General features: G+C 67.0%; 60 protein-coding genes (2 of these 60 cut by a window edge). 40 read left to right on the top strand and 20 right to left on the bottom strand.

What is annotated here, in order from left to right; genetic code table 11:
* The 5 genes from F791_RS0103885 to grxD all read left to right on the top strand — a co-directional run.
* Positions 1-163, top strand: partial view of a ribose-phosphate diphosphokinase gene (locus F791_RS0103885; protein ID WP_026182170.1) — the final stretch only. 794 nt of this gene lie to the left of the window's left edge; only the last 163 of its 957 coding nucleotides appear in the window; its start codon lies beyond the left edge, outside the window; its stop codon occupies positions 161-163.
* A 107-nt stretch (positions 164-270) separates the two neighbouring features.
* Positions 271-975: a 50S ribosomal protein L25/general stress protein Ctc gene (locus F791_RS0103880; protein ID WP_018993509.1), complete on the top strand. Its 705-nt coding sequence runs from the start codon at positions 271-273 to the stop codon at positions 973-975.
* A 32-nt stretch (positions 976-1,007) separates the two neighbouring features.
* Positions 1,008-1,625, top strand: coding sequence for an aminoacyl-tRNA hydrolase (gene pth / locus F791_RS0103875; protein ID WP_018993510.1), 618 nt, complete (start codon positions 1,008-1,010; stop codon positions 1,623-1,625).
* Positions 1,622-2,716, top strand: coding sequence for a redox-regulated ATPase YchF (gene ychF / locus F791_RS0103870; RefSeq protein ID WP_018175347.1), 1,095 nt, complete (start codon positions 1,622-1,624; stop codon positions 2,714-2,716). The genes pth and ychF overlap by 4 nt, the downstream gene beginning before the upstream one ends.
* Positions 2,717-2,798: 82 nt before the next feature.
* On the top strand, positions 2,799-3,128 hold the full coding sequence (gene grxD / locus F791_RS0103865; RefSeq protein WP_018875229.1) for a Grx4 family monothiol glutaredoxin: 330 nt from the start codon (positions 2,799-2,801) through the stop codon (positions 3,126-3,128).
* 228 nt (positions 3,129-3,356) lie between these two features.
* Here the strand turns inward: grxD and rnt are convergent, their stop codons facing one another.
* On the bottom strand, positions 3,357-4,043 hold the full coding sequence (rnt, locus tag F791_RS0103860) for a ribonuclease T (RefSeq protein WP_018137626.1): 687 nt from the start codon (positions 4,041-4,043) through the stop codon (positions 3,357-3,359).
* Between the two features lie 274 nt (positions 4,044-4,317).
* Between rnt and aceE the strand changes: the two genes are divergently transcribed.
* The 26 genes from aceE to F791_RS0103730 all read left to right on the top strand — a co-directional run bounded on the left by aceE (position 4,318) and on the right by F791_RS0103730 (position 29,582).
* The gene (aceE, locus tag F791_RS0103855; RefSeq protein WP_018137625.1) at positions 4,318-6,981 is read left to right on the top strand and encodes a pyruvate dehydrogenase (acetyl-transferring), homodimeric type; all 2,664 of its coding nucleotides are present in this window, start codon (positions 4,318-4,320) and stop codon (positions 6,979-6,981) included.
* The gene (gene aceF / locus F791_RS0103850; protein ID WP_081601186.1) at positions 6,893-8,335 is read left to right on the top strand and encodes a dihydrolipoyllysine-residue acetyltransferase; all 1,443 of its coding nucleotides are present in this window, start codon (positions 6,893-6,895) and stop codon (positions 8,333-8,335) included. The genes aceE and aceF overlap by 89 nt, the downstream gene beginning before the upstream one ends.
* A 16-nt stretch (positions 8,336-8,351) precedes the next feature.
* On the top strand, positions 8,352-10,136 hold the full coding sequence (gene lpdA / locus F791_RS0103845; RefSeq protein WP_019592202.1) for a dihydrolipoyl dehydrogenase: 1,785 nt from the start codon (positions 8,352-8,354) through the stop codon (positions 10,134-10,136).
* Between the two features lie 4 nt (positions 10,137-10,140).
* Complete coding sequence (locus F791_RS0103840) at positions 10,141-11,109, top strand: OmpA family protein (RefSeq protein ID WP_018137622.1); 969 nt, start codon at positions 10,141-10,143, stop codon at positions 11,107-11,109.
* Positions 11,110-11,167: 58 nt separating this feature from the next.
* Entirely contained in the window at positions 11,168-12,391 is a 1,224-nt protein-coding gene (locus tag F791_RS0103835) for an argininosuccinate synthase (protein WP_018137621.1), read from the top strand.
* 1 nt (position 12,392) lies between these two features.
* Positions 12,393-14,396, top strand: a complete 2,004-nt coding sequence (locus tag F791_RS0103830) for a diguanylate cyclase (protein WP_019592201.1) — start codon at positions 12,393-12,395, stop codon at positions 14,394-14,396.
* Positions 14,397-14,743: 347 nt separating this feature from the next.
* On the top strand, positions 14,744-15,529 hold the full coding sequence (locus F791_RS0103825; protein WP_038038428.1) for a VacJ family lipoprotein: 786 nt from the start codon (positions 14,744-14,746) through the stop codon (positions 15,527-15,529).
* Positions 15,526-16,035: a hypothetical protein gene (locus F791_RS0103820; protein ID WP_026332996.1), complete on the top strand. Its 510-nt coding sequence runs from the start codon at positions 15,526-15,528 to the stop codon at positions 16,033-16,035. The genes F791_RS0103825 and F791_RS0103820 overlap by 4 nt, the downstream gene beginning before the upstream one ends.
* Positions 16,035-17,438: a UDP-N-acetylmuramate:L-alanyl-gamma-D-glutamyl-meso-diaminopimelate ligase gene (gene mpl, locus F791_RS0103815; protein WP_019592199.1), complete on the top strand. Its 1,404-nt coding sequence runs from the start codon at positions 16,035-16,037 to the stop codon at positions 17,436-17,438. The genes F791_RS0103820 and mpl overlap by 1 nt, the downstream gene beginning before the upstream one ends.
* The gene (locus F791_RS0103810; RefSeq protein ID WP_012981773.1) at positions 17,435-18,073 is read left to right on the top strand and encodes a flavin prenyltransferase UbiX; all 639 of its coding nucleotides are present in this window, start codon (positions 17,435-17,437) and stop codon (positions 18,071-18,073) included. Before mpl ends, F791_RS0103810 begins: the two co-directional genes overlap by 4 nt.
* Positions 18,070-18,678 carry an LON peptidase substrate-binding domain-containing protein gene (locus F791_RS0103805; RefSeq protein ID WP_012981774.1) on the top strand — a complete coding sequence of 203 codons (609 nt, stop codon included), beginning with the start codon at positions 18,070-18,072 and terminating at the stop codon, positions 18,676-18,678. Before F791_RS0103810 ends, F791_RS0103805 begins: the two co-directional genes overlap by 4 nt.
* A 56-nt stretch (positions 18,679-18,734) precedes the next feature.
* Positions 18,735-19,118 (top strand): thioredoxin, encoded by a 384-nt coding sequence (gene trxA / locus F791_RS0103800; RefSeq protein WP_012981775.1) that lies wholly within the window; start codon positions 18,735-18,737, stop codon positions 19,116-19,118.
* A 43-nt stretch (positions 19,119-19,161) separates the two neighbouring features.
* Positions 19,162-20,109, top strand: a complete 948-nt coding sequence (locus tag F791_RS0103795) for an AEC family transporter (RefSeq protein WP_019592198.1) — start codon at positions 19,162-19,164, stop codon at positions 20,107-20,109.
* A gap of 103 nt (positions 20,110-20,212) precedes the next feature.
* Positions 20,213-21,190: a calcium/sodium antiporter gene (locus F791_RS0103790; RefSeq protein WP_019592197.1), complete on the top strand. Its 978-nt coding sequence runs from the start codon at positions 20,213-20,215 to the stop codon at positions 21,188-21,190.
* On the top strand, positions 21,187-22,164 hold the full coding sequence (locus tag F791_RS0103785; RefSeq protein WP_018993518.1) for a KpsF/GutQ family sugar-phosphate isomerase: 978 nt from the start codon (positions 21,187-21,189) through the stop codon (positions 22,162-22,164). The genes F791_RS0103790 and F791_RS0103785 overlap by 4 nt, the downstream gene beginning before the upstream one ends.
* Positions 22,164-22,703: a 3-deoxy-manno-octulosonate-8-phosphatase KdsC gene (kdsC, locus tag F791_RS0103780; RefSeq protein WP_019592196.1), complete on the top strand. Its 540-nt coding sequence runs from the start codon at positions 22,164-22,166 to the stop codon at positions 22,701-22,703. Before F791_RS0103785 ends, kdsC begins: the two co-directional genes overlap by 1 nt.
* Positions 22,700-23,263, top strand: coding sequence for an LPS export ABC transporter periplasmic protein LptC (lptC, locus tag F791_RS0103775; RefSeq protein WP_019592195.1), 564 nt, complete (start codon positions 22,700-22,702; stop codon positions 23,261-23,263). The genes kdsC and lptC overlap by 4 nt, the downstream gene beginning before the upstream one ends.
* A complete protein-coding gene (gene lptA, locus F791_RS0103770; RefSeq protein WP_038038426.1) occupies positions 23,256-23,780 on the top strand; it encodes a lipopolysaccharide transport periplasmic protein LptA in 525 nt (174 codons plus the stop codon). Before lptC ends, lptA begins: the two co-directional genes overlap by 8 nt.
* Before the next feature lie 50 nt (positions 23,781-23,830).
* Positions 23,831-24,559, top strand: a complete 729-nt coding sequence (lptB, locus tag F791_RS0103765; protein ID WP_012981782.1) for an LPS export ABC transporter ATP-binding protein — start codon at positions 23,831-23,833, stop codon at positions 24,557-24,559.
* Positions 24,560-24,617: 58 nt separating this feature from the next.
* Complete coding sequence (locus F791_RS0103760; RefSeq protein WP_012981783.1) at positions 24,618-26,111, top strand: RNA polymerase factor sigma-54; 1,494 nt, start codon at positions 24,618-24,620, stop codon at positions 26,109-26,111.
* Positions 26,112-26,113: 2 nt separating this feature from the next.
* The gene (gene hpf, locus F791_RS0103755) at positions 26,114-26,452 is read left to right on the top strand and encodes a ribosome hibernation-promoting factor, HPF/YfiA family (RefSeq protein ID WP_012981784.1); all 339 of its coding nucleotides are present in this window, start codon (positions 26,114-26,116) and stop codon (positions 26,450-26,452) included.
* Between the two features lie 4 nt (positions 26,453-26,456).
* Positions 26,457-26,927: a PTS sugar transporter subunit IIA gene (locus F791_RS0103750; RefSeq protein WP_012981785.1), complete on the top strand. Its 471-nt coding sequence runs from the start codon at positions 26,457-26,459 to the stop codon at positions 26,925-26,927.
* A 67-nt stretch (positions 26,928-26,994) separates the two neighbouring features.
* Positions 26,995-28,026: an HPr(Ser) kinase/phosphatase gene (gene hprK, locus F791_RS0103745; protein ID WP_018137775.1), complete on the top strand. Its 1,032-nt coding sequence runs from the start codon at positions 26,995-26,997 to the stop codon at positions 28,024-28,026.
* The gene (rapZ, locus tag F791_RS0103740; RefSeq protein WP_019592194.1) at positions 28,027-28,911 is read left to right on the top strand and encodes an RNase adapter RapZ; all 885 of its coding nucleotides are present in this window, start codon (positions 28,027-28,029) and stop codon (positions 28,909-28,911) included.
* A 4-nt stretch (positions 28,912-28,915) separates the two neighbouring features.
* A complete protein-coding gene (locus F791_RS0103735; RefSeq protein WP_018137777.1) occupies positions 28,916-29,341 on the top strand; it encodes a PTS sugar transporter subunit IIA in 426 nt (141 codons plus the stop codon).
* Positions 29,313-29,582: an HPr family phosphocarrier protein gene (locus F791_RS0103730; RefSeq protein ID WP_012981789.1), complete on the top strand. Its 270-nt coding sequence runs from the start codon at positions 29,313-29,315 to the stop codon at positions 29,580-29,582. The genes F791_RS0103735 and F791_RS0103730 overlap by 29 nt, the downstream gene beginning before the upstream one ends.
* 61 nt (positions 29,583-29,643) lie before the next feature.
* Here F791_RS0103730 and hisC read toward each other — a convergent pair whose 3' ends face one another.
* From hisC to F791_RS0103675, 11 genes are all read right to left on the bottom strand, one after another.
* Positions 29,644-30,741 (bottom strand): histidinol-phosphate transaminase, encoded by a 1,098-nt coding sequence (gene hisC / locus F791_RS0103725; RefSeq protein ID WP_019592193.1) that lies wholly within the window; start codon positions 30,739-30,741, stop codon positions 29,644-29,646.
* Complete coding sequence (gene hisD, locus F791_RS0103720; protein ID WP_019592192.1) at positions 30,738-32,042, bottom strand: histidinol dehydrogenase; 1,305 nt, start codon at positions 32,040-32,042, stop codon at positions 30,738-30,740. Before hisD ends, hisC begins: the two co-directional genes overlap by 4 nt.
* A 25-nt stretch (positions 32,043-32,067) precedes the next feature.
* The gene (locus F791_RS0103715; protein WP_018137780.1) at positions 32,068-33,135 is read right to left on the bottom strand and encodes a 3-deoxy-7-phosphoheptulonate synthase; all 1,068 of its coding nucleotides are present in this window, start codon (positions 33,133-33,135) and stop codon (positions 32,068-32,070) included.
* Between the two features lie 10 nt (positions 33,136-33,145).
* Positions 33,146-33,796, bottom strand: a complete 651-nt coding sequence (hisG, locus tag F791_RS0103710) for an ATP phosphoribosyltransferase (RefSeq protein ID WP_012981793.1) — start codon at positions 33,794-33,796, stop codon at positions 33,146-33,148.
* A 27-nt stretch (positions 33,797-33,823) separates the two neighbouring features.
* Positions 33,824-35,083 carry a UDP-N-acetylglucosamine 1-carboxyvinyltransferase gene (gene murA / locus F791_RS0103705; RefSeq protein ID WP_018993520.1) on the bottom strand — a complete coding sequence of 420 codons (1,260 nt, stop codon included), beginning with the start codon at positions 35,081-35,083 and terminating at the stop codon, positions 33,824-33,826.
* Positions 35,084-35,184: 101 nt separating this feature from the next.
* Complete coding sequence (locus F791_RS0103700) at positions 35,185-35,511, bottom strand: lipid asymmetry maintenance protein MlaB (protein ID WP_018137782.1); 327 nt, start codon at positions 35,509-35,511, stop codon at positions 35,185-35,187.
* Complete coding sequence (locus tag F791_RS0103695) at positions 35,504-36,172, bottom strand: phospholipid-binding protein MlaC (protein WP_018137783.1); 669 nt, start codon at positions 36,170-36,172, stop codon at positions 35,504-35,506. The genes F791_RS0103700 and F791_RS0103695 overlap by 8 nt, the downstream gene beginning before the upstream one ends.
* A 21-nt stretch (positions 36,173-36,193) precedes the next feature.
* Entirely contained in the window at positions 36,194-36,652 is a 459-nt protein-coding gene (mlaD, locus tag F791_RS0103690; RefSeq protein WP_018137784.1) for an outer membrane lipid asymmetry maintenance protein MlaD, read from the bottom strand.
* A gap of 32 nt (positions 36,653-36,684) precedes the next feature.
* Positions 36,685-37,467 (bottom strand): lipid asymmetry maintenance ABC transporter permease subunit MlaE, encoded by a 783-nt coding sequence (gene mlaE, locus F791_RS0103685; protein WP_018137785.1) that lies wholly within the window; start codon positions 37,465-37,467, stop codon positions 36,685-36,687.
* Entirely contained in the window at positions 37,460-38,293 is an 834-nt protein-coding gene (locus tag F791_RS0103680) for an ABC transporter ATP-binding protein (protein ID WP_018137786.1), read from the bottom strand. Before F791_RS0103680 ends, mlaE begins: the two co-directional genes overlap by 8 nt.
* An 81-nt stretch (positions 38,294-38,374) precedes the next feature.
* The gene (locus F791_RS0103675; protein WP_018137787.1) at positions 38,375-39,016 is read right to left on the bottom strand and encodes a hypothetical protein; all 642 of its coding nucleotides are present in this window, start codon (positions 39,014-39,016) and stop codon (positions 38,375-38,377) included.
* A gap of 75 nt (positions 39,017-39,091) precedes the next feature.
* Here F791_RS0103675 and F791_RS0103670 point away from each other — a divergent pair, with 75 nt between their 5' ends.
* Both F791_RS0103670 and F791_RS0103665 read left to right on the top strand, forming a co-directional pair.
* Entirely contained in the window at positions 39,092-40,189 is a 1,098-nt protein-coding gene (locus F791_RS0103670) for an LLM class flavin-dependent oxidoreductase (protein WP_018137788.1), read from the top strand.
* Between the two features lie 6 nt (positions 40,190-40,195).
* Positions 40,196-41,113, top strand: a complete 918-nt coding sequence (locus F791_RS0103665; RefSeq protein ID WP_019592191.1) for an NAD-dependent epimerase/dehydratase family protein — start codon at positions 40,196-40,198, stop codon at positions 41,111-41,113.
* Positions 41,114-41,975: 862 nt separating this feature from the next.
* Here F791_RS0103665 and F791_RS0103660 read toward each other — a convergent pair.
* From F791_RS0103660 to thiD, 4 genes are all read right to left on the bottom strand, one after another.
* Complete coding sequence (locus F791_RS0103660; RefSeq protein WP_019592190.1) at positions 41,976-42,794, bottom strand: sulfite exporter TauE/SafE family protein; 819 nt, start codon at positions 42,792-42,794, stop codon at positions 41,976-41,978.
* A 90-nt stretch (positions 42,795-42,884) separates the two neighbouring features.
* Positions 42,885-44,162 (bottom strand): glutamate-1-semialdehyde 2,1-aminomutase, encoded by a 1,278-nt coding sequence (gene hemL / locus F791_RS0103655; protein ID WP_019592189.1) that lies wholly within the window; start codon positions 44,160-44,162, stop codon positions 42,885-42,887.
* A 75-nt stretch (positions 44,163-44,237) separates the two neighbouring features.
* Positions 44,238-44,882: a thiamine phosphate synthase gene (thiE, locus tag F791_RS0103650; RefSeq protein WP_019592188.1), complete on the bottom strand. Its 645-nt coding sequence runs from the start codon at positions 44,880-44,882 to the stop codon at positions 44,238-44,240.
* Complete coding sequence (thiD, locus tag F791_RS0103645) at positions 44,872-45,660, bottom strand: bifunctional hydroxymethylpyrimidine kinase/phosphomethylpyrimidine kinase (RefSeq protein ID WP_019592187.1); 789 nt, start codon at positions 45,658-45,660, stop codon at positions 44,872-44,874. The genes thiE and thiD overlap by 11 nt, the downstream gene beginning before the upstream one ends.
* An 83-nt stretch (positions 45,661-45,743) precedes the next feature.
* On the opposite strand from thiD, the gene F791_RS0103640 reads away from it, so the two are divergent.
* Positions 45,744-46,190: a hypothetical protein gene (locus F791_RS0103640; protein WP_018137840.1), complete on the top strand. Its 447-nt coding sequence runs from the start codon at positions 45,744-45,746 to the stop codon at positions 46,188-46,190.
* On the opposite strand, the gene F791_RS0103635 is transcribed toward F791_RS0103640, so the two are convergent.
* Positions 46,183-46,869, bottom strand: a complete 687-nt coding sequence (locus F791_RS0103635) for an HAD family phosphatase (protein WP_018137839.1) — start codon at positions 46,867-46,869, stop codon at positions 46,183-46,185. The two genes, F791_RS0103640 and F791_RS0103635, sit on opposite strands and share 8 nt — an antisense overlap.
* Before the next feature lie 194 nt (positions 46,870-47,063).
* On the opposite strand from F791_RS0103635, the gene F791_RS0103630 reads away from it, so the two are divergent.
* Positions 47,064-47,630, top strand: a complete 567-nt coding sequence (locus F791_RS0103630) for an RNA pyrophosphohydrolase (RefSeq protein WP_018137838.1) — start codon at positions 47,064-47,066, stop codon at positions 47,628-47,630.
* Between the two features lie 20 nt (positions 47,631-47,650).
* Positions 47,651-49,918 (top strand): phosphoenolpyruvate--protein phosphotransferase, encoded by a 2,268-nt coding sequence (gene ptsP, locus F791_RS0103625; protein ID WP_018137837.1) that lies wholly within the window; start codon positions 47,651-47,653, stop codon positions 49,916-49,918.
* Between the two features lie 10 nt (positions 49,919-49,928).
* Here ptsP and F791_RS0103620 read toward each other — a convergent pair whose 3' ends face one another.
* On the bottom strand, positions 49,929-50,447 hold the full coding sequence (locus F791_RS0103620) for a CopD family protein (protein ID WP_018649256.1): 519 nt from the start codon (positions 50,445-50,447) through the stop codon (positions 49,929-49,931).
* Between the two features lie 36 nt (positions 50,448-50,483).
* The gene (locus F791_RS0103615; protein WP_018137835.1) at positions 50,484-50,999 is read right to left on the bottom strand and encodes a peroxiredoxin; all 516 of its coding nucleotides are present in this window, start codon (positions 50,997-50,999) and stop codon (positions 50,484-50,486) included.
* A 102-nt stretch (positions 51,000-51,101) separates the two neighbouring features.
* Here F791_RS0103615 and argC point away from each other — a divergent pair, with 102 nt between their 5' ends.
* The 4 genes from argC (at position 51,102) to erpA (ending at position 53,864) form a co-directional block, all read left to right on the top strand.
* Entirely contained in the window at positions 51,102-52,157 is a 1,056-nt protein-coding gene (gene argC / locus F791_RS0103610) for an N-acetyl-gamma-glutamyl-phosphate reductase (RefSeq protein WP_038049963.1), read from the top strand.
* A gap of 105 nt (positions 52,158-52,262) precedes the next feature.
* Entirely contained in the window at positions 52,263-52,931 is a 669-nt protein-coding gene (locus tag F791_RS0103605; RefSeq protein ID WP_018137833.1) for a DUF6776 family protein, read from the top strand.
* Entirely contained in the window at positions 52,928-53,362 is a 435-nt protein-coding gene (locus tag F791_RS0103600) for a polymer-forming cytoskeletal protein (protein WP_018175377.1), read from the top strand. Before F791_RS0103605 ends, F791_RS0103600 begins: the two co-directional genes overlap by 4 nt.
* Positions 53,363-53,483: 121 nt before the next feature.
* Positions 53,484-53,864 (top strand): iron-sulfur cluster insertion protein ErpA, encoded by a 381-nt coding sequence (erpA, locus tag F791_RS0103595; protein WP_018137831.1) that lies wholly within the window; start codon positions 53,484-53,486, stop codon positions 53,862-53,864.
* A 66-nt stretch (positions 53,865-53,930) separates the two neighbouring features.
* On the opposite strand, the gene F791_RS0103590 is transcribed toward erpA, so the two are convergent.
* Positions 53,931-54,732, bottom strand: partial view of an anhydro-N-acetylmuramic acid kinase gene (locus F791_RS0103590; RefSeq protein WP_026182174.1) — the 3' portion only. 329 nt of this gene lie beyond the right edge of the window; 802 of the gene's 1,131 nt are visible here — the last part of the coding sequence; its start codon lies off the right edge, out of view; its stop codon occupies positions 53,931-53,933.

The raw sequence follows: 54,732 nt of genomic DNA, 5'->3' as shown, positions 1-54,732 counted from the left end.
CGGTTCGGCGCTGGACGAGCTGGTGGTGACCGACACTCTGGCCCTGCAGCCGAATGCCCAGGCCTGTGCAAAGATCCGGCAGCTGTCGGTCGCGGAGATGCTGGCCGAGACCATTCGTCGGATTAATCTCGAGGAATCGGTCAGTTCGCTGTTTGTGGACTGAAGCCTCGGGCGCAAGGCGCTACTGGCGCCACGATTTCGGGGGATTGTCCCCCAACTTCACGCCTCATCTGGTCGCGGATGAGGCGTGTTCATTTGGAGAAAGCAACGATGAGCATGAGTTTTACCATTGAAGCCGAGAAGCGGGACGAGCAGGGATCGAGTGCGAGCCGCCGCCTGCGTCGCGCCGGCAAGCTGCCCGCCATCCTGTACGGTGGCGAGAATGACGCGCAGCCGATCACCCTCGACCACAACGCGATGGTGCACAACCTGAAGCATGATGCGTTCTACTCGCACATCCTGACGGTCAAGCTGGATGGCAAGAGCGAGAAGGCGATCCTGCGCGACGTGCAGCGTCATCCGTTCAAGCCGACCATCTACCACGTGGATCTGCTGCGTGTGTCGGCGAACCAGCCGATCCGTGTGCACGTGCCGCTGCACTTCCACAATGAGGAAGAATGCAAGGGCGTGAAGCTGGGTGGTGGCATGGTCAGCCGCATGCTGAACGACATCGAAGTCGAGTGCCTGCCGGGCGACCTGCCCGAGTCCATCGACATCGATGTGGTCGAGATGGACGTCGGTGACACCATCCACATCTCCGAGCTGAAACTGCCGAAGGGTGTGGAAAGTGTGGCCCTGATGCACGGCGAGGACTACGACTACGCCGTGGTCAGTGTCCTGCTCCCGCGTGCCGCGAAGGCCGAAGAAGAAGAGGGCGAGGAAGTCGAAGCCGCCGAGGCCGAGGGTGCCGAGGCCGAGGGTGGCGAAGAAGCGTCCTCCTCCGGCGACGAAGGCGGGTCCGAGGACAAGGAATAAGCCTCACGGCCATTCCTGCGCCCTTCTGACCCATGGCTATTCGCCTGATCGTCGGGCTGGGCAATCCGGGCCCGCGTTATGCCGAGACCCGGCATAACGCGGGCTTCTGGTTTGTGGATGCCCTGGCTCGTCGTCATTCCACCGAATTTCGCAGCGAGGGCCGCTTCGATGGCGAGGCGGCGCGGCTGACTCTGCCCGAGGGCGACTGCTGGCTGTTCAAGCCCATGAGTTTCATGAACAAGAGCGGTCTCCCGGTGCGCAAGTGCGCGGATTTCTATCGTATTGCCCCGGAAGAGATTCTCGTGGTGCATGACGAGCTCGACCTGGACCCCGGTGTCGCGCGCCTGAAGATGGGCGGCGGGCACGGTGGCCACAATGGTCTGCGCGACCTGCATCGCCATATGGGTGGGCCGAACTATGCCCGGCTGCGCCTGGGTATCGGTCACCCCGGGCATCGTGACGACGTCGTCCCGTTCGTGCTGGACCGGCCTGGTCGGGACGATGCCCGTGCGATCGAGGATGCCATCGATGCCGCGCTGGACCAGGTGCCGGCGCTGATTGCCGGGCGCTGGGACGAGGCTGTACGCAATCTGCATGGCGGCGGGTCGAAGGCGGCCCCCGGTCGCACAACCCCCGAGGAAACCCGATGAGTCTGAAGTGCGGGATCGTCGGCCTGCCGAACGTCGGCAAGTCGACCCTGTTCAATGCCCTGACCCGCGCCGAGATCGCCGCGGAGAACTATCCGTTCTGCACCATCGACCCGAACGTGGGCGTGGTGGAGGTGCCGGATCCGCGCCTGGCGCGGCTCACCGAGATCGTGAAGCCCGAGCGTACGCTGGCCACCACGGTGGAGTTCGTCGACATCGCCGGTCTGGTGGCCGGTGCCGCGCAGGGCGAGGGGCTGGGCAACAAGTTCCTGGCTCACATCCGCGAGACGGATGCGATCGCCCAGGTGGTGCGCTGTTTCGAGGACGACGACATCGTGCACGTGGCCGGCAAGGTTGATCCACTGGCCGATATCGAGACGATCAGCACCGAGTTGATGCTGGCGGACCTCGAGACCGCCAGCAAGGCGCTGACCCGACTGGCGCGCGCGGCGAAGTCGCAGGACAAGACGGCCATCGCGCAGCTGAAGGCGGCCGAAAAAGTCGCGGCCGGCCTGGATCAGGGGATTCCGGCGCGGGCCCAGGACCTGGACGAGGACGAGCGGCGCCTGCTCTATGACCTGCATCTGCTGACGATCAAGCCGCTGATGTATATCGCCAACGTCGACGAGGCCTCGCTGGCCGGCGGCAACGCGATGGTCGAGGCGGTACAGGCCAAGGCGACCGAGGAGGGCGCCGAGGTGGTCAGCGTCTGTGCGGCCATCGAGGCCGAGATCGCCGTGCTGGATCCGGAGGAGCGGGCCGAATTCCTGGCCGATCTCGGGCTCGAGGAGCCGGGGCTGGATCGGGTGATCCGTACCGCCTACCGGCTTCTGGACCTGCAGACCTTCTTTACCGCCGGCGAGAAAGAAGTGCGAGCCTGGACCGTGCGTCGGGGGTCCACTGCGCCGCAGGCCGCGGGTGCGATCCACACCGATTTCGAGCGCGGTTTCATCCGTGCCGAAGTGGTGGGGTATGACGACTTCGTCGCGAACAATGGCGAGCAGGGTGCGAAGGACGCCGGGAAATGGCGCCTGGAAGGCAAGGAATACCTAATGCACGAAGGCGACGTGGTACATTTCCGCTTCAATGTCTGAGCGTTACACTGCGAATTGATTATCGGGTGTGGTGCCGCTGGTGCCTCGCCCTGTTTTGCACCGAATCTTTGGGAGTACTTCGATGGACGTAATGGACCGCATCCGCCAGCAGGTGGAAGACAATCCGGTGGTGATCTTCATGAAGGGCACCCCGCAGTTCCCGATGTGTGGCTTCTCCAGCCGCGCGGTCGAGGCGCTCAAGCGCTGCGAGCAGGAGTTCGCCTACGTAAACGTGATCGCTGACCAGGAGGTCATGCAGAACCTGCCGCGCTTCGCCGACTGGCCGACCTTCCCGCAGGTCTATGTGGATGGCGAGCTGATCGGTGGCTGCGACATCACCCTTGAGATGTTCGAAAGCGGTGAGCTGAAGAAGGCGGTCGAAGAGGCCCACGCCAAGCGCGCGGCGAGTTAGAACTCCTGGTGCGTCAGCCCGAAGGGCTGTCGCACACCCCAAAACCGTCATCGCGAGGCCCCGCCAGGGGCCGTGGCGATCTCCTGACGTAGCCCCCGGGCCCTGCCGCCGCCGAAATGTCGGGCGATTGCTTCACCCCCTGCGGGGTTCGCAATGACGGGGTTGCGATTGTGTCATCGCGAGCCCCGTAGGGGCATGGCGATCTGTGGGTGTTACCCCGGGTCGCGGTCAGCTCCCCGGCGGCAGCTCTTCCGGGTCGGGCAGGCGCAGGGCGTTCTGCGGGACCCCGACCCCGTCCTGCCAGCGGTTCGCGATCTGGCAGAAAATATCCGCTGTCTTTTCCGCATCAAATGCCGCGCTGTGAGCGGCTTCCGTATCCCATCCCAGCCCCGCAGCATCGGCCGCCCGTGCCAGCACCGTCTGGCCGAACGCCAGTGCGGCCAGGGACACGGTATCCAGGCTGGAAAACGGGTGGAACGGGTTGCGCTTGATCCCGCAGCGCTCGGCGGCGGTATGCACGAAGCCGAGATCAAAGTGTGCGTTGTGCCCGACCAGGATCGCCCGCTTGCAGTGGTTGATCTTCACCTCCCGTCGGACCTCGCTGAACAGCCGGCCCATGGCCTGATCTTCGGGGTAGGCCGCGCGCAGCGGGTGGTAGGGGTCGATCCCGTTCACCTCCAGCGACTTTGGATCCATCTCCGACCCCTCATAGGGGCGCACGTGCAGGCTCACGGTGCGGTCGCGCACCAGATGGTCGTTTTCGTCGCGGCGCAGGAACACGGCCGCGACCTGCAAAAGGGCATGTCGCCGACAATCGAAGCCTCCCGTCTCGACATCTACCACAACGGGCAGGAAGCCGCGAAATCGGTTTGCCATGGGGCGGTGTTGCGGGTCCAGCTGGACGGGTTCGGCCATCGGTGTGCTCGGTCCTGAATGGGGTCGGCGGGCGGTATTCGCGGGTGTTGGCGGCGAGAGCGTGGGCTTTCGTGATGTTTGCGGCTTTTCCCGCAGATTTTCCCGAAGATCGGCGCCATAGGCGGCTTTCGCTTGACCTGTTGGCGGCTCAGTCGGGATACTTGCGCCTTTTATGCCCGCCCAACACCGGCGCATGGTAGCAAATGCCCGCCCGCCCGGTGGTCTGGAGCCGTGATGGCATCCTGATTCCCAACCCGTTTTCAGGGGTAGACGCATGGACCCGAACGCGACCGAACACGATATCGACCCGCAGGAGACCCAGGAGTGGATTGACGCCCTGGCCTCCGTGCTGGAGACCGACGGCCCCGAACGGGCGCACGCCCTGCTGGAGCGCCTGGTCGACAAGGCGCGCCGCAGCGGGGCCTACCTCCCGTATTCGGCCAATACCGCCTACGTGAACACCATCCCAACGCACCTGGAGCCCGAATACCCGGGCGACGGCGCGGTGGAGCACCGCATCCGCTCCTATATCCGCTGGAACGCGATGGCGATGGTGGTCAAGGCCAACCGCGTATCGGCCGAGCTGGGCGGGCATATCGCGACCTTCGCATCTGCCGCTACGCTCTATGACGTCGGCTTTAATCACTTCTGGCACGCCCCGTCGCACGATCATGGCGGCGACCTGCTGTTTGCGCAGGGGCACTCCTCGCCGGGGATCTATGCCCGCGCGTTCATGGAAGGCCGCCTGACCGAGGAGCAGCTGGACCACTTCCGCCGCGAGGTGGACGGCAAGGGCCTGTCCTCCTACCCGCATCCCTGGCTGATGCCGGACTTCTGGCAGTTCCCGACCGTGTCCATGGGTCTGGGCCCGATCATGAGCATCTACCAGGCGCGTTTCATGCGCTATCTGCAGGATCGCGGCCTGGCGCAGACCGAGAACCGCCGCGTCTGGAGCTTTGTCGGTGACGGCGAGGTGGACGAGCCGGAGACCCTGGGGGCAATCACGCTGGCCTCGCGCGAGAAGCTGGACAACCTGACCTGGGTGGTGAACTGCAACCTGCAGCGCCTGGACGGCCCGGTCCGCGGCAACGGCAAGATCGTCCAGGAGCTGGAGGCGATCTTCCGCGGAGCCGGGTGGAACGTGGTCAAGGTGCTGTGGGGCCGCTACTGGGACCCGCTGCTGGCGAAGGACACTGACGGCCTGCTGCAGAAACGCATGATGGAGGCGGTCGACGGCGACTACCAGAACTACAAGTCGCGCGATGGCGCCTACGTCCGCGAGCACTTCTTCGGCAAGTACCCCGAGCTCAAGCGCATGGTGGCCAATATGTCCGACGAGGACATCTGGCGCCTGAATCGCGGTGGCCATGACCCGGTCAAGGTCTATGCAGCCTACAAGGAGGCCGCGGAGCACAAGGGGCAGCCGACCGTGATCCTCGCGCACACCGTGAAGGGCTACGGCATGGGGTCGGCGGGCGAGGCCCAGAACCGTACCCACAGCCAGAAGAAGATGGACGCGGACGACATGAAGCAGTTCCGCGACCGCTTCAACATCCCGCTGTCCGACGAGCAGGTGGAGAAGGCCGAGTACATCAAGCCGGACCCCGACTCCGAAGAAATGAAGTACATGCACGAGCGGCGCAAGGACCTGGGCGGCTATCTGCCGGTGCGCCGCCCGCTGGCCACCCCGCTGGAGATCCCGGGGCTGGACGCCTTCAACGGTCTGCTGGAGGCCTCCGGCGAGCGTGAGATGTCCACCACCATGGCCTTCGTGCGTCTGCTGACCCTGCTTGCCCGCGACAAGAAGATCGGCAAGAACATCGTCCCGATCGTGCCCGACGAGGCGCGTACCTTCGGCATGGAAGGGCTGTTCCGCCAGCTGGGAATCTACTCCTCGGTCGGTCAGCTCTACGAGCCGCAGGACAAGGACCAGGTGATGTATTACAAGGAGGACAAGAAGGGCCAGATCCTCGAAGAGGGGATCAACGAGGCCGGTTCCATGTCCTCCTGGATCGCGGCGGCCACCTCCTACTCCACCCATGGCGTGGCGATGGTGCCGTTCTACATCTTCTATTCGATGTTCGGCTTCCAGCGCATTGGCGACCTGATCTGGGCCGCCGGCGACATGCGTGCCCGTGGCTTCCTGATGGGGGCGACCGCCGGGCGGACCACCCTGGCCGGCGAGGGCCTGCAGCACGACGACGGTCACAGCCTGATGATGGCCGCCAACGTGCCCAACTGCATCGCCTACGACCCGACCTTCGCCTTTGAGCTGGCGGTGATCGTGCAGGATGGCATGCGCCGCATGTACGCGGAGCAGGAGAGCGTCTTCTACTACATCACCGTAATGAACGAGAACTACCCGCAGCCGGCCATGCCGAAGGGCGCCGAGGAAGGCATCCGCCGCGGCCTGTACCGGCTGCAGGCGGGTGGGCGCAAGAAAAAGAAGGTGCGCCTGCTGGGTTCCGGCACCATCCTGCGCGAGGCCATTGCCGCCGCCGAACTGCTGGATAAGGACTTCGGCGTCGCCGCCGAGGTCTGGAGCGCGACCAGCTTCAACGAGCTGGCCCGCGACGGCCGCGATGTCGAGCGCCATGCGCGGCTGCATCCGGAGGCCAAGCCGCGCAAGTCCTGGGTGGAGGAATGTCTGGGTGGCTCGGAGGATCCGGTAATCGCCGCGACCGACTACGTGCAGGCCTATGCCGACCAGATCCGTGCCTTCGTGCCGGCCGAATACCGCGTGCTGGGGACCGACGGCTTCGGTCGCTCGGATACCCGTGCCGCGCTGCGCCGCCACTTCGAGGTGGATCGCTACCACATCGCGGTCACGGCCCTGAAGGCCTTGGCCGATAACGGGACCGTCGAGGTCAAGACCGTCTCCGACGCGATCAAGAAGTACAAGATCGACGTCGAACGGCCCAACCCCTTGCAGGCCTGAGGCCGCCGGACCCGAGGCAGGAGCAGACATGAGCAACACGACTACTGTGCACGTCCCGGATATCGGCGACTTCAAGGACGTCGAGATCATCGAGGTCATCGTCAGCCCCGGCGACACCGTGGCCCCCGAGGATCCGCTGATCACGCTGGAGTCCGACAAGGCCTCCATCGAGATCCCGGCCCCGCAGGGCGGCACCGTGAAGGCGCTGAAGGTGAAGGCCGGCGACCGCGTCAACCAGGGCGACCCGATCCTGGAGCTGGAGCCCTCCGACAAGGGCGCGGCCGAGGACACCTCAGCCAACGACGAGGCGCCGAAGCAGGAAGCGCCGTCTCCCTCGGGTGGGCAGGCCGAGTCGGCCCCCGAGGCCGAGCAGCCGAAGCCGTCCGAGGCGCCGAAAGCGGCCGGTCGGGCCGATCCGCGGCCGTCGCCGACCGAGCACATCCGCGACGAATCGGCCTTCCGCAAGGCCCACGCCTCGCCGGTGGTGCGCAAGTTCGCGCGCGAACTGGGCGTGGACCTGAGCAAGGTCGAGGGTTCCGGGCGCAAGGGGCGCATCCTGCGCGAGGACGTGCAGGGCTTCGTCAAGCGCGCGCTGAGCCAGGGCGCCGGCGGCGGCCTGGGGGTCGAGCCGATGCCGGAGATCGACTTCTCCGAGTTCGGTCCGATTGAGACCCAGCCGCTGTCGAAGATCAACAAGCTCACCGGCAAGAACCTGCATCGCAACTGGGTCACTGTCCCGCACGTGACCCAGTTCGACGAGGCCGACATCACCGAGCTCGAGGACTTCCGCAAGTCGCTGAAGGCCGAGTACGAGAAGAAGGGCGTGAAGGTTACCTTCCTGCCGTTCCTGATGAAGGCGGTGGTCTCCGCGCTCAAGCAGTACCCGCGCTTCAATGCCTCGCTGGATGCGACCGGCGAGAACCTGATCCTGAAGCAGTACTACAACCTCGGTATCGCGGTCGATACGCCGGACGGCCTGGTCGTCCCGGTGGTGCGCGACGTCGATCGCAAGAGCCTGGTCGACATCGCCTCCGAGCTGATGGACCTGTCCCAGCGCGCTCGCGACAAGAAGCTCAAGCCCGCGGACATGCAGGGCGGCTGCCTGACCATCTCCAGCCTCGGCGGGATCGGCGGGACGCAGTTCACGCCGATCGTGAATGCCCCCGAGGTGGCGATCCTGGGCGTGTCGCGCTCCAGCATGAAGCCGGTCTGGAACGGCAAGGAGTTCGAGCCGCGCCTGATCCTGCCGCTGGCGCTGTCCTACGATCACCGGGTGATCGATGGCGCGCTGGGCGCCCGTTTTGCCACCACGCTGAGCGCATTGCTGTCCGACATGCGCCGCATGCTGCTGTAACGACCGGAGCTTTGTCATGAGCCAGACCAAGACCATCGAGGTCCCGGATATCGGGGATTTCAAGGACGTCGAGATCATCGAGGTCCTGGTACAGCCGGGCAGCGAGATCGCACCGGAGGACCCGCTGATCACGCTGGAGTCCGACAAGGCGACCATCGACGTGCCCGCCCCAGAGGCCGGCACCGTGAAGAAGCTGCATGTGAAGGTCGGGGACAAGGTCTCCCAGGGCAGCAAGCTCCTCGATCTTGAGGCCAGTGGCGAGGCTGCGGGCGGAAGCGATGACGCCCCCGCATCCGGTGGCGAGAAGACCGAATCCGCCAAGGTGGAATCGGGCGCCGCGAGTGAGCCGCAGAAGGCGGCACCCAAGGCGGCCGCCGACCTGAATACCGACAGCCAGTGCCAGGTTCTGGTGCTGGGCTCCGGCCCCGGCGGCTATACCGCCGCCTTCCGCGCCGCGGACCTGGGGCTCGACGTGGTGATGGTCGAGCGCTACCCGCAGATCGGCGGGGTCTGCCTGAACGTCGGCTGTATCCCGTCCAAGGCGCTGCTGCACGCCGGCGAGGTGTTGCACGAGGCTGAGCGCTTTGCCGCGCTGGGCATCAAGTTCGGCGAGCCGGAGATCGATCTCGACGGCCTGCGGGGCTACAAGGACAAGACGGTCAAGAAGCTGACCGGCGGGCTCAAGCAGCTGTGCAAGCAGCGCAAGGTGCGCGTGGTGCAGGGTGTGGGCGAGTTTGTCGGCGCCAACAGCATCGCGGTCGAGGGCGACGGCGGCCGCGAGGTGATTGGCTTCGAGCACGCGATCATCGCGGTCGGTTCGCAGGCGATCAAGCTGCCCGGTTTCCCCTGGGACGACGAACGGGTGATGGACTCCACCGGCGCCCTCGATCTGGCCGACATCCCCGAGCGCATGCTGGTGGTCGGCGGCGGCATCATCGGCCTGGAGATGGCCTGCGTGTACGAGTCGCTGGGCGCGAAGGTCACGGTGGTCGAGCTGTCCGATACCCTGATGCCGGGCGCGGACCGCGACATCGTGCGCCCGTTCGAGAAGCGTGCGAAGAAGCGCTTCGAGAATATCTTCCTCAAGAGCAAGGTGAACGGGGCCAAGGCCACCAAGGCCGGGATCGTCTGCCAGTTCGAGGGCGAGGCCAAGGGCCTGCCGGAAGAGGATACCTTCGACCGTGTGCTGGTTGCCGTGGGGCGCAGCCCGAATGGCGCGAAGATCAGTGCCGAGGCGGCGGGCGTGCAGGTGACCGAGCGCGGCTTTATCGAGGTCGACAGCCAGCAGCGCACCAACGTCGAGCACATCTTCGCCATCGGCGACGTCGTCGGTCAGCCGATGCTGGCGCACAAGGCCACCCACGAGGGCAAGGTCGCGGCCGAGGTGATCGCCGGGCACAAGGTGCACTTCGACGCCCGCGCGATCCCGTCGGTGGCCTACACCCATCCGGAGGTCGCCTGGATGGGCGTGACCGAGGAGCAGGCCAAGGCCGACGGCATCGAGTACACCAAGGGCGTGTTCCCCTGGGCCGCCTCCGGCCGCGCAATTGCGCTGGGTGCCGAGGACGGCATGACCAAGCTGCTGTTCGACGCCGATGGCCGGGTGATCGGTGCGGGCCTGGTGGGCCCGTCCGCCGGCGACCTGATCGGCGAGGCGATGCTGGCGCTGGAGATGGGGGCGGAGATGGAAGACATTGGTCTGACCGTGCATCCGCACCCGACCCTGAGCGAGACGGTGGCCTTCGCCGCCGAGGTCGCGCACGGTTCGATCACCGATATCCTGCCGCCCAAGAGTCGCTAGTTTCGTGTCCGTGCTGCGCCGTCTTGCTCTCCTGGTTTTCGGGGGACTGTGGCTGGCGCACGGGGTGGCTCAGGCGGGGGTCGTGCCTCACCGTGAATCGCTGGAGCGCAGCGACTGGCAGGTGATCGAACTGGACGATGCCTGCCGCATCGAGCAGGGCGTTCGCCACGGCGGTACGCTGCGCTTCGAGACCCGGCCAGGCCTGGCGCTTCGCGCCTTCTGGCTTGCCCCCTACGCAATGCCCGAGGGCGCCACCGCGCGATTGCGCACCGGGGCCCCGGAGTGGCTTGGGGCGAGTCCGAAGTCGCCCCTGGATCTCGAGTTGCGGGCCGAACGACCCGATCGTTTCCGGGTTCCGGACGCGCATGTTCAGGCGCTCCAGGCCCGCCTTCTGGTGGGGCATGACGTGCGGATCGATTTCCCCGGTGCCGAGGACGCGGTGCATTTTCGCGGCATTCGTTTTGCCCAGCGTGCCGGGGCCTTCGAGGCCTGCTACACCGGGGCCGAGGGCCCGGATGTCGGGGCGCTGGATCGCTGGTCGGTGTACTTCGCAACCGGCAGCCGCGAACTGGATTCCAGGGGGCGCGAGACCGTCGCCCGTGCGGCCGAGACCCTGCGCACCGTAGAACGCCCGCGCGTGCGCCTGGTCGGCCTGACCGACGCCGAAGGCCCGCGCGAGGTTAACGAGCGTCTGAGTCGCCAGCGCGCAGAGGCGGTGCGCGCGGCGCTGGTGGAGGCGGGTGTGCCGGGCGATGGATTGACGGTCGAGGCCGGTGGTGTCGACCCGGACGCGGACGGCGAGCGCGAGGGTTCGCGCCGGGTGGATATCTGGTGGCTGGGTGGCGCGGACGCCGCAGCCAGACCATCTTCCGTTGCGGAAACCGCTGTTGACGCCGGCCGCGAGCTGCCCCCGGCCGAGCCGCGGGCGGCGCCGGAGTCTCCCCGGGGCGCCCCGGCCTCCGCGGGCTGGTAGTGAAGCCCGTCACAAAAACGACTATAACTCTCAAGAAGAAAGAAGGATTGGTATTCCCATGAGTTCGAAGATTTCCCGTGTCGTGCTGGCCTATTCCGGTGGCCTGGATACCTCCGTGATCCTCAAGTGGCTGGAGGATCAGTACGGCTGCGAGGTGATCACCTTCACCGCCGATCTGGGCCAGGGCGAGGAGGTTGAGCCGGCCCGCGCCAAGGCCGAGGCCCTGGGGGTCAAGCAGATCTACATCGAGGACCTGCGCGAGACCTTCGTGCGCGACTACGTGTTCCCGATGTTCCGCGCGAACACCATCTACGAGGGCGAGTACCTGCTGGGTACCTCGATCGCACGGCCGCTGATCGCGCGCCGGATGGTGGAGATCGCCGAGGAGACCGGCGCCGACGCCATCGCCCATGGCGCGACCGGCAAGGGCAATGACCAGGTCCGCTTCGAGCTCGGGGCCTATGCGCTGAAGCCGGGCATCCAGGTGATCGCCCCTTGGCGCGAGTGGGACCTGAACTCGCGCGAACGCCTGATGGCCTACGCCGAGCAGCACAACATCCCGGTGGACTACGCTAAGAAGGGCACGAAGTCGCCGTACTCCATGGATGCCAACCTGCTGCACATCTCCTACGAGGGCGGCCCGCTGGAAGACCCGTGGACCGAGGCCGAGGAAGACATGTGGCGCTGGTCGGTCTCCCCGGAGGCGGCACCGGACGAATCCGAGACGCTGACCATCGGTTTCGAGAAGGGCGACCCGGTCTCGATCAATGGCGAGCGTATGAGCGCGGCCGAGCTGCTCGCGAAGCTCAACGAACGCGGCGGGGCCCACGGCGTCGGCCGTCTCGATATCGTCGAGAACCGCTATGTCGGCATGAAGTCGCGCGGCTGCTACGAGACCCCGGGCGGCACCATCCTGCTCAAGGCGCGCCGGGCGCTGGAGTCGATCACCCTGGATCGCGAGGCCGCGCACTTGAAGGACGAGTTGATGCCGCGCTACGCCAGCCTGATCTACAACGGCTACTGGTGGAGCCCGGAGCGGCGCATGCTGCAGGCCGCGATCGATGACACCCAGGGTGTGGTCAACGGCGAGGTGCGCCTGCGCCTGTACAAGGGCAACGTGATCGTCGCCGGCCGCCGCTCGGAGGACACCCTGTTCGACGACGCGATCGCTACCTTCGAGGACGATGCCGGCGCCTATGACCAGAAGGACGCCGAGGGTTTCATTCGCCTGAACGCACTGCGCCTGCGCATCGCCGCCAGCCGCAATCGGAAGCCCACATGAGATGAGCCCGCGTGCGTACTTCCGGCGATCGTCTGGTTGCCTGTCCTGGTTCGGCAGGGGCGGTCTCGGAGGTGTCGTTCTGCTGTGGGGGCTGGTCTTTGGCGCGCTGCTGGCAACGCCGGCCGGTGCGAAGGCCGGGGCGGCCGAGCGCGAGCTGATCCTCGCGGTGCTGGCGCACCGGGGCGAGGATGCCGCGCGCGAACAGTGGACGCCTTTCGCCGAGTACCTGGAGCAGGCGCTGGAGGCCGTTCAGGTCCGCCTGGTGCCGGTCGACAATGATGCCCTGCAGGCGGGGGCGGCTGAGGGTCGCTTTGACCTGGTCCTGACTAACCCCGGCTCCTACGTGATGCTGGAGCAGCGTCACGGCATCTCCCGTATCGCGACCATGCTCCCGGCCGAGGTCGGGCGCGAGGAAGACCGCTTTGGGGCTGTGATCATCGCGCGCGAGGACCGCACGGACCTGGTCGAGCTGAGCGACCTGGTCGGGCAGCGGGTCTCCGCGGTCCACCCCGACGGCTTTGGCGGCTGGTGGATGGCCTGGCGGGAACTCGAGGCCGCCGGGCTGGATGTCGAGACCGATCTGGATCGCGTGGTATTCACGGGCTTCCCGGTTTCCCGGGGACTGGATCTGCTGCTGGCGGGCGAGGTGGATGCCGCGACCTTTCGCACCGGGATCCTCGAAGACCTGCGCGAGCAGGGCGACCCACGGGTCGAACAAGTGCGTCTGATCGGCGAGCGGGCCGTGCCCCGCTTCCCCTACCGGACCTCGACCCGTCTGTACCCGGAGTGGCCGCTGGCGATGCGCGGCGATCTCGATGTGGATATCGCTCAGGCAGTGCTGCGCGCCCTTCTGGCGCTGGATGCCGAGCACCCGGTGAGCCAGGCGGTCGGGATTACGGGCTGGGCCGCGCCGCGTTCCTACGAGGACGTGCAGGGCCTGATGTACGACCTGGGCGTGGGGCTTTACGCCCCCGAGCCGTTCGCCGTGCTGCGATGGGCGCGCGACAACCTGGCGGCGTTACTCGCCGTCCTGGCGGCAGGTATCGCGGCGATCCTCCTGTACGTGCTGCGGGTACATGCCCGTATGCGCATCGCCGGGCACAACCTGCGCCGGGCGATGGGCGCGATCCCGAACGCGGTGATTACGCTGGATGCCCGTGGCGGGATCGTCTATATGAACCCCGCGGCCGAGCAGATGGCGGGGCTGGTCCGTCTGCAGGCACTGGGGTGCAGCCTGGATCAGGTCCTGGACCTGCGCGAGATGGGGACCGATCGGCCGCTGGGTGCAGACCGATCCCAGCCGCTCGCCAAACATCTGGGCGAGCATACCGAGGCACGCTTGGTGACGCCCAGCGGCCACGAACGGATCGTGCGCATCGACCGCACAGCGCTGGATCCGGTGGCGGGCAGTTCGGTGCGCACCCTGCTCGTGCTGGCCGATATCTCCGAGGAGCGCGAGCTGGTGGATCGGCTGGTGCATGAAGCGAGTCACGATCCGCTCACCGGTTTGTTGAACCGGCGCGCATTCGAGCGCGAGATGCAGCGCGCGATGGACAATGCCCGGGAATACTCGTCGGTGGCGAGCCTGCTGCTGGTGGATCTGGACTACTTCAAGGCCGTGAACGATCGCCATGGCCACCGGGTAGGCGACGAGCTTCTGCGCCGGGTGGCGACGATCCTGCGGCAGCTGACGCGATCGCGCGATGCCGTGTCCCGGATCGGGGGCGACGAGTTTGCGGTGATCGCGTACGAGACCGATGCCGAGCAGGCCCGGGTCCTGGGGCAGCGGATCTGCAGTGCGTTGGGCGACCGGCCGTTGCAGGTCGAGGCGCGGGACGTCACCATTGGGGCCTCGGTGGGTGTGGTGCAACTGGGCGAGACGCTGCCGAGTGTGGATGCGGCCTTCGTGGCCGCCGATCGCGCTTGTTACACCGCAAAGGGCAAGGGACGGGGCCAGGTTGGTCTGGCCCGCAAGGCGGATATTCACCCCATTACCGGTTCCTGACGCCTAGGGAAACACAGATTAATGTACACACTCGCGTTGGCACCCCAAGTTTTCCGAGACAAGGCGTGGTGCGTAGCGGGTAGTGGTTCTACCCGCCCGTTTTTGATGAATGCGGGGCGCAACGCAGGATCGGGGAACCTGGGGTGCCAACCCCGCAACTCATTCAATGCAGGGGCTCGGCTGCCCGTTGTTATCAAAAACGGGCGCGCGCACGGCGTTGCGGCTCCCTTGTGCAGAATGACTGCACGGCAGTCACCGCGCCTTGTTCGCACGCAAAAGCGACTCGAGCGCGAGCGTGTACATTGATCCGTGTTTCCCGAGGTCGGGCGCAGCGAAAAAGGAATCGTATGTCGGTTGTTTCCCGTTTACGCATGGGGTTGGCGGCCCTGATGGTACTGACGCTTTCCGGCTGTGCGACCGTGCCCAGCGAAGATCGTCATCCGGACGACCCCTGGGAGTCGTACAACCGGGTGGTGTTCGAGATCAACGACGACTTTGACCAGGCCCTGCTGCGCCCGGCCGCAGTCCAGTATCGGCGGCTGCCGCAGCCCGTCCAGACCGGGGTAGGCAATTTTTTCTCCAACCTCAATGACTTCACGGTCCTGTTCAACAACCTGTTGCAGGGCAACCTGGACAACGCCGCCTCGGATACCGGGCGCATCATGTTCAATACGACCTTCGGTCTGCTCGGCCTGATCGATGTCGCGACTCCCATGGGCCTCGAGAAGAACAACGAGGACTTCGGTCAGACCCTGGGTGCCTGGGGCGTGGCACGTGGCCCGTACCTGCAGCTGCCGCTCCTGGGGCCCAGTACCGCGCGCGATGCCCCGGCGCGTCTGGTTGACGGCTATACCAGCCCCCTCTATCACACAAACCTGCGCACCGATCACACCGGTTGGTGGGTGGGCCTGATCGCGCTGGATGTGGTTGATATGCGCGCCGGACTGATACCGACCGAGCGTATGCTGGCGCAGATCTCCGACGATCGATACATCGCCATGCGCGAGGCCTATCTGCAGCGCCGCGACTTCCTGGTGCGCGGGGCGTCGGACGAGCGCGCAACCGAGATGCTGGATGAACTCGACGAGCTCGAGGCCCTGGAGGCGATGGAAGCCGAGGAGGACATGGATTGAACAGCCTCTGGACGATGCTGGACATCCTGCGTCTGCGCAGTGGCCCGCAGGACCTGCCGCCCGATAACGCTACGCTGATCTTCTGGCTCGGGATTGCCCTGGTCACGGGCATGGCGGTCGGCATCCCGATGTACGGCACGGGCCAGGCCCTGGTCCTGAATGTGCTCGATCTCGCCGTGCTGTATATGTTTATCGTCGTGGTGCTGCGCATGGGGGGTGTGCCTGGCCGCTGGCTGCAGACCTTTACCGCAATGGCCGGCACCGGGGCCCTTCTGGGCCTGCTGATGGCCTTGTTGATGCTGATCGATGCCCCGGCCGACCCGGAGGAGGTCTCCACCGGGGCCCTCCTGGCGCTGCTGACGCTGGTGGGCTGGCTGCTGCTGGTGTTCGGGCATATCCTGCAGCAGGCCCTGGAGCTGGGCAGCCGTTTTGTCGGCATGTTGATCGCGCTGGGGTATGTGGTGGTCTCCAGCGTGATCACCCAGGTGGCCCTGGGAGCGCTGTAGTGAACACGGGTCAGCTGCATATCCTCGGTATTGGCGGGACCTTCATGGGCGGGCTGGCCCAGCTCGCCCGCGCGCGTGGCTACCAGGTCACCGGTTCCGACCAGAAGCTGTATCCGCCGATGAGCGAGCAGCTGGAGCAGGCCGGTATCCCCTATCACGAGGGACATGACCCGGCGACCCTGCCGGATACGGGACCGGTCGTGGTCGGCAACGTGATGACTCGCGGCATGCCGGTCATCGAGGCCCTACTGGATCGCGGCCTGTCCTACACCTCCGGCCCGCAGTGGCTGGCCGAGCATGTGCTGCATGACCGCTGGGTGCTGGCGGTGGCCGGTACCCATGGCAAGACGACGACCGCCAGCCTGCTGGCCTGGATCCTGGAACATGCCGGGCTGAGCCCGGGATTCCTGATCGGGGGCGTGCCCGGAAACTTTGGCGTCAGCGCGCGGATGGGCGAGACCCCGTTCTTCGTGATCGAGGCGGACGAATACGACTCCGCCTTCTTCGACAAGCGTGCCAAGTTCGTCCACTACCGGCCACGCACCCTGGTGCTGAACAACCTCGAGTTCGACCATGCAGACATCTACCCGGACCTGGCCGCGATCGAACGTCAGTTCCATCACCTGGTACGCACTGTTCCCGGCCAGGGCCTGATCCTGGCGCCCGCAGGTGATGCCGCGCTGGAGCGCGTGCTGGAGATGGGCTGCTGGACGCCGGTGGAGCGCATCACCACCGACCCGGACACCGGGGATACGGTGGCCCTGGTGGCGCGGCCTTTGAATGACGATGCCTCGGAGTTCGAGGTGCTGGCCAACGGGGTGGCCCAGGGGCGCGTGGCCTGGGAGATGACGGGGCAGCACAATCTTTCCAATGCCCTGGCCGCGCTCGGGGCGGCCCGCCATGCCGGGGTACCGCTGGCCGCGGGGATCGCGGCCCTGCCGGCCTTCCGCGGTGTGCGGCGGCGCCAGGAGTTGCGCGCCGAGATCGACGGGATCCGCGTGATCGACGACTTCGCCCATCACCCGACCGCGATCCGCCTGACCCTCGAGGGCCTGCGCGGCCGCGTCGCCCCCGGCGGACGCCTGATCGCGGTGCTGGAGCCGCGTTCCAACACCATGCGCATGGGGGTGCATGCCGACGCACTGGGGGCCGCCCTGGAGCGCGCGGACGCAGTGCATCTTTATCATGCCCCGGAGATCGACTGGTCCACCGAGGGTCTGCAGCGAAAGCTCGGCGGGCGGCTGTCGGTGGCGCGTGAGATCGAATCCCTGTTGCAGGGGATTCTTGCCACGGTGCGCCCCGGCGATACGCTGGTCATTATGAGCAATGGTGGTTTCGATGGCCTGCACCAGCGCCTGATCGCCGGGTTGCAGTCACGTGAACCCTCGGGGACCCCTGCATGAGTGGAAAGCCGCGTTCGATCGCCCTGGCCCTGACCGGTGCCTCCGGCGCGCCCTACGGGCTGCGCCTGCTGGAGTGCCTGGTACAGGCGGGGGTGCAGGTGCATCTGATGCTGTCGAAACCGGCACAAGTGGTGCTGGGGCTGGAGACTGATCTCGACGTACCCGGGCGTCCGGCCGAGATCGCTCGCTTTTTCGCCGAGCGTCATGGGGCTGCCGATGGACAGATCCGCTGCTATGGCCCGGAGCAGTGGACCGCACCGGTGGCCAGCGGCTCGGCGGTGCCTGAGGCGATGGTGGTCTGCCCCTGCACTACGGCGACCGTATCGGCCATCGCGACCGGGGCCTCGCGCGGGCTGATCGAACGCGCGGCGGATGTGGTGCTCAAGGAGCGGCGCAGGCTGGTGCTGGTGGTACGCGAGACGCCGTTCTCCGAGATCCACCTGGAGAACATGCTGCGCCTGGCGCGCATGGGTGCGGTGGTCATGCCGGCCAACCCGGCTTTTTATCATCGGCCGCAATCCATCGACGATCTGGTTGATTTCATGGTGGCGCGAGTACTGGACCATCTGGACATCGAACATGCCCTGGGCCCGCGCTGGGGCGAGGCGTCGTTGCCGCCGGAGGGCCCGGCATGACAACTCTGCCACTGTTCCCGCTGAATACCGTGCTGTTTCCGGAGGGGCTGCTGCCGCTGCGGATCTTCGAGACGCGCTATCTCGACATGGTGCGCCGCTGCCTGCGCGAGGATGACCGCTTCGTGATCGTCGCGATCGAGCCGGACACCGAGTCCGGTGCGCCCCGTCCGGAGGCGGAGACGGACCCGTCCGTCGGCTTCCACCCGATCGGGACCGAGGTCGCGATCGTCGACTGGGACCAGCGGCCGGACGGCCTGCTCGGGATCCTCGTCAAGGGCGAGCGTCGCCACCAGCTTCACAACCCGCGCCGCGCCGAGGACGGCCTCTGGCTGGCGGAGGTCGAGCCTTTGCAGGAGCGCCCCGATGTCAGCCTGCCGGTGGACTATGCCTCACTGGCGGATCTGCTCGAGCGGCTGCTGGACCAGCTCGGCACGCCCTGGTCACACCTGGAGCGTCGTTTTGACGATTCCTCCTGGGTGGTCGGACGGCTGACGGAGCTGCTGCCGATCGATCTCGAGATCAAGCAGCAGCTGCTGGAGGCGGACGACCCGATCGAGCGCCTGGAGCGCCTGCGAGCGGCCATGCTCGCGGCATCGAAATCCTGAAACCCTGCGGCGGGGCTGTTAAGGTTTCGCACACACTTTCATTGGAGCCCGCCATCATGGCCGTTCAGGAACTCACGCAGGATACGTTCGAATCCACGATCACCGGCAACAACATTGTCATTCTGGACTTCTGGGCCCCCTGGTGCGGCCCGTGTCAGCAGTTCGCCCCGACCTTCGAGGCGGCCTCCGAGCAGCATTCCGACGTCGTCTTCGCCAAGGTGAACACCGACGAGGAACAGGGGATCGCCGGGGCGTTCCAGATCCGTTCCATCCCGACGCTGATGATCTTCCGCGAGCAGATCATTGTCTTCTCCCAGCCGGGCGTGCTGTCCGCCGGGCAACTGGACGAGGTGCTGGGCAAGGTGCGCGAGCTGGACATGGACCAGGTGCGTGCCGACGTCGAACGCCAGCAGCAGGAGCAGCAGGCTGGCCAGGCCTGATTACCTTCTGACGCGAAACCTATAGTCCTAAACGAGCGCCCCCATGCTGACGGTCATGACCCAGATGGGGGCGCTCATCGTTGCGGGCGTCGTCTGGCGCCTGTTGCGCCCCGGCGGGCTGGACGCCGACACCGCCCGCCGGGTGCTCACCACCCTGGTCTACTACCTGCTGCTGCCCGCGCTGGTGCTGCAGGTGCTGTGGACCGCCCCCCTGGGACTCGACTCGCTGCGCATCGCCCTGGTGGCCGGCACGACCGTGCTGGCGATGGTGGCCGTGACCCTGCTCGCTTGCCGACTTTGCCTGGCAGAACGCGCGGCGGTCGGGGCGATGCTGCTGGCCGCGGCCTGGCCGAATGCCACCTACCTGGGGCTCCCCGTACTCGACAGTCTGTTCGGCGATGCCGGCCGGGCGGTGGCGATCCAGTACGACCTGTTCGCCTGCCTGCCCCTGGTGCTGACGCTGGGGATCCTGCTGGCCAGGCGTTACGGGGACCCGGAGGCGGTCCGGCTGTATGGCGGCGGCGGGGCCATTCGCGGGCTGGTCGCTGTCCCCTCGATCTGGGCGGCGGTCCTGGGCGTGGCGCTGAACCTGGCCGGTCTGCCGCTGGTGACCTGGCTGGATACCTGGCTCGGCTTCCTGGCTGACTCGGTCGCCCCCCTGATGCTGTTCTCGCTGGGGCTGGCGCTGGTGTTCGACCGTTTCCGCGGCCGCGATCTGCGCCCCCTGGTGATGGTGTCCGTCATCCAGTTGCTGATGGCACCGCTGTTCGCGCTCAGCCTGGTCTGGTGGGTCGGGCTGGAGGGTGTGCCCGGGATTGGTTCGGTGCTCGAGGCGGCGATGCCGGCGATGGTCCTGGGGCTCGTGTTCTGTGATCGCTTCCGGCTCGATACCGGCCTGTATGCGGCCGCGGTCACGCTGACGACGGCGCTGTCGCTGGTGACACTCCCGCTGTGGTTCGCCATCGCCGGGTATCTGATCCCTGGGGGGTGACAGTGCGCGCGGGTCGGGCTCGGCGATCGGTTACAGCGATCGGCTACAATTGGCGGGTGAAGAGACACCCCGCTCCACCCACCTCCGGTCCCGGCACTCGCTGATGGTCCTTCCCGTTATTGCGGTCATCGCCGGTCTGGTCCTGCTGACCTGGAGTGCCGACCGCTTCGTGTTCGGTGCCTCGGCGTTCGCGCGCAGCGTGGGCGTGAGTGCCCTGCTGGTCGGGTTGACCATTGTCGCCTTCGGCACCTCGGCACCGGAGATCGTCGTGTCCGTACTGGCGACGCTGCAGGGCAACCCGGGCCTCGCGGTGGGTAATGCGATCGGCTCGAACATCGCGAATATCGGGCTGGTGCTGGCGATGGCGGCGCTGGTGGCGCCGCTCGTTATCGGGCACGGCCTGGTGCGCCGCGAGCTACCGATCCTGATGGGGGTGAGTCTGGCTGTCCTGTTTCTGCTGCTGGACGGCGAGCTGGGCCGCCTGGAGGGCGGGCTTCTGATTTCGGGGTTGCTGCTGGTGACCGCCTGGGTGATCCATATCGCGCGGCGTGCGCAGGCGCTGGATCCGGCCGAGGCGCCTGAAGAGGTGCGTGGCATGGTCGAGGCCATTCCGGCGGCCACCTCTACCGGTCGCGCCCTGGCCTGGCTGGGCCTTGGTCTGGCGCTGCTGATTGCCAGCAGCCAGCTGGTCGTCTGGGGTGCGGTGGGGATTGCGGAGCAACTGGGCATCAGTGACCTGGTGATTGGCCTGACCATCGTGGCCATCGGGACTAGCCTGCCGGAACTGGCGACTTCCCTGGTGGCGGCCTTTCGCCGCGAGGCGGGATTGGCGATCGGCAACGTGATCGGTTCCAATCTGTTCAACCTGCTGGCCGTGCTGGCAGTCCCCGCGCTGATTGCGCCGCTGGCGATCGAGCCCGAGGTGCTGGTCCGCGACTACCCGGTGATGCTCGGCATGACCGCCACGCTGTTCGTCTTTGCCCTGGCGCGAGGCAGCCAGCTGCGGCGCTGGCAGGGGGGGCTTCTGCTCGTGGTGTTCGCGGGCTACCTTGTCCATCTCGGAATGACGGCAACCGCATGAATTTCAATCCTGATACCACTCGCAAGCTGGCCCTGGCGGTCCTGAACGATGAGGCCGAGGCCGTGCGTCGACTGGCCGACCGCGTGGACGATGCGTTCCTGGAGGCCTGTCGCCACATCCTCGAGTGCCGCGGCCGGGTCGTGGTGACCGGCATGGGCAAGTCCGGCCATATCGGCTCCAAGCTGGCGGCCACCCTGGCCTCCACCGGGACCCCGGCGTTTTTCGTCCACCCCGGCGAGGCCAGTCACGGCGACCTTGGCATGATCACCCGTGACGACGTGGTGATCGCCCTGTCCAACTCCGGCGAGACCGACGAGCTGCTGACCATCCTGCCGCTGATCCGGCGGCTGGACGTACCGCTGATCGCGCTGACCGGCAACCCCGGGTCGCGGCTGGGGCAGGATGCCACCGTGCACCTGGATGTCTCGGTCGAGCGCGAGGCCTGCCCGCTGGGCCTGGCCCCGACCTCCAGCACCACGGCCGCGCTGGCGATGAGCGATGCCCTGGCGGTCGCGGTACTGGATGCGCGCGGCTTTACCGCCGACGATTTTGCCCGCTCGCATCCCGGTGGCCGACTGGGGCGGCGGTTGCTGGTCCATGTCACGGACATCATGCATACCGGTGACGCGATCCCGCGCGTGGGTCCGGAGGCCCCGCTGAAGGACGCCCTGTTCGAGATTACGCGCAAGGGACTGGGACTGGTGATCGTCGCCGATCCCGAGGCGCATATCCTCGGCGTGTTTACCGATGGCGACCTCCGACGCACGCTGGATCGTGGCGAAAGCCTGGAGGCGCTGACCATCGGCCAGGTGATGACGCGGGGCGGACATGCCGCCCGCCCGCAGTGGCTGGCCGTGGAGGCCCTGGAGACCATGGAGAGCAAGCGGATCAATGCCCTGCCGGTGGTGGATGACGACCAGCGGCTGGTTGGGGTGCTGAACATGCACGACCTGCTGCGCGCGGGGGTGGCCTGATGGACCGTCACGATAAGCCCCTGCACAGCCGCCAGGCGGCGGTGCGTCTGCTGATCCTGGATGTCGACGGCGTGCTGACCGATGGCAGCCTGTTCATGGGGGATGCCGGCGAGCAGTACAAGGCCTTTCATTCGCGCGACGGGCACGGCATCCGTCTGGCACTGGACGGAGGGCTGGAGGTCGCGATCCTGACCGGACGCACCTCCGGGGTGGTCGAGCACCGCATGCGGGACCTCGGTGTGCAGCATCTGGTGCAGGGGCGGCGCGACAAGGGGGCCGCACTGCACGAGTTGCTGGAGCAGACCGGCCATGCGCCCGACGAGGCCGCCTTCGTGGGCGACGACATCGTCGATCTGCCGGCGATGCGCCGTGTGGGGCTCGGCATCGCGGTGGCGGATTCCCACCCGTTGGTATTGCAGCATGCACATTGGGTTACGCAGGCCCCCGGCGGTCGCGGCGCGGTGCGCGAGGTCTGCGAGGGCCTGCTGGCGGCCCAGGGGCGGCTGGAGGCCCTGTTCGCGGAGTATGTCGACGGATGAAGTGGGTGGCCGGACCGGTGGCGCTGATCCTGTTGCCAATGGCGGCGCTGGTGGCCGGCGCTGTTGCCAGCGAGCACGAGCCGGAGGGCGAGGTGACGCTGGAGATCGAGGGCTTCACGCTGCACGCGACTGGCGAGGACGGCGAGTTGAGTCACCGCCTGCGCGGGACGCGGCTGCGCGAGTTTGGCCGTGACGGCCCTCAACTGATCGACGACCCCGACCTGGATATCTTTGACGCCGGCGGTATCGAATGGCACTGGACTGCGCCCGAGGCGCTGCACCGACCGATGGACGAGATCCTGGACCTGATCGGCCCCACGCGGGGGGTGCAGCCCGAGCGTGACGAGCGCGTGCGCACGGTGATTGAATCCGCCGATATGACGGTGGCGACCGACACCATGATCGCCACCTCCGATGCCCCGTCGACGCTGGAGCAGCCTGGCCTTTTCCAGCGGGGCACGGGTCTGCGCGTCGACTCGCGAGGGGATACCATAGAGCTGTTCCATGACGTGTACACGCTCTACAGCGAGTCGGGCGAGGAGGAAGCCGCAAATGACTGAACGTGGTGGGTCGTCGCTCGCCCGGGCCGGATGGCCCGTGCTGCTGGGCAGTGCCTTGTTGCTGCTAGCCGCGCCGGTCATTGCCCAGCAGCAGCCCCTGCCGGTGGAGATTACCGCCGATCGTGCGGAGATGGACGACCGGCGGGGCGTAAGCACTTATACCGGTGATGTGGTGGTGATTCGCGGGGACATGACACTGGAGGCCGACAAGGTCTATGTGCGCAGCCGCGACCGACGCCCTTACGAGATGGAGGCCCACGGCGAGCCCGCGCGGCTGGAGTCCCCGGACCCGGAGACGGGCGAGATGCGCATCGCCACCGCGCTGCGCATCGACTACCTGCTGAACGAGGACCGGGTGATCCTGACCGACCAGGCGCATGTGATCACGGCAGCCGAGGAAGCGCGCGGCAAGCGCATCGTCTACGACCTGGAGACGGATGTGATCGAGGCCGAGCGTGGCGAGGCCGATGACGAGCGTGTACGTATCAGGATCCAGCCCCGCGAAGACGACGAATGAACGAGCTCGACACCAGCGCGCCCGCCGCGGCCGGTGGCGAATCTGCGCCGATGGCCGGCTATCTGACCGGCCGCGAGCTGACCAAGCGCTATGGCAAGCGTACGGTGCTGGATCGTGTCGACGTCGATCTGGCACCAGGGGAGGTCGTGGGCCTGCTGGGACCGAACGGCGCAGGCAAGACCACCTGTTTCTACAGCCTGGTCGGCCTGATCCGGCCCAATCGTGGCCGCATCACGCTGGGTGACCGGGACATCACCCGGGCCCCGATTCATTCGCGGGCCCGAGCCGGGCTGGGCTACCTGCCGCAGGAGGCCTCGATCTTCCGTCGGCTGAGTGTTTGGGACAACCTGCAGGCGGTGCTGGAGCTGCGCTCGGAGCTCGACCGCCACGAGCGACGCCGCATCGGCGATGCCCTGATCGAGGAGTTCCAGCTGGAGACCGTGCGCCACAGCCCTGGGATTGCCCTGTCCGGGGGCGAGCGTCGCCGCGCCGAGATCGCGCGGGCACTGGCCGGTGACCCGCGCTTTATCTGCCTGGACGAACCGTTTGCCGGCGTGGATCCGATTTCCGTGGGTGATATCCAGGCCGTGATTGGGCATCTGGCCCAGCGCGGGATCGGTGTGCTGATTTCCGACCACAACGTGCGCGAGACCCTCGGAATCTGCGACAGGGCCTATATTCTTAGTGAGGGCCGCATCCTGAGCGCCGGGACCCCGCAGGAGCTGCTGGACGACCCCCAGGTGCGCCGCGTGTATCTCGGAGAAAACTTTCGACTGTGAACATTGATCAGTGTTTCCTTAAGATGATCTTGATGGTCACCATGGACCTCAAACCGCGATGCTGAAACCCGGGCTCAATCTGCAGCTGGGGCAGACGCTGACGATGACCCCGCAGCTGCAACAGGCGATCCGTCTGCTGCAGCTTTCCACGCTGGAGTTGCAGGCGGAGATCCAGCAGGCGCTGGAAAGCAACCCCATGCTCGAGCAGGTGGAGGACGAGGGCGAGGAGGCCCCGCCCGAGCGCCCGGAGGAAGGGGGCGAACGGGTCGACGGGGATCGCATGCAGGCCGACACGGCTGGCGATGACGTGATCCCCGAGGAGTTGAGCACCGACAGTCGCTGGGACGACATCTACGAGCCCGCCCCGAGCCCACGCGGCCTGGACGACCGCGACCCGCTGGAGAATACCTCCGACGGCGAGGACGAGGGCCTTCAGGATCACCTGCTCTGGCAGCTGCATCTGAGCCACCTGACCCCACGAGACCAACGGATCGGGGCGGCGCTGATCGACGCGATCAGCCCGGACGGCTATCTGGACAGTGAACTCGAGGCGCTGGCGGAGATGATCAGCCAGGGCGAAGACGAGCCCGTGGGGGTCGACGAGGTCGAGGCGGTGCTGCACTGGATTCAGCAGTGCGACCCGCTGGGCGTCGGTGCGCGGGACCTGCGCGAGTGCCTGGAGATCCAGCTGCGCCATTTGGCGCCGGATGCCCCGGCGCGTGACGCGGCTCGAGCCATCCTGGAAAACGGCATGGAGAGCCTGGCCAAGCGGGACTACCGAGCCCTGCAGCGCCAGTCCGGCGTGCGCGACCCGGACGAGCTGGCGCGGGCGCTGGACCTGATCCGCACCCTGAATCCGCGGCCCGGTGCCCAGATCAGCGAGTCCACTTCGGAATACGTCGTGCCGGATGTCTATGTCCGCCATGACCGCGATGGCTGGCGCGTGGACTTGAACCCGGAGATTGCGCCGCGCATTCGCATCAACGATCTCTATGCGGGCATGGTGCGGCAGGTCTCCGATGCGCGTGATAGCGCGTTTATGCGCGATCAGTTGCAGGAGGCGCGCTGGTTCCTGAAGAGCCTGCACAGCCGGAACGACACCCTGCTGCGGGTCGCCCAGGCCATCGTCGTGCGCCAGCAGGGGTTTCTCGAGCATGGTGAGGTTGCCATGCAACCGCTGATCCTGCGCGATATCGCCGAGACCCTGGAGATGCACGAATCGACCATCTCGAGGGTGACTACACAGAAATACATGCACACCCCGCGTGGGGTATTCGAGTTCAAGTACTTCTTTTCCAGTCATGTTGGCACAGCCGATGGCGGCGAATGCTCGGCGACCGCGATCCGTGCCATGATTCGGGAATTGATTGGTGGCGAGACCCCGAACAAGCCACTGAGTGATGCAAAACTGGCCCAGATCCTGTCGGATCGGGGCATTAATGTGGCCCGACGCACCGTGGCCAAGTACCGCGAGGCTATGCACATACCGTCTTCCAGCGAACGCCGGCAGATGGCGAGTATGCCCAGTGGAACCAAGCAAAAAGGAGCCTGACCATGCAGATCAACCTGACCGGCCATCACGTCGATATCACCGACGCCCTGCGCGACTACGTGAACGAAAAGTTCGCGAAGCTGGAACGCCACTTCGACAAAGTGATCGACGTGCATGTGGTGCTGACCCACGAGAAAAACCAGAACCTGAACAACAAGGCGGAGGCCAATCTCCAGGTCAGCGGCAATCACATCCACGCCGAAGCCAGTCACGAGGATATGTATGCGGCGATTGATGGCCTGATCGACAAGGTGGATCGTCAGCTGATCAAGCACAAGGAAAAGGTCAAGGACCATCACCGCGCCGAGGGTGCCCAGCGCAACCGCGAACAGGCCCTTTAACGCAATGACCATTGCCGAGCTGATCACCCGCGCCCGTATCCGGCTGGAGCCCGAGTGTTCCAGCCAGAAACGGGCGCTCGAGACCCTGGCCGAGTTGCTGGCCGTCGGCGGCGAGGAGTCCGCCGGCCCGGCCAGCGGGGCCATCTTCGAGGCCCTGTCTGCCCGCGAGAAGCTTGGCTCCACCGGTCTGGGGCATGGCGTGGCCATCCCGCATGGGCGTCTGGCCGAGCTCGATGCCCCCCGGGTCGCGGTCCTGCGGCTGGACCAGGGGGTCGACTTCGACGCCATGGACCACGAACCCGTGGACATCCTGATCGCACTGCTGGTGCCCGAGGCGGCGACCAGCGCGCACCTGGACCTGCTGGCGCAGCTGGCTCGCGGTCTCTCGCAGCCCGACAATATCGCCTCGCTGCGCCGTGCCGGCGACGCGGACGCCCTGGAACGCGAACTGACCCGGGCCTTCGGCGACGCCTGAACATGGCTCTCCCGGCAGTGCTCCCCCGATTCCGACACCCCGCGCCAATGCTGCCGGAGATTCGTGCATGAACGAGGCACTGGGAGAGGGCGGCATCGCGCGCGACATCACCGTAGAGGTCCTGATCCAGGCGATGGGCAATCGCCTGGATCTGCGCTACGTACACGGCGAGCAGGTCGCACCGGATCGCAACCTGGTCGGCGGTGACGGCGACGACCTGCCCCTCGCCGGGCACCTCAACCTGATCCGGCCTAACCGTATCCAGGTGATCGGCGATTTCGAGGCGCGCTATATCGCGCGGCTGAGCGATGATCAGCGCGAGCAACTGATCCTGGAGATGGCCCGCACCGGGACGACCGCGGTGATCTTCGCCGAGGACACCTGCCCGTTCTCGGAGATGCCGGACGTCCCCGATGAGCAGCTGCCGCTGATCTTGTGCTCCTCGACCAGCAGCCACGAGATTATCTCCCTGCTGCGCTATTTCCTGCAGCAGCGGCTGGCCCATTTCGAGGTGCGCCATGGCGTGTTCATGGAGATCCTCGGCATTGGCGTGCTGATCAGCGGGGCCTCCAGCGTGGGCAAGAGCGAGGTGGCGCTCGAGCTGATCTCGCGCGGGCACCGGCTGATCGCCGACGACGCACCGGAGTTTGCCCGCATCGCCCCGGATATCGTGCGCGGACACTGCCCGGCCCTGTTGCAGGACCTGCTCGAGGTGCGCGGGCTGGGGGTGTTGAACGTCCGCGCCATGTACGGGGATTCGGCGATCAAGGGCGGCAAGTATCTGCGGCTGATTATCGACCTGCGCGACCACGGCGAGCCCTCGCCGGTGCCGGATGACCGCCTGAATGGCCGCCGCGGGGAGATCGGCATCCTCGGGCTGCGTATCCCGCTGATCAGCCTGCCGGTCGCGCCGGGGCGCAACATCGCGGTGATGATCGAGGCGGCGGTACGCAACCACATGTTGCACATGCAGGGCTATGTCGCCGGCGACGACCTGCGCGCACGTCAGCGCCGGCAGATGAGCGGCGAGCCCGAGGAGCCGCCGTACCACCGCGCGATCCCTGCAACCACCGTCCCCAACCCGGACCCGGAGGGCTGAATGCGACTCCTGCTGGTCAGTGGTCTGTCGGGTTCCGGCAAGACGGTCGCCCTGCATACGCTGGAGGACGCCGGCTATTTCTGTGTCGACAACCTGCCGCTGCCGCTGCTGCCCGGTCTGATCGAACAGGTCCGTAGTGGCGATTACGACGCGGACGACGACCGCCATCTGGCGGTCGGGGTGGATGTCCGCAGCGGGCTGACGGCCCTCGAGGGCTTTGCCGACCTCCTGCGCGAGCTCCGGGGCAAGGGGATGAAGGTCGAAGTGATGTTTCTGCAGGCCTCCAGCGAGGTCCTGCTGCGCCGCTATCACCTGACGCGGCGCCGACACCCACTGGCGCGCGACGGCGTGCCACTGGTGGACGCGATCGAGCGCGAACGTGACTGGCTCGGCCATGTTGCGGCCGAGGCGGATCTGACCGTGGACACCTCCCGTCTGTCGATGCACGATCTCGCGCGCACCCTGCGCGACCGCGTCGGGCTGCTGGGCGAGGAGCGCCTGTCCCTGCTTTTTCAGTCATTCGGGTTCAAGCATGGGGCCCCGCTGGACTCCGACTTCGTGTTCGACGTGCGCTGCCTGCCCAACCCGCACTACGAGCGCGATCTGGCGCCATTGACTGGCCGCGATGCGGCTGTTTGCGAGTTTCTTGCGCGCCATGGCGAGGTCGAGGAGATGTATGACGGGATCCAGGGCTTTCTCGAACAGTGGGTCCCGCGGATCCGGCAGGATCACCGCAGCTATGTGACCGTTTCGATCGGGTGCACCGGCGGCCGTCACCGCTCGGTTTATCTCGTGGAGCGGCTGGCGGCTGCCTGGCGGGGGCGCGAACATGTTACTGTTAGCACCCGTCACCGCGAGCTATCCCTGCCCCTCGAATCGGAGTGAGTCCATGGGCGTTGGTCTGATCCTGATCACGCATCAAAACCTCGGCGACACCCTGCTGCAGACGGCCCAGAGCATGCTGGGCGACCTGCCCGAGGATTGCGAGTCCATGGCGATGTCGCAGAATGACGACCCCGACGAGGTGCTGGCGCGCGCGAGGGCGCGCCTGGGCGAGCTGGATTCCGGCTCCGGCGTGCTGATCCTGACCGACATGTTTGGCTCCACCCCATCCAATGTGGCCAGTCGCGTGGCCCGGGGCGCGAACGCCCGCGTCATTGCCGGGATCAACCTGCCGATGCTGATCCGTGTGCTGAACTACCGCCATCTGCCGCTGACGGAGCTGGTCAACAAGGCCCTGTCCGGCGGGCACGATGGCATCCTTCTTTGTGACCAGGAGTGTTCGGATGCCGCAGCGCGAAGTCCCCATCGTTAATCGTCTGGGGATGCATGCGCGTGCGGCGGCCAAGTTCGTGAGCCTGGCCAGTCAGTACGCGTCCGATGTGACCGTATCCCGGAACGCCCAGGAAGTGAACGGCAAGAGCATCATGGGGGTGATGATGCTGGCGGCGGCGCAGGGCTCCGAGGTTACCATCACCACCGACGGCGAGGACGCCGAAGAGGCCCTCGACGCCCTCACCGAACTCGTCGCCAACCGCTTCGGCGAGGACGCCTAGTCCCTCTCCTGCCGCCATGCCTTTACGAGGCTGGGCCTAGTTCACCCTCGGAAATCAGGGTTCAGCCGGCGAGGGCGTTGCGCAGGGCCGCGAGAAATGCGTCGTTCTCGTCGGAGCGGCCGACGGTGACGCGCAGGCAGTCGGCGAGTAGCGGATGCGCGCGGCCAACATCCTTGATCAGGATGCCGGCGTCGCGCAGGGCCGCGAAGCTCGCGTGCCCCTGCCCCTCGCGCACTCGAAAGAGGATGAAATTCGCCTGGCTCGGGAACACGTGCTCGACGCCGTCGATCGCCGCAAGCGCCTCGGACAGCCGGCCGCGTTCCTCGATGATGCCGCGCGCCTGGTCATCCAGCGCCTCACGGTGATCGAGGGCGAAGGCGACCGAGCGCTGGGTCAGGGTGTTGATGTTGTACGGCAGGCGCAGCCGGTCCAGCGCATCGATCCAGCCCGCGGAGGCGGCCAGATAGCCCAGCCGCGCGCCGGCCAGCCCCAGCTTCGAGACCGTGCGCATCACCATGAGCCCGTCGTGCTGGCCGACCTCCGGCAGGAAGCTGTGGGCGGCGAACGGGGCATAGGCCTCGTCGACCACCGTGACGCCGGGGTTGGCCTCGATGATCGCCTGCACGGCGGCCGGGTCGTCCAGGGTCCCGGTCGGGTTGTTCGGATAGGCCAGGAACACGACCGCCGGGTCGTGTTCGGCCAGGGCGGCGTGCATCGCGGCGAGGTCCAGGGTGAAATCGCGGTGCAGCGGGACGCCGACGAACGGTACGCCCATTGCGCGGGCCAGCACGCCGTACATCACGAAGGTCGGCTCCGGCGCCAGGATCGGGCGGCCGGAGGCGGCGACCGCCATGATCAGGATCTGGATCAGTTCGTCGGACCCGTTGCCGAACAGCAGCCCGGCCGCTTCGGGCACGCCGTGAGCGGCGCGCACATTTTTCTCCAGCTCGCGCGCCCCGGCGTCCGGATAACGGTTTAGCTGCGGGTCGCGCAGGGCCTCCAGCCAGGCGTCTTCCAGCCCGCCGGGCCAGGGATGCGGGTTTTCCATCGCGTCCAGCTTGATCAGGCCGGTCGCGTCGGACACCTGATAGGCCGACTGCGCCAGAACCTCCGGACGCATCAGGGCATCCGGGCTGCGGCTTTCGTGCGGCAGGCTCATTGCCCGCCGCGCAGTTCGGCGGAGCGGGCGTGGGCGGTGAGTCCCTCGCCGTGCGCGAGGGCGGCGGCGGTCTTGCCGAGCTTCGCCGCGCCCTCGGCCGAGCAGTGGATGATGCTCGAGCGCTTCTGGAAGTCGTACACCCCCAGCGGCGAGGAGAAGCGCGCGGTGCGCGAGGTCGGCAGCACGTGGTTGGGCCCGGCGCAGTAGTCGCCCAGGGCCTCGGAGGTGTAGCGGCCCATGAAGATCGCGCCGGCGTGGCGCAGGCCGGCGTCCAGCATCGCCTGCGGGTCGGCCACCGACAGCTCCAGGTGTTCCGGCGCGATGCGGTTGGCGACGGCAACGGCCTCGGCGGAGTCGCGCACCTTCACCAGTGCCCCGCGCTTGTCGAGGCTGGTGCGGATGATCTCGGCGCGCGGCATCTCGGCCAGCAGGCGGTCCATGGCCTCGGCCACGCGGTCGAGGAAGGCCTCGTCCCAGGACAGCAGGATGGACTGGGCCTGCTCGTCATGCTCGGCCTGCGAGAACAGGTCGGCCGCGATCCAGTCCGGGTCCGTCTCTCCGTCGCAGACCACCAGGATCTCCGAGGGACCGGCGATCATGTCGATGCCGACCGTCCCGAACACCTCGCGCTTGGCCGCAGCGACAAAGATGTTGCCGGGGCCGACGATCTTGTCTACCGCCGGGATGGTATCGGTGCCATAGGCCAGGGCTGCCACGGCCTGGGCGCCGCCCACGGTGAACACGCGGTCCACCTCGGCCACGGCGGCCGCGGCCAGCACCAGATCGTTCAGTTCGCCGCCCGGGGCGGGCACGACCATTACCAGCAGTTCCACGCCCGCGACCTTGGCCGGCACGGCGTTCATCAGTACGGAGGACGGGTAGGCGGCCTTGCCGCCGGGGACGTACAGGCCGACCGAGTCGAGCGCGGTCACGCGCTGGCCGAGTACCGTGCCGTCGGCATCGGTGAAGTCCCAGTCCTGCATCTTCTGGTGTTCGGCGTACTGGCGGATACGCGCGGTGGCGGTCTCCAGCGCCTGGCGCTGCTCCGCCGGGATCGATTCCAGCGCGGCCTGCAGGCGCTCCCGTGGGATCTCCAGGTCGGCGACCGCGCTGCGATCGAGGCGATCGAACTTGGCGGTGTAGCGCAGCACGGCCGCGTCGCCCTCGGTGCGTACCGCGGCGAGGATCTCGTCCACCGCATCGCGTACGCCGGTGTCGGCGACGGACTCCCAGGACAGCAGGTGCTCCAGGGCCTGATCGAAGTCGGGCTGCTGGGTATCGAGTCGGGCAATGGAGGGCATGGTCGGGATCCTCTGGACGTTTTCCCTAGGCCGGTACGGCGGTCTTGCGGCGCGCGCGCACGGCGTCCGCCAGCAGTTTCAGACTGGTCTCGGTCTCGTCCCAGCCCATGCAGGCATCGGTGATGCTCTGGCCGTAGGTCAGCGACTTGCCGGGCAGGATGTCCTGGCGGCCACCGACCAGATGGCTCTCCAGCATCGCGCCCATGATGCGGCGATCCCCGCCAGCGATCTGTTCGGCCAGCGAGCGGGCCACATCCACCTGACGCTTCGGGTCCTTGCGGCTGTTGGCATGGCTGCAGTCGACCATTACCAGCTCAGGCAGCTCCGCCATGCGCAGCTCCTTGCAGGCCTGTTCGATGCTCTCGGCATCGTAGTTCGGTTGCTTGCCGCCGCGCAGGATGATGTGGCAGTCGTCGTTGCCGGTGGTGGAGAAGATCGCCGAGCGCCCGGCCTTGGTCACCGACAGGAAGTGGTGCGGTCGCGAGGCGGAGCGGATCGCGTCGATCGCGACCCGCAGGCTGCCATCGGTGGAGTTCTTGAAGCCCACCGGGCAGGACAGGCCGGAGGCCAGCTCGCGGTGCACCTGGCTCTCGGTGGTGCGCGCGCCGATGGCCCCCCAGGCGACCAGGTCCGCGATGTACTGCGGGCTGATCAGGTCGAGGTATTCGGTGGCGGCCGGCATGCCTTTGATCGCCAGATCACGCAGCAGCCCGCGCGCGACGCGCAGACCCTTGTTGATGTGGAAGCTGCCGTCCAGGTCCGGGTCGTTGATCAGGCCCTTCCAGCCGACCGTGGTGCGCGGCTTCTCGAAGTACACCCGCATCACGATGTGCAGGGCGTCGGACAGGTCCTCGCGCAGGCCCTTCAGGCGTTCGGCGTACTCCAGCGCGGCGTCCACGTCGTGAATCGAGCAGGGCCCGACGATCACCTGCATGCGGTCGTCCTCGCCATGCAGGATGCGGTGGCAGGCCTGGCGTGCCGCGAACACGGTCTCGGAGGCCGCGTCGGTGATGGGCAGTTCGTCGCGCAGGGTGTCCGGGGCGGACACCTCCTGGATATCGCGGATTCTCAGGTCGTCGGTATCGGCGGTCATGATGCTCTCGTTACGTCGTCGCGGGCGTGACGGCCTCGCGCAGGCCCTCGATCAGATTTTGAATAGTTCTATGTCGCATCTTCATGGCTGCCTGGTTCACGATCAACCGGGAACTGATGGGGGTAATCAGTTCCAGCGGCTCCAGGCCATTGGCCTTGAGCGTGTTGCCGGTGTCGACCAGGTCCACGATGTAGTCGGCCAGATCGACCAGCGGCGCCAGTTCCATCGAGCCGTAGAGCTTGATGATCTCGACCTGGCGGCCCTGCTGGGCGAAGTAGTTCTGCGTGATGTTCACGAACTTGGTGGCGATGCGCAGGCGCTGCTGCGGGTCCGGCTGCTGGCCCGGGCGTCCGGCCAGCATCAGCCGGCATGCGGCGATGCGCAGATCCAGCGGTTCATAGAGTCCAGCCGCGCCGTGCTCCATCAGTACGTCCTTGCCGGCCACACCGATTGCTGCCGCGCCATGCTGCACATAGGTGGGGACGTCGGTCGCCCGCACCACCACGATCTTCACGTCCTCGCGGTTGGTGTCGAGGATCAGCTTGCGCGTCTTGTCCGGGTCCTCCAGGAGTTCGATCCCGGCGCTGGCCAGCAGCGGCAGGGTGTCCTTGAGGATGCGTCCCTTGGACAGGGCGATGGTCAGGGCGTTGGGATCCATCATGTCGAATGTCAGTCCGTCTGTTTCGAGTCAGGCCGGCTCGCGGCGGATGCCCGCGCCGATCTGGCTCAGTTTTTCCTCGATACATTCGTAGCCGCGGTCGATGTGGTAGATGCGATCGACCGCGGTTTCGCCCTCGGCCACCAGGCCGGCGATGATCAGGCTGGCCGAGGCGCGCAGGTCGGTCGCCATCACCGGCGCGCCCACCAGTCGCTCGACGCCCTTGACGATCGCCGTATTGCCCTCGATGGTGATGTCCGCGCCCATGCGCTGCAGTTCCAGCGCATGCATGAAGCGGTTCTCGAAGACCGTCTCCACGACCGACCCGGTGCCCTCGGCGACGGTGTTCAGCACCATCATTTGGGCCTGCATGTCGGTTGGAAAGGCCGGGAAGGGCGCGGTCCGCAGATTGACCGCCTTCGGGCGACGTCCTTCCATGTCCAGTTCGATCCAGTCCGGGCCGGTCTCGATGCGCGCCCCGGCCTCGACCAGCTTGGCCAGCACCGCATCCAGCAGCTCCGGGCGGGTATTGCGGCAGCGCACGCGCCCGCGGGTCACCGCCGCCGCGACCAGGAAGGTGCCGGTCTCGATGCGGTCCGGCATTACGTCGTATTCGCAGGCCTGCAGGTTTTCGACACCCTGCACGCGGATGGTGTCGGTCCCGGCGCCCTGGATCTTCGCACCCATCGCCGTCAGGCAGTCCGCCAGGTCGACCACTTCCGGCTCGCGCGCGGCGTTCTCGATCAGCGTCTCGCCCTCGGCCAGGGTGGCGGCCATCAGCAGGTTCTCGGTGCCGGTGACCGTGACCTGATCGAACACGACGCGAGCACCCTTCAGGCGCTTGGCGCGGGCGTGGATGTAGCCCCCCTCGACGTCGATCTCCGCACCCAGCGCCTCCAGCCCCCGCAGGTGCAGGTTGACCGGGCGCGAACCGATCGCGCAGCCACCCGGCAGCGAGACCTCGGCCTCGCCGAAGCGGGCGAGGAGGGGCCCCAGCACCAGGATGGAGGCGCGCATGGTCTTGACCAGGTCATACGGGGCCACGCACTGGGTCAGGGTGGTCGGATCGACCTCGATGCGCATGCGCTCGTTGACCGTCAGGCTTACGCCCATGCGGCCGAGCAGTTCCATGGTGGTCGTTACGTCCTGCAGGTGCGGGACGTTGCCAATGGTCATCGGCCCGTCCGCCAGCAAGGTGGCGGACAGGATCGGGAGCACCGCGTTCTTGGCCCCGGAGATCCAGACCTGCCCCTCCAGGCGGCGGTCTCCGGTGATGATCAGCTTGTCCATGGAAAGCCCGGGTCGGTCGCAGGGTCCAGCATGGCCCAGCGAAACACGCCATGATAACGAATCTGCCCGCTGCGCGCGCGTTTCCGGTCGCGGGGCGGGCGTCAGGCCGCGTTGGTCTGCGCCGCGGGAACCGAGTCGGCGATCACCGATTGCAGATCGTAGAGTTCAACGAGGGGTGCCAGGCCCTGCGGGATGGAGTGGAAACCCAGTTCGCCACCCTGTTCGTGCACACGGCGCCAGAGGGTGACCAGCAGCGCCACGCCCGCCGAGTCGATGCGGGTCACCTCGCCGAGATCCACCCGCGCGCGAGCGGGCAGCCCGGGGAGCAGGGCGCGAATGCGGGACTCGAGGCCCGGAACCGTGGCCAGCGTCAGCGTGCCGGAGAGGGCGAGCCCCTCCGGTGTTGCGTGCAGGCGGGCGTCAGCCATCGCCGTTGTCGACCTCGTCGGCGATGCCTTCCATCGCGTCATCGACGAGCTCGCGGTCGCCGTCCTCGAGGCGTTCGATCAGCGCGTCGAGGCCATTGCGGTTGATTTCCTCGTTGAAGCGGTTGCGGAAGTTGCCGACAAAGCTGAGGCCTTCGGCCTCGACGTCGAACACTTTCCACTCCCCGTTTACCGGCCGCAGGCGGTAGTTGACCTGCAAGTTCGATTGCCCCGAGCCCATGACGATCTCGGTTGCAACGACGGCCATGCGGTCATCCTGGCGCGAGCGGCGCTCGATTACGCGGATATCCTTGTCCAGGTGGTCCGCCAGCTGCACGCCGTAGGCTTGCAGCAGGGTGTTCTTGAAGGCCTTGGTAAAGCGTTCGCGCTGTTCGCTGGAGGCGTCGCGCCAGTGTCGCGCCAGCACCAGCCGGGACATGCCTTCGACATCCACGCCGGGCAGGATCTTGTCTTCGATCACGCCGATCACGAAATCCGGATCTTCCTGGGCACGGTCCTCGTTCGACCGAAGTTTCTCGTAGACCTCTTCGATGGACTGTTTGATGATCTCGGTGGGGTTCTCCGCCTGCGCGGCACCCGGGAGGGCCAGCAGCAGGAGCAGCCAGAGCGGCGCCGGCAGCGCCAGAAATCGCAATGTCTTCATCGTGTCGTCCCCGGTTCGGGTTTAGTCGCTACCCATATTGGTCATGAAACGGCCAATCAGGTTCTCCAGGACCAGTGCGGATTGGGTGAACATCACCTCATCACCGTCCTGCAAGGTGTCGTAGTCGCCGCCAGGCTCCAGGGCGATGTACTGCTCGCCCAGGAGTCCCGCGGTATGGATCGCGGCCTGCGTGTCCATGGGCAGGTAGTCATGCTCGGCGCGGATCGCCAGCGTGACCTCGGCGCGGAACTGCTCCGGATCATAGCGAATATCCGCGACGCGCCCGATGCGCACGCCCGAGACCGTGACCGGCGCGCGCGTCTTGAGCCCGCCGATGTTGTCGAAGTAGGCCGTCACCGTGTAGGTGTCCCGGTCGTGGTAGTCGGTCACGTTGCTCACCTGAATCGCCAGGTAGAACAGTGCCGCCACACCCAGCAGCACAAACACGCCGACCGCCAGTTCGAAGAAACGTACCTTCATTGTTGCCACCTGCCTAGGAAAACACTGGTTGGTCAGCCCGTGCCGAACATCAGCCCGGTCAGGATGAAATCGAGGCCCAGCACCGCCAGCGAGGAGACCACCACCGTCTGGGTCGTCGCGCGCGAGATGCCCTCGGAGGTCGGCATCGCGTTGAAGCCCTGGAATACCGCGATCCAGGTCACCACGAAGCCGAACACAATGCTCTTGATCACGCCGGAGAGCACATCCTCGTTCCAGTCGGTCACCGACTGCATCTGCGAGAAGTACGCGCCGCTGTCCACGCCCAGCATGCCCACGCCGACGATGTAACCGCCCATCACGCCCACTGCGCTGAAGATCGCGGCCAGCAGCGGCATGGAGAGGAATCCGGCCACGAAGCGCGGGGCGAAGATGCGGCGATAGGGGTTCACCGCCATCATCTCCATCGCCGAGAGCTGCTCGGTGGTCTTCATCAGGCCCAGCTCGGCCGTCAGTGCCGAGCCCGCGCGACCGGCGAATAGCAGTGCGGTCACCACCGGGCCCAGTTCGCGCACCAGCGACAGGGCGACCACGCCGCCCAGGGCCTCTGCGGCACCGAAGTTCACCAGGGTGATGTATCCCTGGTAGCCCAGCACCATGCCGACGAACAGTCCGGAGACGATGATGATCAGCAGCGAGCGCACGCCCACCGAATAGATCTGCACCACTGTCAGCCCGAACCGCCGGATCACGATATCGAGGCTGGCGAGCACCTGGAGCAGAAAGAGGAACGCGCGGCCGAAGACCACCAGGGCATTCAGCGAGCTGCGACCCAGCGAGGCAATTCCGTCAATCATCGCGCCGCTCCCGTACCCCGAGCAGATCCTCGCGGTAGCTGTCGCCGGGATAATGAAACGGAACCGGGCCATCGGGGCGGCCCTCGAGGAACTGTGCGCTCCAGTCGGAGGCGCGGGCACGCAGGTCGTCGGGTGCCCCGGCATCCACTGCCCGGCCATCGGCAATCAGCACCACGTGATCGGAGATGGTCATGGCCTCGGTAACGTCGTGCGAGACCAGTACGCTGGTCAGCCCCAGGCTCTGGTTGGTGCGCCTGATCAGGGTCACGATCTGGCCCATGGTGATCGGGTCCAGGCCGGTAAAGGGTTCGTCGTACATGATCAGGTCCGGGTCCAGCGCGATCGCGCGCGCCAGCGCCACGCGCCGCGCCATGCCGCCGGACAGCGAGGCAGGGTCCAGGTCGCGCGCGGAACGCAGACCCACCGCCTCGAGCTTGAGCAGCACCAGGGTGCGCAGCACGTCCTCGGGGAGGTCGGTGTGCTCGCGCAGCGGGAAGGCGACATTCTCGAACACCGAGAGATCGGTCAACAGGGCCCCGCTCTGGAACAGCATGCCCATGCGTTTGCGCAGGGCGTACAGGCGTCGGGTCGAGAGTCGTGCGACCTCCTGGCCGTCGACCCAGATGCGGCCTTCGTCCGGGCGCAGCTGGCCGCCGATCAGGCGCAGCAGGGTCGTCTTGCCGCTGCCACTCGGGCCCATGACCGTGGTCACCTGCCCGCGCGGGATGCGCATGGACAGGTCCTCGAAGATCACCTTGCGCCCGCGCCGGAAGCGCAGGTTCTCGATGACGATATGCGGACTGTCTTCGGCGACCGGCTCAGCCACGGGCACCTCTTGCCGTACGGCCTATGGGACTCGGGAGTCTGGCGCGGGACCGATGCCCGGTCAAACCGGTTTGGGGGTAGTTCATCCCACCCCCAGCAACTGGGCGATGGTGCGAAACTCGGAAAGTCGATCCGGTCTCGCTCTCAGGAACACGGGTGTTGGAGCCTGGCCGCCGGCCGCGGTCAGGGCCTCCACCAAGGCGCGCCACCCCATCGGGTCCAGGTCCGCCTCCGGTTCGATCTGCCACAGGCCAGCGCCGTCTCGGCCCGGATACCACAGGGCCTCGCGGGTGCCCGGCAGTGTGTGTGCCTCGGCAGGTCCGGTCAGCACGGCGGTTTTCACGTGGCCGGCCTCGAGTGCCGCCTCCACGGCGGCGGCATCCTCGGCACCCATGACACCGAGGGCCACACCCTGCAGCGTCTCACCCAGGTCGTTCTCGATTCGGGCCAGGGCGGCCGCACCCGCCTCCGGCGGAAGACCCCCGGGCCACTCCAGTGTCAGCTGCAGCTTGGCGGGGACCGCCTCGGCCCAGGGCCCGAACGGGCCTTCACCCGGTGCCGCCCAGGCAGTGGCGGGCAGCAACAGACGGCTGTGATAGTGGGTGTAGTACTCCAGCTGCCAGTCGGTCGGGAGGTCGTCCGGGAAAAAGGTCTCCCACCAGGGCTCACCGGGGCCCGCGACCCCGGCAGCCTGCAGCTCCAGCGCTTGTTGATCCTTCGACATCCGCGTGTCCTTCGTTCAACCGTAGTCTGACGGGCTTGCTTGTATCCCCAACGCGCGCGCGGCACAGTTGATGCCATGCGCTTCGACCTCTTTCATGAGCTCTCGGTCCCGGAGTTTCTGCAGACCTCCGAGACCGAGGTGATCGACCGGACCCTGGCCCTGTGGGAGCAGGCCGACCGTCTTGGCTACGGCACGGCCTGGCTGGTGGAACACCACCTGATGCCGGAATTCTCCCACAGCACCGCGCCGGATCTGGTACTGGCCGCGGCCAGCCAGCGCACCGAACGCCTGCGTCTGGGCCTCGGCGTGGTCCCGCTGCCCTACCACCACCCGCTGCGGGTCGCACAGCGGGTCGGCATGCTCGACCAGCTCTCCGGCGGGCGTCTGGACCTGGGCATCGGGCGCGGTTTCTCGCCGCGCGAATATGCCACATTCGGCGCCGAGATGAGCGAGTCCCGCGCGCGGGTCGATGCCGGTCTGGATGCGCTACGCCAGGCCTTCGCCACCGGTCGGATCACCCAGGACGGCCCGTTCCATCACCTGGACGACGTGCCCGTGATGCCGCGCCCGGTGCAGGACCCGCACCCGCCGATCTGGACCGCCGCGGTCAGCCCGGAGTCCTTCACCTGGGCCGCCGAGCAGGGCATCGGCGCGCTGGCGGGTCCGTTCAAGCCCTGGCAGATGATCCGTGAGGACATCCGCCTGTACCACGAAGCCTGGGACACGACGCGCACCGACATCGCCCACCCGCCGCGCGTCGGGATGACCCTCGGGGTGCTGTGCCTGCCCGACGGCAAGCGCGCCCGCCGCGAGGCCAAGCCCGCCTTCGAGTGGTTCTATCGCCACATGTTCCAGCAGACCCTGCCGGTGCTGGAGCGCCTGATCGAGGGCTACGACTACTACCGTTCGCTGGGCCGTTTCCGCCATCTGGTCAAGGCCGGGATCAACCTGAAGATCCTCGACATGCTGGGCATGACGCTGGTCGGCACGCCCGCCGAGTGTCGCGAGCGCATCGAGGGGCTGCGCGAGGCGGGGGTCGACCAGGTCCTGCTGGCCTTCGGGGCCGGGGCCGTGCCCCACGAACTCGCGCTGGAGTCCATGGACTGCTTTGCCGAGGAGGTCATGCCGGCCTTTGCCGAACGCGCCCCGGGCGCCACCGGCACGGCTGGATAGCCGTCCATGCGGGTCGCCGTGACCGGCGCCGCCGGGCGCCTGGGCCAGGTGCTTGTTCCGGCCCTGGCCGCCGCCGAAGGTATCCGTTCTGTTACCGCGATCGACCGCCGCCCGGTTGTGGCGAACGCGCATACGACCCCTTTACAAGCCGATCTCGCGGATCTCGGCGCGGAACACCTGGCCGGGCATGACAGCCTGATACACCTCGCCTTCCAGTTGATGGGTGGGCAGGGCGGGCGCCGGCGCCGCGACCGCGACTGGGTGCGTGCGCAGAATGTCGAGCTGAGCCGCCACGTCTTTCAGGCAGCCGCCGCGGCCGGTGTGCGCCAGATCGTCTTCCTCTCCAGCGCCGCGGTCTACGGGCCGTGGCCAAATTCGCCGCGCCCGCTGACCGAGTGCAGCCCGGCGCGGCCGCGCTTCCCGTACGCCGAGGACAAGGTCGCCACCGAGCAGGCCCTGCTGGCGGTCGGCGTGCAGTACCCCGATCTGACCACCTGCATCCTCCGGCCCTCGGCAATCGTCGGGCCGCATGCCCACCCGCTGCTGCGCCAGGTTGCGCGCAGTCGCGTGTATCCGGGTGGCGCCGAGGTGCCGGTGCAGATCCTGTGGGAGGACGACGCCGCGGACGCCGTGGTACGAGCGGTCACGCGCCAGGCGGAGGGCATCTTCAACCTCGGGGCCGAGCCCGTCTGGTCCATGCGCCGGATGGCGCTATACCGGCGCCGCTGGGGCATTCCGGTGCCCCCGGGCCTGATCCGGGCGATTCACCCGTTGGCCTGGCGATTCACCCGCCATGCCGGCGATCCCGGATGGGTCCAGGGCCTCGACGGCGCCCTCCAGATGGACTGCTCGCGCGCCCGCGAGCACCTCGGCTGGGCACCCCGGGTCTCCACCCCCGAGTGCCTGGAGCGCCTTCGTCGGTAGCTCCGTCTTTTCAGGCTGGCCCCGGTTCGTCCTCTGGTGTTTACGTGCCTTCGTCCGGCCGCCTGCCAAGCGCTCACTCGCGAGCGCGCCGCGAGGTACTTTCTTGCTTGCCCAAGAAAGTACCCAAAGAAGGGCACCCGGATTCCGCCCGGGGACCTTGCTCCAGGGCCCTCGGGCCGGCGGCGCTGAAACTCGCTACGCCTTCGGCTTCGCTCAGACAGTCAGCGCCTCTTTTCCGTCCCGAGGACCCTTCCGCAAGGGGCTTCATACGGGGGGATAAGGTCAAGACAACGGCGGTTCTGACGTTCGCGCCAGTGGATGGAGGCGAGGTGTCCCGACATCCTGGGCACGCGCGGCCTTCGGCCCTGGCGTGCCGCGCCCGCGAGCGGGCGCCAGACTCCATGTAGGATGCGGATGAGCGCAGCGAATCGCATCAGGGTTGCCCCGACGCCGGAACGGTGCGTTTCGCTGCGCTCAACGCACCCTACAGTTCGGGCTTGTCGCGGGTGCTCGAATACCGCCTGTTTTGACCTACCCTCCCGATATGAGCCCCTTGTGGAGGGCGTGACAGGCCGGGAGAAGGCGCTGACTGTCTGAGCGAAGCGACAGCGCAGCGAGTTTCAGCGCCGCCGGCCTGGCGCGGCCGGAGCAAGGTTCCCGGGCGAATCCCGGGCGTGTTTCTTGGTTACTTCTTTGCACGAGCAAAGAAGTAACTCGGGGCGCGCTGCCGAGACAGCGCATGGCAGACGGTCGGCCGAAGGCACGTAAACATCGGATGCCGAACCAGGCCCAGCTATCAACCAGTAAGACGAAGGCGCGCAACCATTCGGGCGTGCGCGGGGTGACCGCTCAGGAGTACGGACTAGCGCAGGAGCATCAGGATACCGGCGAGGATCAGGACGCCGGCGAAGCCGCGGCGGAGGATGGCGATGGGCAGGTGATGCGTGAGCCAGACGCCCGCGCGCACGCTGATGGCTGTGCCGATGACCACGCCGAGGATGGCCGGCAGGTAGAGATACCCCAGCGCCCATTCTGGCGCCTGGTAGGCCGGATCGGTCCACTGCGGCAGGGCGAACACCAGGCTCGCGCCGATGGAGATCGGCACGCCGAGGGCCGCGGCCGAGCCGATCGCCCGGCGTAGTTCCAGTCCCTGGCTGACCAGGAACGGCGTGGTCAGCGTGCCGCCGCCGATGCCGATCAGCGCGGAGACGGCCCCGATCACGGTGCCGCCGCCCAGCCAGACGCTGCGCCTCGGCACGGGCGCCTTCGGCGGCTGAACGTTCAGCAGCATCCAGATTCCGATCGCGACCTCGAAGGCGCCGAAGATGCGCCCCAGGTGGTCGGAGTCGATGCGCGTGGCCAGCCAGGCCCCGAGCAGGGCCCCGACGATGATGCCGGGCAGCAGCCGGCGTACGGCCGCGCCGTCCACGCCGCCCCGGCGATGGTGGGCGCGGGCCGACAGGATCGCGGTCGGGATGATGGCGCCCAGCGAGGAGCCGACCGCGAGCTGCACCAGGCTGGCCGAGTCGAAGGCCAGCAGGCTGAAGATCGCAACGAACACCGGCACCAGGATTAGCCCGCCGCCGATGCCGAACATCCCGGCCGGGATGCCGGCGACCAGGCCCAGAAGCACAAATAGCAGCCCCAGCGCCAACGGTGACTGGATCAGCGTATCGATCATTCGTGTGTAGCGCCGGGTGGTGGGTCAGGGAACAGTGGGCCGGCAAACCGCTGGGGTGCCGGCCCACTGTTCAGGGGGGAGGGAGCGCGCTCAGAGCGCCTTGAAGCACTTGCGGGCGGCCTCGACGGTGGCGTCGAGGTCTGTGTCCGAATGGGCGTGGGACATGAAGCCGGCCTCGAAGGCACTGGGGGCCAGGTAGACGCCCTCGCCCAGCATCGCGTGGAAGAAGCGGCCGAAGGCGGCGGTGTCGCAGGCGGTGGCGCCGGCGAAGTCGGTGACCTTCTGGTCCGAGAAGAACAGGCCGAACATGCCCGGCACCTGGTTGGTGGTCAGGGCGACCCCGGCCTCGCGTGCGGCGTCCTCGAAGCCCGCGACGACCTTCTTGGTGCGCTGCTCCAGCTCGTCGTGGAAGCCCGGACGGGACAGGATCTCCAGGGTCTTGAGCCCGGCGGTCATCGCGATCGGGTTCCCGGACAGGGTGCCGGCCTGATAGACCGGGCCCAGCGGCGAGAGGTGTTCCATGATCGCGCGCTTGCCGCCGAAGGCCCCCACCGGCATGCCGCCGCCGATGATCTTGCCCAGCGTGGTCAGGTCCGGGGTGACGCCGAGATAGCCCTGGGCGCAGTTCTTCGAGACGCGGAAGCCGGTCATCACCTCGTCGAAGATCAGTACCGCGCCGTGCTGGTCGCAGACCTCGCGCAGCGTCTCGAGAAAGCCCGGTTCCGGCGGGATGCAGTTCATGTTGCCGGCGATCGGCTCGACGATGATGCAGGCGACCTCGTCGCCCTTCTCGGCGAAGAAGGCGCGCACGCCGTCGGCGTCGTTGTAGGTGAGGGTGCTGGTCAGGGCGGCCAGCTCCTTCGGCACGCCGGGGGAGCTCGGCTGGCCGAGGGTCAGCGCGCCGGAACCGGCCTTTACCAGCAGCGAGTCGCCATGGCCGTGGTAGTTGCCCTCGAACTTCACGATGCGGTCGCGCCCGGTGTAGCCGCGCGCCAGCCGGATCGCGCTCATCGTGGCCTCGGAGCCCGAGTTGGTCATGCGCACCAGGTCCATCGACGGCACCAGTTCGCAGACCTTCGCGGCCATGTCGTTCTCCAGCCGGGTCGGGCAGCCGAAGGACAGGCCGTTGTTGCAGGCCTCGCGCACCGCCTCGATCACCTCGGGGTGGGCGTGGCCGGCGACCATCGGGCCCCAGGAGCCGATGTAGTCGATGTAGCGCTGGCCGTCGGCGTCCCACATGTAGGCGCCACTGGCGCGGTCCATGAAGATCGGGGTGCCGCCCACGCCCTTGAACGCGCGGACCGGGGAGTTCACGCCCCCGGGGATGTGCTGCTTGGCGGCCTCGAACAGACGCTCGGTTTCCTGCATGACGGTGTCCCTGTAGTTCAATGGAATCGGTAGGCCCGGCAACCATAGCGGCGGCCGCCGGGCGGTGCAAAGTGGTCAGTCGAACAGTGTGCTGATGCGTCGGGCGGCGGCCTCCGGGGCGGGCGCGGCGCTGATGCCCTGGATCACGGCGACCAGATCCGCCCCGGCCGCGACCACCTCCGCCGCGTTGTCCGGGGTGATGCCGCCGATGCCGCAGATCGGCAGGTCCAGGGCCGCGCGTGCCTGGCGGATCAGCTCCGGCCCGGCGTGGGCGGCCTGCGGCTTGGTCGGGGAGGCGAACATGGTGCCGAAGGCGACATAGCTGGCGCCGGCCCGGGCGGCAGCTTCGGCGCGCGCCAGCTCGTTGTAGCAGGAGACCCCGATGACCGCGTTCGGTCCCAGGAGCGTGCGGGCCGCGGCCGGGTCCGGGTCGTCGCGGCCCAGATGTACGCCATCGGCCTGGATGCGCGCGGCCAGCTCGGTGTCGTCGTTGATGATGCAGCGCGCCCCGTGCGCGTGGGCGAGGGCGACCAGCTCGCGGGTGATCGCCTCGCGCGCGTCTCCTTGCAGCTCCTTGTCGCGGAACTGGATCAGGCTGGCGCCGCCGCGCAGCGCGGCCGCGGCATGGGCGAGGTGGGTCGCGCGCGGGTCCGCGCCCTCCGGTACCGCGGGGGTGATGAAGTAAAGCCCGCGCAGGGGCGCTCGGCTGTCAGTCGTCATGCGGGCACAGGCGGTTGGGGATGTGCTGGCCGTGGCCGGGGGCGTAGCCACGGGCGATGGCATCGTTCATGAAGGCCTGGGCCTCGATCACGGCCGGTTCGATATCGCGGCCGCGGGCAAGGAAGGCGGCGATCGCCGCGGCCAGGGTGCAGCCGGAGCCGTGGAAGCCGGCCGGGTGGCGCGGCAACTCGAACGGGCGCATGTGGTCGTCCTCGCGGTAGAGGCGATTGATGATCGGGTCCTGCTCGGCGCCCTCGTGCCCGCCAGTGACCAGCACGTTGCGCGCGCCCAGTTGGCGCAGCTGGTGGCCCCACTGCGCGGGGTCCTCGCTGCGGGCCAGGCGGGCGGCCTCGGGTCCGTTCGGGGTGATCAGCGTGGCCCGCGGCAGCAGGGCCTCGCGCGTGGCGTCGACGACCGCCTCGGTCGCCAGTGCCCCGCCGCCGCCGGCGACCATCACCGGGTCCAGTACCACCGGGATGTGCGGGTGTGCGTTCAGCAGTGCGGAGACGATGGTGACATTTTCCACCGAGCCCAGCATGCCGATCTTGATCGCCGCGACCTCGAGATCGGCCAGGGTGACCTCGATCTGGGCGCGCAGCTGCTCCGGCGGCAGCACGGTGAAATCCACCACGTTGCGGGTGTCCTGCACGGTGATCGCGGTCACCGCCGTGGCCCCGTGTACGCCGAGGCGGGTGAAGGTGGTCAGGTCGGCCTGCAGACCCGCGCCGCCACCGGGGTCGGAGCCGGCAATGGTCAGCGCGATCGGGGGATGATTCATGAATGGGGGCTCCCGTGCTAAGGTTGCGCGCGCCCCGGCACCCCCGGGGCGTTCCTGTTCCGAATCCCGGGAGTGTACGCAGCATGAGCCACGAGTTCGAAGTCGAGACTATCCGTCCCCTGGTCGCCGCCGCCAAGGCCGGCGGTACGCTGAATGCGGAGGTCGACCAGGCCCTGGCCGCGCTGGAGCAGGAGATCAACCGGATCGCCGCCGAGCTGCAGGTGGAGCACGTGGGTCCCGGGGTGGGCATGGCGGACATGAATGCCGAGCATGTCTATCGCCTGGTGATCCGCCAGCACGAGATCGACGTGACGCGGCACGAATGGAGCCTGTGGGTCTGCGATGCGCTCGATAACTGCGACTTCCGCGCGACCTGGCCGGTCACTGGCGCCGGGCGTCTGCGCCGCAAGCAGGTGACGGCCGTGGTGCCGGAGCTCGTGACCGGCTACCGCGATGCGGTTGTGGCCGCCGGCAAGGGGGATACTCCGGCCGGTCAGCGGCTGGAGCAGATGGCCGGTCTGTTCAGCTGACCGAGCCTTCCGGCTCGCGCAGCGAGATCACTGGCCAGCCCCGTTCGCGGGCATGCGCGGCCAGAGTCGGGTCGGGATCCACGGCCACCGGGCGGCCGACCTGCTCCAGTAGCGGGATGTCGTTGCGCGAGTCACTGTAGAAGCTGGCCTGCGTGATGGTGCCCTCGGGGTCCGGGTGATCCGCGAGGTGCTGACGCAGGCGCTCGATCTTGCCTTCCTGGAAGCAGGGTACGCCCGTCAGCTCACCGGTGAACTCCCGGTCCTCGCGTTCTTCCGCCAGGGTGGCGATCAGGTGATCCACGCCGAGGATGTCGGCGATTGGCTGGGTCACGAACTGGTTGGTCGCGGTGATGATCACCAGCTCGTCACCGGCCTCCCGGTGCCGGGCCAGCAGACGCTTGGCGCCGGGGGCGATCATCGGGCGGATCAGCGTCTCGATGAACTGCTCCCGCCATTGTTCCAGCTGTGCGCGCGGGTGCTCGGCCAGCGGGCTGAACGCGAAGCGGCAGAACTCGTGGATGTCGAGGGTCCCCGCGACATACTCCTGATAGAAGCGGTCATTGGTCTCGGCGTGACAGGTCGGGTGCACGGCACCCACCTCGGCCAGGAACTGGTTCCAGGCGTGATCGCTGTCGCCGGCGAGCAGGGTATTGTCGAGGTCGAACAGGGCCAGGTTCATGGATCGCTCCGCGGATTAGGGGTCGCGCTGGGAAGACGGCGGGAGTTTACCGGGGCATGACTTCGCACGCAGCCATGCCTCGGAAAACCTGGGGTACCAACGCGAGTGTGTACATTCATCAGCGTTTCCCAAGGTCTTTGCCGCGGGGCCTCGGGCTGTGGAACAATGCAATCAGTGAAGAAAGCGTCTGGTTGATGCAAGTGATTGATTGTGAGGGGTATAGAGCCAACGTAGGCATCATCCTGTGCAATCGGGAGCGCCAGCTGTTCTGGGGCAAACGCGTGGGCCAGGACGCCTGGCAGTTTCCCCAGGGCGGTATCCGCGCGGAAGAGACGCCGGAGCAGGCGATGTACCGCGAGTTGCGCGAGGAGACGGGCCTGCTGCCCGAGCATGTCGATGTGCTCGGCAATACCCAGCACTGGCTGCGCTACCGCCTGCCGGAGCGCATGGTGCGACGTCACCGTCGTCCGGTCTGCATCGGCCAGAAACAGCGCTGGTTCCTGTTACGGATGATGGGCAACGAGAGCGACGTGATCCTGGATGCGATGGGTACCCCCGAATTCGACGACTGGCGCTGGATCGATTACTGGCGCCCGGCACGCGAGGTCGTGCATTTCAAGCGCCAGGTCTATCGCCGTGCGCTGTGCGAGCTGGTGCCGCTGATGTTCCCGGAACTGGAAGCCCGGCGCCCGCGCAATGCCCACGGACGTGACGCCAGCGATCAGGCCCCGTCACAGGTCTCCCCGGTGTCGCCACGTTGACGAACCCGAATCCCCCCTCGATGCTGGAGGTCCTGCGCCGCGTGGTGCAGGAGGTGAATGGCGCTGCCGATTTCTTCGAAGCGCTGCATATCATTGTGACCCGCGTGAAGGCCGCGCTGGATATCGACGTCTGCTCGATCTACCTGAAGTCGCCGCAGTCGGGCCGCCTGGTGCTGATGGCATCGGAGGGTCTGCGCGAGGAATCCATCGGACATGTCGAGATGGACCCCTCCGAGGGCCTGGTGGGCCTGGTCGCCTCGCGCGCCGAGCCGGTCAACCTGGACAGTGCCCAGGATCACCCGCGCTTTCGCTATTTCCCGGAGACCGGCGAGGAGCACTTCCTGGCCTTTCTCGGGGTGCCGATCATCCACCAGCGCAGCCTGCTGGGGGTGTTGGTCGTGCAGCAGCACCAGGCGCGCAAGTTCGATGACGAGCACGTCTCCTTTCTGATTACCCTGGCCGCGCAGTTGGCCGGTGCGATTGCCTACGCGGAATTCAACGACGAGATCTCCTCCGAGACCCCGCTGATTGGGCACGTCAATGTCGAGGCGACCGGGATCGCCGGGTCTCCCGGGGTTGCGATTGGCCGGGCCGTGGTCGCCTATCGGCTGGCGGATCTCGACTCCATCCCGGATCGCGAGGGGGTCGGGGTCGACGAGGAACTCGAACGCCTTGCCAAGGCGGTGGCCGAGACGCGCACCGAAATCGAGGATCTCAAGCAGCGCATGGGCGAGGCCCTTGGCGCGGACGAGCAGGTGCTGTTCGACGCCTATCTGATGCTGCTGGGCTCGGACTCGCTGGTGCAAAAGACGGAGGCGCGCATTCGCAACGGCCAGTGGGCCCCCGCCGCCCTGCGTGACACCGTGCGTGAGAGCGTTCGCGTGTTTAACGACATGGAGGACCCGTACCTGCGCGAGCGCGCGTCCGATGTGCGAGACCTGGGTCGGCGGGTGCTGTCGCACCTGTTGCCGGCCGAGCGCAGCCAGGAGGAATTCCCGGATGGCGGCATTCTGGTGGGTGATGACCTGACCGCATCCCACCTGGCCGAGGTGCCGATCGAGCGGCTGGGAGCGATGGTCTCGGCCAAGGGCACGGGCTCCTCGCACATCGCGATCCTGGCGCGGGCGCTCAACATCCCGGCGGTGATGGGGGTTTCTGAGCTGCCGGTGGGCCGACTGGAGAACCGCGAGATCCTGGTCGACGGCTATCGTGGCCGGTTGTTCGTGAACCCCAATGCGGAGTTGCGCACCGAGTTTGAGCGCCTGGTGCGCGAGGAACGCGAGCTGGCCGAGGACCTGCGGGCCCTGGCCAAGGACCCGGCGGCCACCCGTGACGGTGTGGCGGTCCCGGTGCTGGCGAACTCCGGGTTGCTGGCCGATATCAAGCCGTCTCTGGAATCCGGGGCCGAAGGCGTGGGGCTTTATCGCACCGAGGTCCCGTTCATGATTCGCGACCGCTTCCCCGGGGAGGAGGAGCAGGTCCAGCTCTACGAACAGGTGCTGGCATCATTCGATCCGATGCCGGTCACACTGCGCACGCTGGATATCGGCGGCGACAAGGCGCTGCCGTATTTTCCGGTCAAGGAGGACAACCCGTTCCTGGGCTGGCGTGGCATCCGCATCTCGCTGGACCACCCGGAGATCTTCCTGACCCAGCTGCGTGCGATGCTCAAGGCCAGTTGCGCGCACGACAACCTGCAGATCCTGTTCCCGATGATCTCGGCGCTGGACGAGCTGAAGGGGGCGATGACCCTGCTCAACCGCGCCCGCGAGGAGTTGCTGGACGAGGGGTTCATGATCCCGATGCCCAAGGTCGGGGTGATGGTCGAGGTCCCGGCCGCGGTCTATCTGTCGGAGACGCTGGCGCGGCGCGTGGACTTCCTGTCGGTGGGGACCAATGACCTTGTGCAGTACCTGCTGGCGGTGGATCGCAACAACGCGCGAGTGGCCAGCCTCTATGACACCCTGCACCCGGCCTGCATCAGCGCGCTGGAAACCATCACCGACGGGGCCCACCGGGCGGGCAAGCCGGTTAGTGTCTGTGGCGAGATGGCGGCCGATCCGGCCGCGGTGATCCTGCTGCTGGGGATGGGGATCGACAGCCTCAGCGTCAGCGTCTCGGCGATCCCGCGGGTGAAATGGGTGATCCGCAGCTTCTCCACGGATCGCGCCGAGGCGCTGCTGGCCCAGTGCCGCATGCTGGAGAACGCGGAGCAGATCCGCTCGCTGCTGAACAATGCCCTGGTGCAGGCCGGGCTCGGCGGGCTGGTGCGCGCGGGGAAGAACTGATTCGGTTGCGTCAGGCGGCCTCGCGCCGGCGTTTCCACCAGCCGATCAGTGCGGCCAGCACAAAGATCGCCAGCACGACCCCGATTGCGATCAATGCATCCTCGATGGAGCGGTTGATCACCAGCACCACCACCCCGACCAGGATCGGCACCGGAAACTCGTTGAACCAGCGAAACCAGGTGTGTTCGCGACGGTTCAGATCATCCCGGAAGTCGCGCACGATCCAGCCGCACCAGATGTGGTAAATCACCAGCAGCGCCACCAGCGTCAGCTTGAAGTGCATCCAGGGCTCGTTCAGATACCCCGGGATCAGGGCCAGCATGGCCCCGCCAAACGCGATAGTCAGCACCCCGCCGGGCGTCATGATCCCGTAGAACAGCTTGCGCTCCATGATCTTGAAGCGCTCGTGACCCAGGGCGTCGTCGGTCATCGCGTGATAGACGAACAGCCTTGGCAGATAGAACAGCCCGGCGAACCAGGTGACCATGAAGATCACGTGCAGGCTGAGCAGCCAGTTGTAGGCTTCCATGCTTCAGAGCTCCCAGGGGTGCCGGTGGTGGCTGGCTCAGGACAGCCAGCGCTGCAGGTGGCGTTCGATCTGCTCGAAGTCCGGGTCGCCCAGTTTCTGGTAGACGATGCGGCCGCCGGGCGAGATCACGAAGGTGGTCGGGGTCAGGCGCACGCCTCCGAAGGCCTGCGACATGCCGTCCTCAGCGTCGTGGATCACCTTGTACGGCATCTCGCGGTCCTCGCGCATCGACTCCACCCGGTTGATCGGGTCGTAGGAGACGGCGACCGCCAGCAGCTCGAAGCCCTTCTCGGCATAGGTCTCGTGCAGGTGAATCAGCTTCGGGATCTCGCGCACGCAGGATGGGCAGTTGGTGGCCCAGAAGGAGATCATCACCGGGCGCCCCTCGTAATCCGACAGCGAGACCTCCTCGCCATCGAGGGTGGTGGCGGTAAAGTCGGGCGCCGGGCGCATGCCGTCATCGGTCAGCCAGATCGCCAGGGCAACCCCGATCAGGGCCAGGATGAAGATGCCGCCAATGATGGCCTTGCGGTCGATACGAAAGCTGCTCATGGATACAGAGGTTCCCGTTGGGTTCGAATGATTCGCCGGTTTCGACTGGCCTGAGTGGGCCTTCGTTCCGTGCCATGTGGTAACCCGGTATCATGCCGCAGCATGACAGCAACAACCAATAGCAAACCTATCCGCATCGGGGTTGTCGGTGCGACCGGGTACACCGGCGTGGAGTTGCTGCGCCTGCTGGCCCGGCACCCTTCGGCGGAACTGGCGGTGGTGACCTCGCGCGGCGAGGCCGGGACGGCGGTCGCCGATTTGTTCCCCAGTCTGCGCGGGGCGGTGGACGCGGTCTTTCGCGAGCCGGACCCCGACGTGCTGGGCGAGTGCGACGTGGTGTTCTTTGCCACGCCGCATGGTGTGGCGCATGCGATGGCCGGTGCGCTGCTGGAGCGCGGGGTGCGGGTCATCGATCTCTCGGCCGACTTTCGTATACGTGACCCGGAGCTGTGGGCGCACTGGTATGGCCAGGCGCACGGGGCCCCGGAGTATCTCGACGAGGCCGTTTACGGCCTGCCGGAGATTCACCGTGACCGGATCCGGCCGGCGCGGCTGATTGCCGTCCCCGGCTGCTACCCGACGGCCGTGACGCTCGGTGTCCTGCCGCTGCTGGAACAGGGTCTGATCGACCCGGCCGACGTGATTGCGGACGCCAAGAGCGGGGTCAGCGGTGCGGGGCGCAAGGCGCAGATCGGCGGTCTGTTCGCCGAGGTGCAAGAGAACTTCCGCGCCTACGCGGCCGGCGGTCACCGGCACTGGCCGGAGATTCATCAGACCCTGAGTGGTGTGGCCGGCGGCGAGGTCGGGCTGATCTTCCAGCCGCACCTGGTGCCGATGACGCGCGGCATCCATGCAACCCTCTATCTGCGGCCGCGACAGTCCGAGACCGACTGGCAGGCCTGCTTCGAGCAACGCTACGCCGATGAGCCGTTCGTCGACGTCCTGCCGCCGGGATCGCATCCCGAAACGGCCAGCGTGCGGGGCACCAACCGCTGCCGGATCGCGGTGGCACGGCCGCCGCACTCGGATCGACTGGTGGTGCTGTCGGTGATCGACAACCTGGTCAAGGGGGCGGCCGGGCAGGCCGTACAGAACATGAACCTCATGTTCGATTGCCCGGAGGACGAGGGGTTGCGCGAGTTGGCGGTCTTCCCGTAGCTCGGTTGCCTTATGTCCAAGCTCCCGACGCCGGTGCCGCGACGCCGCCCCCGGATCCCGCCACCACGGCCGGTGCGACAGCGTCGGCGGCGCTGGGGGTTGGGCGTGTTGTTACTGGCGCCTTTTCTGCTGGTGGCCGGGATTGGCGGTTGGTTGTGGACGCACTGGCCGGACGAGGGCGTGATTGACCCCCAGGTACGCATTGATGCCCTGACGGACGAACTGCAGCGCGAGGTCGAGGCGCGTCAGCAGGCAGAGGCCGAGCAGCAGCGTGCGCTGCGGCGGCTGTCGCTGCTGGAGACCGAGGTCGATGCCTATCGCGACGATGTCGAGCGTCAGGAGACCGAGCTCGCACGGTTGCGCGATGAAGTGGCGTTCTACGAGCGACTGGCGGAAAACAATGATGACTCGAGTCTGGGCTTGCGCGACCTGGCGTTGCAGGAGACAGGCCAGTCCGGGGTCTGGGACGTCGTGTTTCAGATCTACCGACCGGGCCTGAACCGGTCGCTGGATGTGCGTTGGTCGGTAGAGATTACCGGGCGTTTCGAGGGGGACGATGAGGATACAACCCTCGATCACGATGACCTGGGCGTGGAGCAGGAACGTACAATCGAGGGTTTCCGGTTGCTGCGAAACGCGCGCGTACGCGTTGTATTGCCGGAGGATTTCACCCCGGAAGCGGTAGCCGTTAGGGTGGAGCCCGATGAAGACGATGGCCCCGACGCAGTCATGAAGCGCGGAGAGTGGGGCCGCATGGCGGGAGAAGGGGCATGATCGGACGCAAGAAGGGGCGCGGCAGCAAGCGGACGCGCCGGGTCGACACCATGATTGGGGAGAACGCCGTGGTGCGCGGCGAGCTGGAGTTTAGCGGGGGCTTGTATGTCGAGGGGCGCGTGGTCGGCAGCATTCGTGCGCCGAGTGATCCCTCCGCCGTTCTGATGGTCGCTCCCCAGGGGGTCGTCGAGGGGCAGGTGATGGTGCCGCACCTGGTCGTGAACGGCGAAGTGCGCGGCGACATGCATATGAGCGAGTACGTCGAACTCGGTGCGACCGCGCGGCTGCACGGGCATCTGTACTACAAGAGTCTGCAGATCACCGAGGGTGCGAGTATCGACGGCCAGCTCGAGCGAATGGAAGAGCCGCTGCAGGGCGAACTCGAGGAGCTGCCCGTGGAGCAGGGTGAGCCGCAGACTGCGGTCTCCTGACGGTGGCCGGTGCGACCCGCGTTTCGCCAAAGGTGGCCCAGCATCATTCGTGGGGTATTCTTGACGCTGACGGTCAGTATTCCGTAGCGTGAATGAAAATGATTCTTACAGGAGGCACCCAATGTCCGAAGCCATGACGTCCAATACCGAGGCAGACATGGACATGGAGATCCCGAGCCCGCTGATCTTCAGTGACGCCGCCGCGAACAAGGTGAAGGGGCTGATCGAGGAGGAGAACAACGACAACCTCAAGCTGAGGGTGTTCGTCAGTGGTGGTGGTTGCTCCGGCTTCCAGTACGGTTTTACCTTTGACGAGACGGTGGGCGACGGCGATACCGTGGTCGAGAACGGAGGGGTGACCCTGCTGATCGATCCGATGAGCTTTCAGTATCTCGCGGGTGCCGAGATCGACTACACCGAGGGTCTGGAAGGCGCGCAGTTCGTGATTCGCAATCCGAACGCCACGACCACCTGCGGTTGCGGGTCCAGCTTCTCGGTCTGACGTCCAGGGCTGTTATCGCATTGTCAGGGCCCGGCCGTTTCGGTCGGGCCTTTTTTGTGCGTATTTCTATGTGGATTCCGGTGCGCGTCCGGGGATCCGGCAGCCGAGGATGCGTGGTCCACGGGCACCCGTGACTTCCGGCAGGTTGCCGGCCTCGTGTTGCAGATGGCGATACGCCAGCCAGGCAAAGGCGGCCCCCTCCACCTGCTGAGGGGGGATTCCGTGGTGTTCGGAGGTCTCGACCGTGCTGCCGGCCAGCTGGCTTTGCAGTCGTTCCATCAGGTAGCCATTGTGGGCGCCGCCGCCGCAGACGATGACGCGATCGGGTGCGGTTGTGCGCAGGGATTCGAGCGTCAGCCGCACCCCCTCCACCGTAAGTTCGACCAGGGTGGCCTGAACGTCCTCGGTGTTCAGGCGGTCGAGCCGTTCGCCGCCAACCTGGCGGAGCCAGTGGGGCGAGAAATGCTCGGGCCCCGTGCTCTTTGGGGCAGGGCGCTGAAAGTACGGGTCCGCGAGGAGCTGTTCCAGTAGTGGCCGGTCGATGTGTCCCGTGCGCGCCCAGGCGCCGTCGGCATCATAAGGCTGACCCAGGTGCCGTCGGGTCCACCCGTCCATCAGGGTGTTGGCGGGTCCACTGTCGCATCCGCGTACCGGCTGGCCCGGCTCCAGCCAGGTCAGATTGGCGATCCCTCCGAGGTTCAAGATCGCGCGTGTCTCGGAGGGGTGGCCCAGCCAGGCGGCATGGAACGCGCAGGCCAGCGGAGCCCCCTCGCCGCCCGCCGCGAGGTCGCGTTGGCGAAAGTGCGCGATCACGTCGATGCCCGTGGCTTCGGCGATCCGGAATGGGTCGCCAATCTGCCAGGTGAAT

It is taken from the genome of Thioalkalivibrio sp. ALRh (assembly GCF_000381425.1).
Lineage (GTDB): Bacteria > Pseudomonadota > Gammaproteobacteria > Ectothiorhodospirales > Ectothiorhodospiraceae > Thioalkalivibrio.
Note: the sequence above shows the minus strand (reverse complement) of the source record. Positions and strands in the feature narration are given on the sequence as shown.

Bases quoted from the DNA above. Each gene is read 5' to 3' on its own strand.
- F791_RS0103880 (WP_018993509.1), top strand. From the start codon at position 271: ATGAGCATGAGTTTTACCATTGAAGCCGAGAAGCGGGACGAGCAGGGA.
- pth (WP_018993510.1), top strand. From the start codon at position 1,008: ATGGCTATTCGCCTGATCGTCGGGCTGGGCAATCCGGGCCCGCGTTAT.
- ychF (WP_018175347.1), top strand. From the start codon at position 1,622: ATGAGTCTGAAGTGCGGGATCGTCGGCCTGCCGAACGTCGGCAAGTCG.
- grxD (WP_018875229.1), top strand. From the start codon at position 2,799: ATGGACGTAATGGACCGCATCCGCCAGCAGGTGGAAGACAATCCGGTG.
- rnt (WP_018137626.1), bottom strand. From the start codon at position 4,043: ATGGCCGAACCCGTCCAGCTGGACCCGCAACACCGCCCCATGGCAAAC.
- aceE (WP_018137625.1), top strand. From the start codon at position 4,318: ATGGACCCGAACGCGACCGAACACGATATCGACCCGCAGGAGACCCAG.
- lpdA (WP_019592202.1), top strand. From the start codon at position 8,352: ATGAGCCAGACCAAGACCATCGAGGTCCCGGATATCGGGGATTTCAAG.
- F791_RS0103835 (WP_018137621.1), top strand. From the start codon at position 11,168: ATGAGTTCGAAGATTTCCCGTGTCGTGCTGGCCTATTCCGGTGGCCTG.
- F791_RS0103830 (WP_019592201.1), top strand. From the start codon at position 12,393: ATGAGCCCGCGTGCGTACTTCCGGCGATCGTCTGGTTGCCTGTCCTGG.
- F791_RS0103825 (WP_038038428.1), top strand. From the start codon at position 14,744: ATGTCGGTTGTTTCCCGTTTACGCATGGGGTTGGCGGCCCTGATGGTA.
- F791_RS0103810 (WP_012981773.1), top strand. From the start codon at position 17,435: ATGAGTGGAAAGCCGCGTTCGATCGCCCTGGCCCTGACCGGTGCCTCC.
- F791_RS0103805 (WP_012981774.1), top strand. From the start codon at position 18,070: ATGACAACTCTGCCACTGTTCCCGCTGAATACCGTGCTGTTTCCGGAG.
- trxA (WP_012981775.1), top strand. From the start codon at position 18,735: ATGGCCGTTCAGGAACTCACGCAGGATACGTTCGAATCCACGATCACC.
- F791_RS0103795 (WP_019592198.1), top strand. From the start codon at position 19,162: ATGCTGACGGTCATGACCCAGATGGGGGCGCTCATCGTTGCGGGCGTC.
- F791_RS0103790 (WP_019592197.1), top strand. From the start codon at position 20,213: ATGGTCCTTCCCGTTATTGCGGTCATCGCCGGTCTGGTCCTGCTGACC.
- F791_RS0103785 (WP_018993518.1), top strand. From the start codon at position 21,187: ATGAATTTCAATCCTGATACCACTCGCAAGCTGGCCCTGGCGGTCCTG.
- kdsC (WP_019592196.1), top strand. From the start codon at position 22,164: ATGGACCGTCACGATAAGCCCCTGCACAGCCGCCAGGCGGCGGTGCGT.
- lptC (WP_019592195.1), top strand. From the start codon at position 22,700: ATGAAGTGGGTGGCCGGACCGGTGGCGCTGATCCTGTTGCCAATGGCG.
- lptA (WP_038038426.1), top strand. From the start codon at position 23,256: ATGACTGAACGTGGTGGGTCGTCGCTCGCCCGGGCCGGATGGCCCGTG.
- lptB (WP_012981782.1), top strand. From the start codon at position 23,831: ATGGCCGGCTATCTGACCGGCCGCGAGCTGACCAAGCGCTATGGCAAG.
- F791_RS0103760 (WP_012981783.1), top strand. From the start codon at position 24,618: ATGCTGAAACCCGGGCTCAATCTGCAGCTGGGGCAGACGCTGACGATG.
- hpf (WP_012981784.1), top strand. From the start codon at position 26,114: ATGCAGATCAACCTGACCGGCCATCACGTCGATATCACCGACGCCCTG.
- F791_RS0103750 (WP_012981785.1), top strand. From the start codon at position 26,457: ATGACCATTGCCGAGCTGATCACCCGCGCCCGTATCCGGCTGGAGCCC.
- hprK (WP_018137775.1), top strand. From the start codon at position 26,995: ATGAACGAGGCACTGGGAGAGGGCGGCATCGCGCGCGACATCACCGTA.
- rapZ (WP_019592194.1), top strand. From the start codon at position 28,027: ATGCGACTCCTGCTGGTCAGTGGTCTGTCGGGTTCCGGCAAGACGGTC.
- F791_RS0103735 (WP_018137777.1), top strand. From the start codon at position 28,916: ATGGGCGTTGGTCTGATCCTGATCACGCATCAAAACCTCGGCGACACC.
- F791_RS0103730 (WP_012981789.1), top strand. From the start codon at position 29,313: ATGCCGCAGCGCGAAGTCCCCATCGTTAATCGTCTGGGGATGCATGCG.
- hisC (WP_019592193.1), bottom strand. From the start codon at position 30,741: ATGAGCCTGCCGCACGAAAGCCGCAGCCCGGATGCCCTGATGCGTCCG.
- hisD (WP_019592192.1), bottom strand. From the start codon at position 32,042: ATGCCCTCCATTGCCCGACTCGATACCCAGCAGCCCGACTTCGATCAG.
- F791_RS0103715 (WP_018137780.1), bottom strand. From the start codon at position 33,135: ATGACCGCCGATACCGACGACCTGAGAATCCGCGATATCCAGGAGGTG.
- hisG (WP_012981793.1), bottom strand. From the start codon at position 33,796: ATGATGGATCCCAACGCCCTGACCATCGCCCTGTCCAAGGGACGCATC.
- murA (WP_018993520.1), bottom strand. From the start codon at position 35,083: ATGGACAAGCTGATCATCACCGGAGACCGCCGCCTGGAGGGGCAGGTC.
- F791_RS0103700 (WP_018137782.1), bottom strand. From the start codon at position 35,511: ATGGCTGACGCCCGCCTGCACGCAACACCGGAGGGGCTCGCCCTCTCC.
- F791_RS0103695 (WP_018137783.1), bottom strand. From the start codon at position 36,172: ATGAAGACATTGCGATTTCTGGCGCTGCCGGCGCCGCTCTGGCTGCTC.
- mlaD (WP_018137784.1), bottom strand. From the start codon at position 36,652: ATGAAGGTACGTTTCTTCGAACTGGCGGTCGGCGTGTTTGTGCTGCTG.
- mlaE (WP_018137785.1), bottom strand. From the start codon at position 37,467: ATGATTGACGGAATTGCCTCGCTGGGTCGCAGCTCGCTGAATGCCCTG.
- F791_RS0103675 (WP_018137787.1), bottom strand. From the start codon at position 39,016: ATGTCGAAGGATCAACAAGCGCTGGAGCTGCAGGCTGCCGGGGTCGCG.
- F791_RS0103670 (WP_018137788.1), top strand. From the start codon at position 39,092: ATGCGCTTCGACCTCTTTCATGAGCTCTCGGTCCCGGAGTTTCTGCAG.
- F791_RS0103665 (WP_019592191.1), top strand. From the start codon at position 40,196: ATGCGGGTCGCCGTGACCGGCGCCGCCGGGCGCCTGGGCCAGGTGCTT.
- F791_RS0103660 (WP_019592190.1), bottom strand. From the start codon at position 42,794: ATGATCGATACGCTGATCCAGTCACCGTTGGCGCTGGGGCTGCTATTT.
- hemL (WP_019592189.1), bottom strand. From the start codon at position 44,162: ATGCAGGAAACCGAGCGTCTGTTCGAGGCCGCCAAGCAGCACATCCCC.
- thiE (WP_019592188.1), bottom strand. From the start codon at position 44,882: ATGACGACTGACAGCCGAGCGCCCCTGCGCGGGCTTTACTTCATCACC.
- thiD (WP_019592187.1), bottom strand. From the start codon at position 45,660: ATGAATCATCCCCCGATCGCGCTGACCATTGCCGGCTCCGACCCCGGT.
- F791_RS0103640 (WP_018137840.1), top strand. From the start codon at position 45,744: ATGAGCCACGAGTTCGAAGTCGAGACTATCCGTCCCCTGGTCGCCGCC.
- F791_RS0103635 (WP_018137839.1), bottom strand. From the start codon at position 46,869: ATGAACCTGGCCCTGTTCGACCTCGACAATACCCTGCTCGCCGGCGAC.
- F791_RS0103630 (WP_018137838.1), top strand. From the start codon at position 47,064: ATGCAAGTGATTGATTGTGAGGGGTATAGAGCCAACGTAGGCATCATC.
- ptsP (WP_018137837.1), top strand. From the start codon at position 47,651: ATGCTGGAGGTCCTGCGCCGCGTGGTGCAGGAGGTGAATGGCGCTGCC.
- F791_RS0103620 (WP_018649256.1), bottom strand. From the start codon at position 50,447: ATGGAAGCCTACAACTGGCTGCTCAGCCTGCACGTGATCTTCATGGTC.
- F791_RS0103615 (WP_018137835.1), bottom strand. From the start codon at position 50,999: ATGAGCAGCTTTCGTATCGACCGCAAGGCCATCATTGGCGGCATCTTC.
- argC (WP_038049963.1), top strand. From the start codon at position 51,102: ATGACAGCAACAACCAATAGCAAACCTATCCGCATCGGGGTTGTCGGT.
- F791_RS0103600 (WP_018175377.1), top strand. From the start codon at position 52,928: ATGATCGGACGCAAGAAGGGGCGCGGCAGCAAGCGGACGCGCCGGGTC.
- erpA (WP_018137831.1), top strand. From the start codon at position 53,484: ATGTCCGAAGCCATGACGTCCAATACCGAGGCAGACATGGACATGGAG.